Raw genomic sequence first — 57,671 nt, 5'->3', positions numbered from 1 at the left:
GTCAAAACTGTTACCAAATCATGAAAACAGACCCAACCAATCCTATTTTAGGTGGCCTAAACAGAGGACAAAAAGCCCAAGATCGGTCTTCACATCCTTTCTTTGATGACTTTTTCGGCGACCTCAATAATTTTAGAGCCTTCGGTAATCTTCCTAATACACCGCCTACACAAGCGGGCCAAAATGGCAACGGAGGAGGACGTCACGGTGGCAATTATAATGGGCAAGGGCAACCACAGCCGCAAGCCCCAAATCAGCAAGCAAAAGGCCTACTAGAAGAATTTGGCATTAACGTGACCGATATTGCAAGGCATGGCGATATTGACCCTGTTATCGGCCGTGATGAGGAAATCACCCGTGTGATTGAAATCCTCAATCGCCGAACCAAAAATAATCCTGTGCTTATTGGTGAGCCAGGAGTTGGTAAAACTGCTGTTGTAGAAGGTTTGGCTCAAAAAATTGTTGATGGTACTGTTCCTCATAAATTGCAGGGCAAACAAGTTATCCGTCTTGATGTGGTTAGTCTTGTTCAGGGAACAGGTATCCGTGGTCAATTTGAAGAGCGCATGCAGAAATTAATGGAAGAAATTCGCAATCGCAAGGATGTCATTCTCTTCATTGATGAAATTCATGAGATTGTCGGTGCCGGTTCTGCTGGCGATGGCAATATGGATGCTGGTAATATTTTAAAACCAGCCTTAGCCCGTGGTGAATTACAGCTCGTCGGTGCTACCACCTTAAATGAATACCGTATTATTGAAAAAGATGCCGCCTTAGAACGACGCATGCAGCCGGTGAAAGTTGACGAACCTTCTGTAGAAGAAACCATTACGATTTTAAAAGGTATCCAACCCAAATACGAAGACTACCATCATGTCAAATATAGCCCAGCTGCTATTGAAGCTGCCGCTCATTTATCCAACCGCTATATTCAAGACCGTTTTCTTCCAGATAAGGCTATTGACCTCTTGGACGAAGCTGGTTCCAAAATGAATTTAACCCTCAACTTTGTTGATCCGAAAGAGATTGACAAACGCCTTATTGAAGCAGAAAATCTCAAAGCCCAAGCTACTCGAGACGAAGACTATGAACGCGCCGCTTATTTCCGCGATCAAATTGCAAAATACAAAGAAATGCAGGCTCAAAAAGTCAATGAGCAAGATATTCCAATCATTACTGAAAAAAACATTGAAGCTATTGTAGAGCAAAAAACTAATATTCCAGTTGGAGACTTGAAAGAAAAAGAACAGTCTCAACTTGTAAATTTAGCCAACGATCTAAAAGCACACGTGATTGGACAAGACGATGCTGTTGATAAAATTGCTAAGGCTATTCGTCGTAACCGCGTGGGACTTGGTACGCCAAATCGTCCAATCGGTTCCTTCCTTTTTGTTGGACCGACTGGGGTCGGTAAAACGGAATTGTCTAAACAGCTGGCTATTGAACTCTTTGGCTCGGCAGACAACATGATTCGCTTTGACATGTCCGAATACATGGAAAAACACGCTGTCGCCAAATTAGTCGGAGCACCTCCAGGTTATGTCGGTTATGAAGAAGCCGGACAGTTAACCGAACAAGTTCGTCGCAATCCGTATTCCCTTATTCTCTTAGATGAGGTGGAAAAAGCCCATCCTGACGTCATGCACATGTTCTTGCAAGTTCTTGATGATGGCCGTTTAACAGATGGTCAAGGACGAACAGTCAGCTTCAAGGACACCATTATTATCATGACTTCCAATGCTGGAACAGGCAAGAGTGAAGCTTCTGTCGGATTTGGTGCGGCTAGAGAAGGACGAACAAATTCTGTTCTAGGTGAATTAAGCAACTTCTTCAGCCCAGAATTCATGAACCGTTTTGATGGTATTATCGAATTTAAGGCCTTGAGCAAGGATAACCTCCTACACATCGTTGATTTAATGTTAGCTGATGTTAATCAACGCTTAGCTTACAATAATATCGACCTAGATGTGACACAAAAGGTCAAAGAAAAATTAGTTGACCTAGGCTATGATCCTAAAATGGGCGCTCGACCTCTTCGTCGCACCATTCAAGATTACATTGAAGATGCTATTACAGACTACTATTTAGAACATCCAACTGAAAAAGACTTGCGTGCCGTTATGACAAGCAATGGGAACATTATGATTAAAGCCGCTAAAAAAGGGGAAACCGTTCCTACTACCCAAGAACAGGGCAACAATCATTAAACTTAAAAGAGAGTTTCTATCAGGGAACTCTCTTTTTTGTCCCTTTGTCAGTTTTTTAACAGAAGAAGCAATTTTTATAAGAATAATCACTCAAAATTTAGTATAATAAGAAAAAGGAGAGATACGATGACAATTCCAACATTCGGTAATCACAATGAGCATGAAACCTACGTGGCACGCTATGGTGTCTATGCCATCATCCCTAATCACGACAACACAAAAATCATTCTTGTACAAGCCCCTAATGGTGCTTGGTTTTTACCTGGTGGTGAAATTGAAGCTGGCGAAGATCACAGCCAAGCTTTAGCCCGTGAATTAATGGAAGAACTTGGTTTTACAGCTAAGCTTGGCTTTTATTATGGTCAAGCTGATGAATATTTCTACTCTCGCCATCGTGATACCCACTTCTATCACCCTGCCTATCTTTATGAAGTAACTGCGTTTCAAGCCGTTTCCAAGCCCTTAGAAGATTTTAACAACTTGGCTTGGTTTCCTACCGACGAAGCTATTACTAAATTGAAACGAGGCAGCCATCAATGGGGTGTTAAGGAATGGCAAAAAAAGCATCATTCTACTAACTAACTCTTTTAAATAGTGCTATAATAAGTACAGGAGTACTAAGGAGGACATTTATGAGACTCATAAACACAACAAGCAGTCACCCAGAACTCGTCAGAAATCAACTGCAAAATACAGATGCCCATTTAGTGGAGGTTTATTCAGCAGGAAATACAGATGTCATCTTTACACAAGCACCTAAACATTACGAACTCCTCATTTCAAATAAATACCGTGCTATCAAAGAAGATGAACTCGACGTCATCCGTGAATTTTTCTTAAAACGTAAAATCGATCCTGCTATTGTGATTCCTGGGAAATCAAAAACCCTTCACACAAACAATCTTATCGAAATTTCATTCCAAACATCGGTATAAACAGTAGCCAGCCTCTTTTTTATTAGCGAAAGGTGAACTTTATTTTAAATCTCCTTATATGAGGCCAGCAGTTTTCTTAAAAGAGATAAAAAAGCACTCGAAGGTTCTACTACTTTGTCTCTCGCTAAAACTGACTAATAGAGGTAATCATTCCTTCCAAAAAACCATCAGGTCCTAAGACCCGATGGTTTTCTTCTTACTCAGTGTCACTTCAAGTCCTGATTAGACTTATTTGCCACTGTCTTCAAACCCTTCAGCAACAGCTTCTGGGAAGTTTTCTTCAATGATTTTTGCGCTGTGATCACAGACAAATGCATTATAAGAACGCATGCGAGTAGTTGGATCAATGCGGCGTGAACGCTCACAGACTTCTCCTACGGCATGTTCAACCGTAAAGGCAACACCTTCAAAAGTCACCGCATCAGCAGGAGCATCTGCCAAATCAGCAATGCTTAATTGAGACACAATCAAAAGCAAGGCAATATCGCTGTCCAAAGCAGTCAATAAGGTTTTCACTTCTTCGCTAGCGTAGATAGTCAAATGGGCTTCCAATGATTTACCAATAAGCTTAGCATTACGTGCTTCTTCCAAAGCTTTTTGTGCTTGAGTACGTAAGGTCATGAAAGCTGACCAAGCTTCCAAAATGTCCTCTTGACCTGAGAAAGTTTCTGCCAATGGCATTTCTGCCAATTGAACAAATGCTTCTGGTTCATGCTCTAAATAGGACCAGATTTCTTCAGTGGTGTGAGGTAAGATTGGCGTCAATAATTTCGTAATCTTGACCAAAATATCATAGAAAACAGTCTGCATGCGACGACGTTCTAGGCTATTGGCTGCTTCAATATAAACAACGTCTTTCGCAAAATCAAGGTAGAAGGCTGATAAATCAACCGTAACAAAGTTCACAACTGCTTTGTAAATAGTCATGAAATCATAACGGTCATAAGCGTCATTAATGGTTGCTACCAACTGATTAAAGACAATTGTCATGTACTTATCAACAGCCCCAAGATCAGCATAGGCTACTGCATCCGTAGCAGGGTTAAAATCAGCTGTATTAGCGATCAAGAAACGAAGGGTGTTACGGATTTTACGGTAAGTTTCAGAGACTTGACCAAGAATCTCCATGGAAACACGGACATCATTGTCGGTATCCACAGAGGCCACCCAAAGGCGGAGAATGTCGGCACCGTATTGTTTAGCCACATCATTTGGAGAAATAATATTTCCTTTTGATTTAGACATTTTTTCACCCTTACCATCAAGAACAAAGCCTTGAGATAAGATAGCCTTATAAGGAGCATGACCATTGACAGCTACAGACGTAATTAATGATGAATTGAACCAACCACGGTACTGGTCAGAGCCTTCTAAGTAGAGATCTGCTGGGTAGGAAAGATTTTCTCTAGCATTCATGACCCCATTCCAAGAAGAACCTGAATCAAACCAAACGTCCATGATATCAGTCTCTTTTGTAAATTCACCATTTGGTGAGCCTGGATGAGTAAAGCCTTCTGGCAATAAGTCCTTAGCTTCTTTTTGCCACCAGATGATTGACCCATTTTCTTGGAATAAATCAGCCACATGGTCTGTCACTTCTTTAGTCATGATAGCAGTGCCATCTTCAGCATAGAAGATAGGAAGGGGAACTCCCCAAGCACGTTGACGAGAAATAACCCAATCGCCACGATCACGAATCATATTGTAAAGACGTGTTTTGCCCCATGATGGCTGGAAGGTTGTTTTTTCAATTTCATCTAAAATATCCTGACGGAAATCAGAAACAGAAGCAAACCATTGAGGTACAGCACGCCAGATAATTGGTTTTTTAGTACGCCAATCAAATGGGTAAGAGTGATTGATCACTTCTTGTGCCAATAAGAGATCACCAAGTTTATCAACAACAATCGGCGTTACCTTGTCATAAAATTGTCCGTGGAAATCTGGACCTGCATTTTCCATCATTAAACCACGTTCATCAACTGTCACAGCAACTTCCAAATTGTATTTTGTTCCAACATTGTAGTCGTCCTCACCAAAACCTGGCGCTGTGTGGACAATCCCTGTACCTGACTCAAGGGTAACATGGTCACCAAGGATAACCAATTCTTCTACGTCAGTATCCCATGGGTGTTCTGTCACAATATACTCTAGGTCAGCTCCTTTATGGCTAGCTAAAGTTTCAAAAGATTCCCAACCAAATTTTCCAGCAAGGCTATCCAAAAGACCTTCTGCTACAACATAGTGACGATCTGAACCAGCAGGTTTCACCACAAGGTAATCCATATCAGGCCCAACTGTCAACCCACGTGATGCTGTAACAGTAAATGGTGTTGTGGTCCAAACAACAAGATAAGTATCGGTGTCAAGAATGCCCTTGCCATCTTTAACTTTATTGGCATAGTATAAAGAGGTTGAATCAATGTCATGGTATTCAATCTCAGCTTCTGCTAAAGCGGATTCTGAAGACCACGACCAGTAAACTGGCTTGGCTCCACGATAGATATACCCCTTGTCAGCCATAGCTCCAAAAACACGAATTTGATCAGCTTCAAATTGTGGGTCCAAAGTCACATAAGGGTTTTCCCAGTCTGCCGAAACACCCAACCGTTTGAAATCATCTCGCTGTTTATCAACCTGGCTTAAAGCATATTGACGACACATCTCAAGGTATTCTGCCAAATCCATTTCCTTACGTTTGACACCTTGTTTAGCCAAAACTTGTTCAATTGGAAGGCCATGTGTGTCCCAACCTGGAACATAAGGAGCTTGAAACCCAGACATGGACTTGGAACGCACAATGATGTCTTTTGAAATTTTATTAAGGGCATGTCCAACGTGAATATTTCCGTTAGCGTATGGAGGGCCATCATGAAGATGAAAGGCGGGCTTACCTGCATTCAATTCTTGACGTTTTTTATAAAGTTCTGCCTGCTCCCAAGCTGCTTGCCATTGTGGCTCTTTATTAGGAAGCCCAGCACGCATTGGAAAGGCTGTTTTCCCTAAATTTAGTGTTTCTTTTAATTTCATTGTATCAAACTCCTTTTAAACAATATTACAATTATAATAAAAAAGCCCCGTCTCAGAAAGGACGAAAGCTCGTGGTACCACCTTAGTTTAGAACAGTAAAAATCATTACCATTCCCTCTTTGCTCGTAAGGTGAGCCAACCTTTCCACTTACTCAAGTTCAGTGAAAATGTCAGAAAATGATAATGTTACTGCTTAGGGAATGCGGGACTCTCATCGTCTCCCGCTTGCTGTGATTATAAGCAAGCCATCGTGTTTTTCTTTGACTTAAATATTCAATTTAAAGGTTTGTGTCTCACTGAGATTTACTTCAGGTTCAGCTACAGGCTCATTGTGGTGCTCAAGCTGATGAGATTCTAATTCTTTGTTGCTTTCATTAACGCGACGTTGCAACTCTTCCAACTCTTCTGGAGTGAATTGACGTGTGGCATCAAAAGAAGCACTATCATCTGAATCAGGAATATCTTCATTCAAAACTGTTTTGACCACTTCTTTGAAGGCTGCATCAGAATTTTGAAGGTAAATTGCTGTCGGCTGTAACAATTCATCCCACTCAGGTGAATTGGATAGGCTCAATTGTGACTCAATCGATGAAATCAACCGTTGATGGAAAACACGTGTTTGACGTTTCAATTCCTCTGTCTCAATCGCAACGCGTTTAGCTTCATCAGTTGCATCACGCAACATTTGGTTTGCTTTCGCTTTAGATTCATCAAGCAACTGTTGGGCATCATAAGTTGCCTTGCTCACCAAGTTGGTTGCTTCTGCGTTAGCAGTTGCTTTTACCTTTTCGGCTGTCTCTTGCGCCAAAATAACAGATTGGCTAAGCGATTCTTTCATTTCATCGAAATAAGATAACTTTTCTTCAAGATCTTTAATTCTTGCTTCGTTGTCACGATTTTTACGAACCAAAGCTTCGTAATCATCAACAACAATATCGAGAAATTCATTGACTTCCTCTTCACTGTATCCGCGAAATTTCGTTTTAAAGGTTTTATCTTTAATTTCTAGTGCTGTAAGTGCCATTATGTCTCCTTATTTATGCATCATTTTACTAAGCGTTAATTTGTATTTCCCATTTTTGGTCAAGCCATTATCTGTTAGAAGGGTAAATCGACCGTAACCTCGGATACTGACCATATCTCCTATGGCTAAGTTATCAGAGACGTTATTCACCAGTCGATAGTTTACTTTAACCCTATCAGCCTCAATTAATTTCAGAGCCTGTGCACGAGATTGTTTTAAGACAGTCGCCAACAAGCGATCCAAACGAAGGCTAGAAACCATGATATCCACAGTTTGCACATCATCATGGGGCTTGATGAGCCTGTCAAAAGGAATTTCCTTTAACGTCACACTAGCTCTCGCTATCTTAGTAATCGTTCCTAAAACGTAACTTAATAACTGCTGACTAATCATGAGCTGTGCGTAGCCTGTTTCAATAAAAATATCACCAAGCAAGCTTCGCCTAATTCCTAACTCATTCATCAAGGTTCCTAAAATTTGACCGTGTGTTAACTGATTAAATTTTGCTTGATAAGTAACCTCTACCAAAGCCATCTGAAAATCATTTTTATCCAAGTCATAATACTCTGGTGCAATAATCACACGACCATACTCACTCGGATAGTAATCTGTTGAGGCAAATACCTTTAAATCAGTTGAAGCCACTAGACTTTTTAGAATCGCTATTCTCTAGGATTTAAAAACTCAGTAACTTCTAAAAGATAGTGACTATCCACCCTGCTAATCATATCAGACATCTTCTCAATAAAGGGATATTCCTCCTGATGAAAATGTTGATAAAGTTCTTTATGACTAACCATTAAATAAATACTCTAACCAAAATTTGAGCTAAAAAGTTTAACCCAATAATAATGATAAAAATGGTAAAATCAAGGCCAGCAAATTGTAAGTTAAATGCTCTAAAGGGTTTCAAGACCGGTTCAACAATCCCACTCAGTAAGCGACCAAACCAAGAGTTATATGCCCCAGGAAACCATGATAATAGGGCGTAAGCTACTAGTAAGTAACTGTAAACTCTGATTAGTCGAAGAAGGATAGATAGTATCAATAGCATATGTTTACCGTCTCTTCATATCAAAATCAAAACCAATATCTTGGCCATTAGTTGGGATATTCATCTCTTCAATATTAACAGATACATTTGATGGGGTCAACAAATACATCGAAGACCCAACTTTTTGTAAAGTTCCATACAGAACCTTGCTCGCACCGTCAATAAAGTCCAAACAACGTCTTGCTTGAGCATCTAGCATGTACTGAAAATCAATCAAGACACACTCGTTAACAATCAATAAATCAACAATTTCTTGAGCATCTTCATATTTACGAGGATACTTCAAAGCAATCGTTGTTTGATCCGATTGAGCTAAATGTTGATATTGCTCGCGACGACTAGCAGCAGTAGGCACTGCTGTACTCGTTCTTTTCTCAGTTGCTTCTTGAGGAACTCTCATTTGAGACTGGTAATGGCGCTCAGAAGGGTTTTGTCTTGATTGCGTCTGAGTCTGAGGTCTTGCCTGAACTTGCGCTTGAGGCCTCCTGTGTTGAGCCTGTTGCGGCTGACTCGTTCTAGGTGCTTGCTGTGGCTGACTACTTGGTTTAGCTGTCTGCTGCGGTCTGCGCGTAGTTTCCTCAGTTGAAGCAGTTGCTTCTTCTTCTACTTCATTAACCCCATCAGTATCAAAATAAGAAATCATCTTATTAAATGTGTCTTTAATTGCCATCTTGTTCTCCCTTTAGTGAAAGAAAGATGTGCCAATACGAACAAAGGTTGAACCTTCCTGAATAGCAATTGTATAATCACTACTCATGCCCATACTCAATTCTGTAAAAGGCATATTCTTTCTTTTTTTTGACTGCAAGTTTTTTCTCAATTGATTGGCTTCTCGGAAAATCTCTGCAACGCTTTCTTGACTAGCATTTGCTGGTGCCATGGTCATCAGACCAACCAGTTGGATGTTTTCCATCTTGTCTATCTCCTCAATCGCTGCATCAATTTCAGAGACCTTAAAGCCATGCTTACTGTCTTCTTCTGAAATATTAACTTGTAGAAAACACTTTACAGGATGATCAGCTCTCTTTTCAATTTCTGAAGCCAACCTCACAGAATCCAAGGCATGAAAGTAATCAACAAGGTTGATAACATCCTTTACTTTACGACGTTGTAAGGTCCCAATAAGGTGCCATATCACCGACTTGTCTTTTAAGGCCTCATATTTATCAAGAAACTTATCCACACGATTTTCAGCAATATGCTCAATGCCGGTATCAATAAGCTGACCTGCAATTGTACTGTCCACATATTTTGTCACAGCTATGACTGAAACACTGTCTGCTGGTCGATTAGCTGCCTCAGTGGCTAAGCGGACATTGTCAAAAACAATCCTTTTATTTTTTTGTAAATCCATTATCAACGGTTTTTAAAAAATGGTGGTGTTTCCAATTCGTCATCAATGTCATCATTAGCTGAGAAGGTTGACATGTTTAATTGATTATCAAGTTCACCTTCAGTTGGACGAGCAATATTATCACGTCTCAAATCCCAGTTGCCAAATGCTGACCCTTGGTTTTGATTGTGATTAGGTGTCGCTGTTTGGGTGTTTGGCATCTCACGTGTTTCACCCATATCAAAATCAAAGCTTGAGCGACGATCAAAACCTGGTTGAACAGGTTGTTTAACTTGTTCTGAAGCATATTGAGCACCAGCTGCTTGTTGAGCATTAGCTTGGGTAAAGGTACGAGGTTGACGGAAACCTGATACTTGTTCAGCCTTATCTTGACGGACACCTGTTGCAACAACAGTCACGCGGATTTCATCTTTCATGGTGTCATCGATAGATGTTCCCAACCAAATATTAACCCCTTGACCTGCTGCCTGACCAACAATTTCGGAAGCTTCTTCGGCTTCTGTAAGAGTCATGTCAAGTCCCCCTGTAACATTGACAATAACATCTTCTGCACCATCAATAGTGGTTTCAAGGAGTGGTGAGTAGATCGCCTTACGAGCTGCCTCAACGATACGTTCTTCACCAGAACCAATACCGATACCCATAAGGGCATTTCCTTTGTTTGCCATAACTGTTTTCACATCAGCAAAGTCAAGGTTAATAAGACCTGGACTTGTGATCAAGTCAGTAATTCCTTGAACACCTTGACGTAAAACATTATCTGCTTCACTAAGTGCTTCAAGTAACGGTGTCTTTTTATCAACAATTTCAAGAAGGTTATTGTTTGAAATAATTAATAGTGTATCAACTTGCTCACGTAATTCTTGGATACCTTCAATAGCAAAGTTGCCACGTTTATTACCTTCAAAACCAAACGGACGGGTAACGACAGCTACGGTCAAAGCTCCTAGACTTTTAGCAATGCGTGCGATTACTGGTGCAGCCCCTGTACCAGATCCACCACCCATACCAGCAGTGATAAAGACCATGTCTGCACCTGTAAGAGCTTCACTCAAAACTTCTTCACTTTCTTCAGCTGCTTTACGACCAACTTCAGGTTGACCCCCAGCTCCTAGACCGCGTGTTAATTTTGGTCCAAGTTGGATAACCGTTTCAGCTTTTGATGAACTCAATGCTTGAATATCAGTGTTTGCAGCGATAAATTCAACACCTGCAACACCTTCATCAATCATACGGTTAATAGCGTTTCCGCCACCTCCACCAACACCGATTACTTTAATGATTGCACCTTGAATTGATGCAGTATCAAATGAAAATGCCATTTTATTTCCTCACTTTATTACTTTTAGTCAAACATGCTTCCAAAGATGCCACGGACGCGTTCTGAAATTTTTTGTTTAGGCTCAGCAGGTGCCTGTGGCTCGTAAGTTGCTTGGGGTGCTTGTTGCTCATAACGGACAGTTGGCTCAGGTCTTCTTAACTCATTGTAGTCTGGCAAGTAAGATTCCTGACCCGTAAAATCAATTGGTTTACGTCTCAAGAGTTCTTCACCTGAAACAGCATTTTGTGCTAAAACATCTACTTCAGACATCATGCCTACATACTCCACTAAACTAATCACATTAGCAAACATTGGATTTCTGATTCCAACTTGGTTAGGAACATGCAATTTAACAGTCGTGCCAAAGATTTCTTGTGCTACCTCAACCACTCCAGGCATAATAGCGCCACCACCAATCAGAACGATACCTCCAGGTAGGTCAAGTAAACGTCCTCTCTCCAAATCTTGTTTCACACGGTCAAGAATATGACGAATACGTGCTGAAATAATTTCAGATAAGTAGCGCTCAGTCACTTCGACAGGTTCTTCACTACCAACAACATCTACCTTAACGGTTTCTGTCAGGCTAGCTTCAGCGACATCTGCTCGACCAAAATTATATTTCAAGGCTTCTGCGATAGACAAGGAGGTTTTTAACACTTTGGAAATATCTTTAGTGATGTATTCGCCACCTTCAGCATAAATATTAGTGTATTGTAATTCTTGAGCTCTCATAGAGGCAACAGTTGTTTGACCACCACCCATATCAATAACAGTAGCTCCAAATTCACGTTCACCTTCATTTAAAACAGTTTTAGCCATGGCTAAAGGTGAAATGATAATGTTTTCCACCTTGATACCTGCACGTTCAACCGTCTTGCGCAAATTGTGTAAGATGGTGCTTGGTCCAGTGTAAATCAATCCACGCATTTCTAAACGAATACCCATCATGCCACGTGGATCGCGAATACCTTGGAAGCCATCAACAATAAATTCTTCTGGAACCAAAGAAATGACTTCACGTTCTGGAGTAATACTCTTAGTTAGGGCAGATTTAACAACACTGTCAACGTCTTCATCTTTGATTTCTTTTGATTCACTGGGAACAGGAATCATGCCTTGTGTTGGCTCGATTTGAAGGAGATTAGCTGGCAAGCCAACGTTCACCTTTTCAATTGTCATTCCTGCTTTTTCTTCTGCTTGGTCTACTGCAGTTTTGATGGCAGTCGCTGCTGCCTCAATATCAATTATTATGCCATCTTTTACGCCGGTACTTGGAACATTACTCACACCAATGACATTCATCTCCCCAGAAATAAATTCTGCTACTAAAACTTTTATCGAGCTTGTTCCAATGTCCAAACCAGTAAAAAAGCCATTTCTAGCCATTCACTTGACCTCACTTACTTTCCAAACTTTTACTATTCTAAAAACTGCTAAAAAACAGAATTATTCAGAGAATATTATAACATAAAAAAACGTAAAATGTTATCATTTTACGCATTTTGTTATATAAACTTAATTTTTTTAGTCAATTTAATAAGAACTGATTTCATCGGTTTTTTCAAGACTTTTAACAATCTTTTTCAGCCTTATTTTAGGAGTCGCTAGACGAGCTAGTGCTACTTTCTGTTGTTGTCTCTGTTGAGCTAGTCGCTTGTTCATGACTTGCTTCGGTAGGTGTCTCTTCTACGGTCTGATTCTGATGCTCAGTAGGCTTTTCACCTTCTTTATCAGCAGCATTTTGTTCAGGAGCAACAGGAACTTCCGGTTGATTTTCAATGTCTGCTGTTGTTGTATAAATCCCAACTTCCATATCTACTATACTACCACTTTCAAGATTTTTTTTCAATTTTTGATAGTAGGGGAGTTTTAGAGTCAGCTGTGATTGCGGTACCCTGACCAAATTGCCATCGTGCATTTCAATGATTAATAAATCTGATGTTGTTTTAGAATTGGCCAAGGAAACTGACTTGATATTTCTGACTAATTTTTTAGGCAGGCTAGTTAATTGTTTGACCAAGTCTTGAACGGCCTGTTCATCTTCCAAATTGAGAATTAAGAAAGATTTTGGTAATTCAGAAGCATTGACTGTCTCAACACGTTTCCCATTTTCCAAAATAGGCTGGTACCCATTCTCTAGCTGAGCGTAAGCAATCACCTCAAATTCGGTCACATTGAACTGGAAATGATTTGGAAAGTGATAAGTCATGGTTACAGATTTGACCCACGGATTGGTAGCAAGAATCGCTTGCTCATAGGGCTGAGGCGAAACAAGTAACGTCAGCCAATAATCAGATGCTTTAACCTTACTTGCCTTCACCAGCTCCTCGAGGCTTGTTCGGTGATTGCCTTTTACTGAAAAGTCTTTGAGCTTACTGTAAGGAGTGATCATAAAAATAGACACCACCATGAGTAAGAGCGTCACCAAAAGAACAGGCAAGGATTTTTGAAAAGCAATTTGTGTAGCACTTTTTTCCTTGGGTTGTCTAACCTTTTTAGATTTTTTAGGTTTTGACGTCGTTTCTGACTCAGTTTCCTGATTATCAGTTTTCTCGTCAGCTTTAAACTCAATTGCTTCAGGAGTGGTTTGAGCTTGCTGCTGCGCTTTTTTATCACTCAATAGTTTCTCTTTGAGTTTTTTTTCTTCCTCAGCTTGCTGTTTCTTTTTCTTTAAAAATTCAATGTTACGCTTTTGCCACTCCGTCAAAACAAGCTTGTCATCACTTTTTTTCTCTTTATCTTTTGCCATTTACTTCTCCTTAATCGTGGAGCTAATATCGGCTCTCAAAAGGTCATAAAAGAAGTCGGGTGACTGAATCTCTTTAGTTGCCAACATAGTAGCCTCATAATCAGCCTGATGTTCAAACAAATCAGCGATTGCCTGATCAAAACTATCCAAAGTTAAATCAGATTCCTGTAATTGTTTGGCATAGCCCCTCTTCTCAAAATAAGTGGCATTTTCCAACTGATCGCCACGGCTAGCTTCTTTACCAAGAGGAACAATGAGGTGCAGTTTAGCCATTGCCAGTAACTCAAAAAGCGTATTGGAACCCCCTCTTGTCACCACAAGGTCAGCCATTGCCATCAAAGGTTGGTAAAGATCGCTTACATAATCTACTCGATACAGATGAGGGCTTAGTTCATTAAGGTGAGGGTCTCCTGTAATATTGATAATGTTGTAACCTTGTTTCAATTCTGGATGGTCACTAATAAACTGATTGAACACATGCGCCCCTGCCGAACCGCCAATAAACAAGAGAGTTTTTAAGTCTCTACTAAAATACTCTTTCACCGCCTCTAATTGAGTCGATTCAGGCATTTTGTTGACCTCTTTGGAAACCTTTGTCACTGCTCCAAGGTGCTTAGCTTTGGACAACTGGTCTTCCTGATCAAAAGTGGTGTACATGGTAGTTGCAAATTTGTAGGCAATCTTGTTTGCTAGTCCCATTGACCGATCTGATTCATGAATAAAGACTGGTTTACCAAGCAATTTAGCAGCCATAACTGGTGGTACTGAGACAAAACCACCTTTTGAAAAAAGAGCTTGGGGGCGAAGTTTGGCAATAATAAAGAGAGATTGTAGGAGGCCAAGCGCAACCTTAAAGACATCAGCTAGATTTTGCCATGAAAAATAGCGTCGTAGCTTGCCTGTTGCGATACCATGAAAGGTTACGTCAAGGCCCGACTTTTCAATTTCTGTATGTTCAATGCCATTTTTATCACCAATATAATGAACTTCCCAACCGTCCTTGATAAATTTTGGTATGAGAATGAGGTTTAAGGTGACATGACCAACAGTTCCACCACCTGTAAATAAAATCTTCTTAGGCATTGGCATCTCCTTTTAAACATTCAAAGGTTGCCAAAAATTCATCTCCACGAACCTCAAAATTAGGGTACATATCCCAACTAGCATTGGCTGGGCTAAGTAAAATAGTGTCTCCTGCTTGGGCTTTTTTGAAAGCCAATTTTGTCGCAGCTGCAACATCTGTCGCTTCCAAGTATGGGACATTTGCCTTATCTGCTGCTCGTTTCATTCGCTCTGCTGATTCTCCCAAAATAATCATCTGTTTAAGTTCTAAAAGGTCTGGCACCAAATCATCAAATTCATTGCCACGATCTAGACCACCAGCAATCAAAATCAAGCGACTGTTATCAAAACCTGACAAGGCTTTTTGAGTGGCTAAGATATTGGTTGACTTACTGTCATTGTAGAAAGTGATGTCTTTGATTTGACCAACCCGTTGCAAACGATGTTTAACGCCTCCAAAATGTGAAAGGGTCTGGGCAATAATATCATCAGCAATACCAGATAGCTTGGCGACTACAATAGTTGCTAAGGCATTTTCAATATTGTGGCTACCTGGGACACCTAAGTCAGTTGCAGCCATAATCGCTTGCTCTTTAAAATAGAGCATTCCATCTTTCAGATAAGCTCCATCAACCACTTTTTGAGTTGAAAAAGGAATCACTGTTGCTTTGGTGGTCTTAGCTAGAGCTGCTGAGATTTCTTGATTAGTATTTAAAATAAGGTAGTCTGATTCTGTCATCTGAGCTTGAATCATCCATTTAGCAGCAACATAATCCTCAAAACTTCCATGATAGTCCAGATGAGTCGGCATTAAGTTGGTGATGACAGCAATATGAGGGTGAAAAGCATTTACTCCCATTAATTGAAAAGAAGACAATTCCATCACCAAAGTATCATCAGCAGTTGCTTTTTGAACAACTTCTGAAGCAGGGTAACCAATATTACCAGATAAGAGAGCAGATTGCCCACCAGCATTTAAAACATCCGCAATCATTGTCGTTGTGGTTGTCTTCCCGTTTGATCCTGTAATCCCGATAATAGGGGCTTCAGATACTAAATAAGCCAATTCCACTTCAGTCAAGATGGGAATTCTCTTTGCGAGGGCACGCTTAACCATAGGATTATCATAAGGAATCCCAGGATTTTTAACCATACACTCAAAGTCCTCATCTAATAATTCTACTGGGTGGCTACCACAAATCACCTTAATTCCCTCTTCCAACAAGGCTTGTGCCGCTGGGTTTTGTTCAAAAGGTTTCCCATCATTGACCGTAACTAGAGCACCAAGTTTGTCTAAAAGTCTCGCTGCTGCCTCGCCAGATCTGGCTAAACCCAATATTAATACTTTTTTGTTTTGAAAATCTCTGATTTCTTTCATCTGAGCCCACACTATCCATTCTATTTGGTTTCTATTTTACCCTTATTTAAATGCTTTTTCAAGATTTTAAAAAAGGACCTGATGGTTTCTAGTTTAGCATCAGTTGACAAAAACCAATCACATGGGGCTTCGTTGAGGGTATCAAAAAAGACAAACATCACTGAGGACATTTGTCTTTTCTACGTAACTAAAGTAAGTCTCCCAACCTAAAATTGAGGACGTTATCACTCAAGATTTTCCTAATAGCTTAAGTTAAACGTCCGAATTGATCAAAAAAGTACCACTTCTCGTCAATATAATGCCAGCCTGTAACCACATTACAATCGCTACCGCAATAAAAATAGTTACCATTATCTTTTACCCATTGATTTTGAACAAAGTAACCATTAACCGCATAACGATAGTGCCCTTGATCATTGTGGTACCAAGTTCCTTGACGAACAACATTTTTTGAATTATTGTATCTATTATCATCTGGCACATCACTAGTAAAAGTAGCTGGACTGCTAAAAGCAGTACCTTGATTGGTTACTGACACTTCTTCATCATATTCTGCTCCAACTGGCTGGTCATAGCCATTACTTACTTTTGGTGTATGAATCGTCTTTGCCAATTGGTTTTTAAACAGTTCCGCAAAAGCTTGGTTGTCTAAATAAGTCGTTGCACTTGCTTTTTCTCCCTGAAGGTTACGACCATAAACGAGCCATTCGCTAGGGTTGCTTCGCATCATCCAGTCTTCAAAAGCTTTACTGTATTCCATTTCTCTAAGACCATTGGCCTCACGAACAGCCATGTCCACAGGCCTATAGTTTCTTCCAAAATGGGTTATGTTAACCTTTTTTCCTGAGTGATTACCACTCGTTGTATCAAGATAATGCCAAGCCCCATCGTAATAAACCCTCGTTACTTGGTGAGGAATACCTCTATCATTGACACCTCCAACGACATAGGCTTTAATGCCCATCAGGTTAAGTGCTCTCGCGGTAACAGCACTGTAACCAACACAAACAGCTTTTTGACGTTCTGTCACTGAAAAAATATCGGAGGCCCTGTAATAAGCCTGTTTATTATCCAAGCTACTGCCTTCTAAATCATAATCAAAGGCATTTGTGACATAAAGACACCATTTACGTAGCCTTTCTTTTTCAGTGGTCTCTCTCATTGCCCCCGACTTTTCAATCAAGGCTTTGATTTTCTCATCATTCGCAAGGTAGCGGTCTAAACCAGCATTTGCGTTTTCATAGCCTCCAATAACACCACTGCCAACGCCTTCAACATAATTCATCATGCGAATATCTCGTGAGTAAAGCGTTTGAGAACCGATAGTGACAGGTTGTGACTGCTGACCAATGGCTAATCCTGCATTAGCTAACAATAATTTTAAAGGAATACTTTCGTTTAAAGCAAAACTAGCAACCACTAGTTTCTCTGTCAAATCAAAATCTTGAATAGTTTTGCGAATAAGTGCATTGTATTCTTCTAAGTTATTCAGAACATAACCTGTTTTCTTTATTAATAAAAGCGTGTCTCCCCCACTAACCCACTTATGATTGATTTTGACAAAGTCATATTGTGAACTATAATCTGGACCCAAGTAATCAGTTAAGTTTCGTTCCATTTCAAATGGCCAAACTCGAAAAGAGTCTCCTGTTCCTAACACATAGGCATTTAAATCTGTGAGTTGGTCGCCATCTCTTTCTTGAACAAGCTCTTTGGCAACTTGTGCTGTGCTAACACTTACTTTTTCAAGACGGTCTGTTTGCGACCGTTGATCTTTTCGATCCAATTCGCTAGATACCGCACTTAATGGCTTAGTATCAGCTTTAACATTTAGTGGTGTCACTAAAAAACAAGTTGATAGTGCCACTATCCCTAATTGACATAGCATTTTTTTCATAGCTAGCCCTCCTTTTTATGTCATCCATCCCCAATAGGATTATATTACTTTTTTTAGAAAATGTAAATTTTTTCATGCCTAACTCATTTTGATAATGCTACTAAAAGGTATCGGATAGAATATCTTAATGACATTAGAATTTATCTCTTAACTTCAATAGGTTTCCATCACTTCTTGTTCTAGCTCTAATCGCCAAGAAAACAAAATAAAAGATTGTGTTCTACTTTAGACAGAGCACAATCTTTTTATTTTGTTAATGACTAACGACTAAAGATACCCGATGATTTTCTCCTTGTTTAAAGCAACAAGAAACAAAGCCTGTCTGGATTACCTTATTTAACTCTTGGTTTTTCAGGCATTTTAAATAAGTCTTTGAGTGCGAAGTATCCCAATACTATCATGCCTAGCCCCACAAAAAATTCAGGTGGGGTTTGCATGATTTTGATAAAACTCAAGCCCGCTAAAACAATAAGCAGAGCAACCAAGCCAACTAAACCAATCATAGCAAGGGTATTACGGACACTTTTAGGTGCCATAAATAAGTAATAAGAAATGATTAAAACAGCAATAATAAGATAAAACATCTGCATCTCCTTTTAGACGCGAAAAGATCTTTAGAAAATCATCTTCTCTAAACATCTTTTTAAAAGGTAATTCGTTTAACTAACTATTTATTCGGCTGATTTTTTCTTTTTATTAGCTTTATCACGCGCAGCCTTATTCAAGATTTGTTTACGCAAACGAATAGATTCTGGTGTTACTTCCATGTATTCGTCATCATTCAAGAACTCTAATGATTCTTCAAGCGTCAGAATACGAGGTGTTTTAATCACAGCCGTTTGATCTTTGGTTGCTGAACGCACGTTTGTCATTTGTTTAGCCGTTGTAATGTTAACCCCAAGGTCATTGTCACGTGAATTTTCGCCAACAATCATCCCCTCGTAAACTTCTGTTCCTGGGTTGACAAAGATTGTTCCACGTTCTTCAATACGCATGATGGAATACGTCGTTGCCTTACCATTATCAATAGAAACAAGAGCTCCACGGTGACGACCACCAATTTCACCTGCAACAACAGGCATGTATTGGTCAAAAGTATGGTTCATGATACCATAGCCACGTGTCATTGATAGAAATTCTGTTGAATAACCAATCAAACCACGAGCAGGAATCAAGAAAATCAAGCGAGTTTGGCCATTGCCGACCATTTGCATATCAAGCATATCCCCTTTACGTTCTGAAAGAGACTGGATGATTGCACCTTGGTATTCTTCTGGTGTATCAATTTGCACACGTTCGAAGGGTTCACATTTGACACCATCAATTTCTTTGATGATAACTTCTGGACGTGATACTTGAAGTTCATAGCCTTCACGACGCATGGTTTCGATAAGGATAGACAAGTGCAATTCACCACGACCTGAAACAGTCCATTTATCTGGAGAATCCGTTGGGTCAACACGAAGTGAAACGTCTGTTTGCAATTCTGCCAACAAGCGTTCTTCAACCTTACGAGATGTAATCCATTTGCCTTCGCGTCCTGCAAAAGGAGAGTTATTGACCAAGAAAGTCATCTGAAGCGTTGGCTCGTCAATACGAAGAATTGGCAGAGCTTCCACACAGTCAGTAGGCGTAATGGTTTCTCCGACAAAGATGTCTTCCATACCTGAGACAGCAATTAAGTCACCTGCTTTAGCTTCTTGGATTTCACGACGTTCCAAACCGAAGAAACCAAACAGTTTTGTCACACGGAAGTTTTTAGTGGTACCATCAAGTTTTGAAAGGGTAACTTGGTCACCAACTTTAACAGTACCACGGAAAACACGTCCAATACCAATACGACCAACAAAGTCATTGTAATCAAGAAGAGACACTTGGAACTGTAAAGGCTCATCTGAATTATCAACTGGGGCTGGAATATGATCAATGATGGTGTCAAAGATAGGTGCCATGGTATGCTCTTGGTCAGCAGGATCATCTGATAATGATGACGTGCCATTAATAGCTGACGCGTAAACAACTGGGAATTCCAACTGCTCATCATCGGCACCAAGTTCGATAAACAACTCAAGAACTTCATCTACAACTTCTGCTGGACGAGCTGAGGGTTTGTCAATCTTGTTCACAACAACGATCGGAATAAGGTTTTGCTCAAGCGCCTTTTTCAATACGAAACGTGTCTGAGGCATGGTTCCTTCGTAGGCATCCACAACAAGAACAACCCCGTCAACCATCTTCATAATACGTTCAACTTCGCCACCGAAGTCCGCGTGTCCCGGAGTATCCATGATGTTAATGCGAACATCATTGTAGGCTACTGCCGTATTTTTCGCAAGGATTGTAATCCCGCGTTCTTTTTCAAGGTCATTGGAATCCATAGCACGCTCTTGAAGTTCTTTACGCTCATCAAGAGTATGAGATTGTTTTAATAATTCGTCAACAAGTGTTGTTTTTCCATGGTCAACGTGGGCAATAATCGCTACGTTACGGATATCGTTTCTTAAGTTAGTCATTTGTTCCTCTAAGTAAATATATTTTAACTAAACAAGTATAACACAAAATGTTTTAAAAAACTGGTTTTAATCAATTGTAAATGTTTTCAGACTTTCAGCAAGTGCCTATATCCCAAAAAAGAGCTAAGGGTCCCCAGACAATGATTGCCTTTATTTCCCTTAACTCCACTTTATGATTAACTCAGTTGTTTATTTAACTTTGCCATCCCAGTAATCAATACCGTCTTTCAAGACATAGATAGCCTCAAAGCCAGCTTTTTTAAGTTTTTTGACCGCACGCACACGGTATTGGGGACGCATGTTTTCGTAAATTAGAACAGGTTTGTCCTTGCGTAAGCCCTTAATAGCAGCATCAAATTGTTGCGCTGGAAAATTCCTAGCTCCTAGAATATGTTTCGTTCTAAAGGCTGCAGGCTCTCTTAGGTCAATCAATTGACCTTGACGTATCAAGTCTTTGAAGGTATCATTATCGACCTGCTTTGCCATTCTCCGAAAAGCGAAATAATTCCATGTGTAGTAACCAATAATGCCTACAAGGAGTAACCATAAGATAAGTGTGATTGGAGACATATCCCCCTCCTATTCTGTGATAAATTGTCGAGCAAGGCTAGCTGCACCAATAATTCCAGCATCGTTGCCAAGCTCTGCAATTTTAATTTTCGTTGAATGTTTCACTTGTGGGAAGGTGAAGGTCACAAAGTATTTTTCAATGCGTGAGCGTAGAAATTCTCCTGCTGCTGACACACCTCCACCGATAACCACTGAATCTGGATTCAAGATATTGGAAATATTTGCTGACGCAAGACCAAGGTAGTAACCAACCTTTTCCACAACAGAATCAGCAAAGGAATCCCCTGCTTCAGCTGCCATGAAAATATCTTTACTGGTAACACCTTCGCCATTGTCAATGGCTGCTTTGATAGCTGAATCTCCTTCGTAGGCTTCTGCCAATAAGCGTGCCACCTTGACAACTCCTGTTGCTGAAGCCACTGTTTCTAGACAACCATGTGACCCACAAGTACAGGCAAAACCATTTTCTGGCTCAACAATCATGTGGCCGATTTCACCACCTGCTCCTGCAACACCATGAATCAGGTTACCATCAGCAATAATGCCTCCACCGACACCTGTTCCAAGTGTCATGAAGACCACATCTGGGTTATTTTCACCAGCACCTACCCAACGTTCACCAAGAGCAGCAACATTAGCATCATTGTCAATGGCAAAAGGAATACCTAATTCTTTTTCAATAACGGAACCAACTTCTTGAGTTTCCTTCCAATTAAGGTTGAATGCCCCAGTTACTGTATTAGTATCACGGTTAACAGCTCCTGGAGACCCCATACCAATACCTACGAAATCAGCACTGCTTAGACCGTACAAGTCTAGGCGATGTTTGATAGAGGCTACAATATCTGGAACAATATGTTTGCCCCCTTCTAATATATTAGTCTCAATCGCCCATTTTTCTTGCACTTCCCCTGCTGCTGTTAAAATCCCAAATTTAATGGTCGTCCCACCTAAATCAATCCCCAATAATTTTTGACTCATTTGCCTGTCCTTCTTTTTCCAATTCTAATCTGTGCTCGCGTCGCAAAATTAATTCAGCATTGAAATAGTCATCCTTATCCAACAAACCACTATCGTAGAGACGCTGAAGTTCAATCTTCATCATCTCAATATCGTAAAGGCGTTTTCCCAGATAAATAAAAATGCCAAAATTTTTCAATAATTGTTGCACATCATATAGTGTTTTCATATAAGTATGATTTTAGCAAATTCTAAGGCAGATTTCAAGGCAATCATGCAATCGCTTTCTAAGTTCCTGAAAATGATCTGAGTATTCTCTCGGAGCAAAAAAGAAGCCAATCTTTACAATCAGCTTCTTTCCGTCCTAAGGCATCATTAATTAAAGGGCTGGACCTTGTCCACGCTCCGCTTGAAGCATCCAAATGGTTTTTTCAGCATCTGTTTTAGCTGCCGTAAACAAATCATTGGTTCCTGCATCGCCTTCTTCATCAGTAATATCCAAACCAACTTGGTAAAGGCTACTTAGGTAAAGGTAAACTTCTACCAATCTCGCTAAATGTTGAGCAACTGTTTTATCGTAAGTACCTGTTGTTTCGTCCAATTTAGAGTGTTTAGAAAACTCAGCTAAGGTAGAATAAGGCGCTCCGCCAATGGTAATCAAGCGTTCGCTCATTTCATCTAAATTAGCGTTCAAACTGTCCAGTAACTCATCCATTTTTGGGTGAAGGTACAAGAAACCTGGACCACGCATATACCAGTGAACTTGGTGCACAATAGATGCTGCAACAGATAAGTCAGCGACAGCTTGGTTTAAAACAGCTTTTGTTTTTTCATTTTTTGACGCTTCTTTTTTAGAAATATTGTGAGTTACTGAAGCATAAATATTTTCAACGAGTGTGTTTGTCATAATAACATCTCCTTACTTTTTCGGCTTAAAGGGCAAGAATGGAGGGGGAACTAACCCTAACTTGATAAACATAAGAAAGGGTTACGAACCTAATCCTATTCGACAATAACGGATTAATCCAAATTGAGTGATTAGATACTTAATTAGAATCATTCTCGTTTTATATCTATATTCTACAACGATTGAGAAAAGATTGCAAGCATTTAATTTATTTTCGAATAAATAAGTATGAAAGTCTTTTTTAGTATCTGTTGTGGCTTTTTATTAAGCCTGTTATTGCGCTACTTGCTCCATTTATTTCCTGATGCCAGCCAAGAGGAAACGATTTGCCTAGCAAACCTTTCAGAAACCCACAAAAGAAGGTTGCAGCGAGGTTATTTATCATTGACCAGTCATTTACAAGATAGCTATCGATTCTATTTTAGTTTAGAAATAAGCTTAAGTGGACTCCTAATAGCAACCACGATGGGTTGGATTAGTACAATCCACTGCTACTTGCTACTCTTTTCCCTATTACTTAGCTTATTTGATTGGCGGTCACAGGAATACCCTTTCCTTTTGTGGCTCCTTCATTTTGGAAGTTTACTCCTATTTTATCCTCTGAATCACTTGTCCCTTTTTTTCCTGTTAGTTGGTCTAGTAGCGCATTTCTATCCTTTTTCAATTGGCTCAGGAGATTTTCTTTATCTCGCTAGCTTAGGATTGGTATTGAAGCTCATATCGCTCATTTGGCTAGTTCAACTGGCTTGCTTGGCAGGTATTCTGGCTTGTCTGCTATTAGGTGTCAAACGTATTCCTTTTATACCTTACTTAACCTTCGGTTTACTCTGTATTATTTTTCTTGAAAGCTACTTAATCTACTGAAAAACCCTAGTCACCAGAATGACTAGGGTTAAGGAGTTATAACATACCTGCTTGTAATTGATACATTTTATAATAGGTGCCTTTTTGGTTGAGCAGTTCTTCGTGACGACCATGCTCAATAATTTTTCCTTTATCAAGCACATAGATGCAATTAGCATCTTGAATAGTTGATAGACGGTGAGCAATGGCAATGGTTGTGCGCCCTTTTCGCATTTTAGCAAGGGAATTTTGCACGATAGCTTCTGTTTCAGAATCAATATTGGCAGTTGCTTCATCGAGAATTAAAATTTTAGGTTTGCTGGCTACGGTTCTTGCAAATGCCAATAACTGACGCTGACCTGTTGAAAAGCTGGAGCCTCTTTCGCTGACAGGTGCTTGATACTGGTCTGGTAATTTTTGAATAAACTGATCAGCATCAACAAACTCAGCAGCCGCCTTAATCTCTTCATCACTAAGGTCTTGGTACATCCGAATATTGGAGGCAATTGTTCCATGATACAAGAAGGGATCCTGCAAAACAAGTCCGATAGACTGTCGCAATTCCTCTTGAGAATAATCACGGATGTCATGACCATCAAGCAATACTTGTCCCGCTTGAAAGTCATAAAAGCGCATAAAAACATTCATAATGGAAGACTTGCCAGAACCTGTTGCTCCTACAAAAGCAATGGTCTCTCCTTTGTTAACCTCAAAGGAAATATTATCCAAAACCTTTTGCTTGCCATCATAAGAGAAGGACACATTTTTAAAGGCAATATTTCCTTGGGTGACTTTAAGTGACTGATCAGCTTGCTTCGGTTCATAGGCCTCTTCGTCAATCAATTTGAAAACACGACCTGCTGACACCATTGAGGTTTGCAAGGTTGAAAAGTTTTGAGTAACTTCAATTAAAGGATCAAATAAGCGGTTAATGTACTGGATAAAAGCATACATCATTCCAGTTGTAATCACATCATTCATGCCCTTGAAACCAAAATAAGCCATCAACACAGCATAAGCTAATAATTTCAAAAGAGACATGGCTGGACGCAAGAAAATACTGTCTAAAGCCACCGATTTATTGGCATAACGCACATGTTCTTGATTGATAATTTCAAATTCACCTTTCAACCGCTCTTCTTGTCCAAAGGCCTGTATAATGCGAATACCTTCTATGCTTTCCGCCAGTTTACTATTAATATCACTAAGTAAACTTCTTGTTTTATCAATAACTTGCATGGATTGTTTCCGATAGAGATTGACCAAAATGACAATAAAAGGGAGAAAGATCACAACCAAGGTCGTCAAGGTAATATCTAGGACCAACATGGTATAGAGGGTTACAGAAAAAATGAATATCGCTGAAATAAAGCTTGATAAAATCCCTGAAAACATATCACTGATAGCTTCGGTATCGTTAGTGATTCGAGAAACAATGGACCCAGCCGGTGTTTTATCAAAATAAGACATGCCCAAGTTTTCCATTTTAGCAAAGGCATCACGTCTAATATCTCTGACAATGCTATAGGAAACACGAGCAAAAAAGAAATTTCCTAAGTATTGCATCATACTCTGAACCAAATACATGCCGTAGTAGCCTAGCAAAAGTAAAAAAGCTGGCTGATTGAAGGCTGTCAAATAGTTGTCAATAAAGCGGGAAGCAATTAAGGGAATAAGGCTCCTAACCACGGTAGCTAACAATAACAACATTAGAGCAAACAGAGTCAACCATTTGTAGGGTTTCAAATAAGATAGGAGACGTTTGAAAACTTGCCACTGGTTAGTTGTCCTCATGGTCTTTCACCTCCATTTCTAACTGTTGAGAGGCATAGGTCTTGGCATACCAACCACCTGCTACTACCAACTCTTCATGGCGACCACGCTCAATAACACGTCCCTCTTGCAAGACCAAAATGACATCGGCATGAACAACAGCGCTCAAACGATGGGCTGTGATAATGGTTGTCTTATCCTTCCTTGTTTGTTTCAGATTTTCAATAATAGTATGCTCCGTCTTAGCATCCACAGCTGATAAGGAATCATCTAAAATCAAAATATCTGGATTTAAAATCATGGCACGGCTCATGGCAATCCGCTGTTTTTGTCCACCAGAAAGAGAAACACCTTTTTCACCAATCATTGTGTCAAACCTTTGGGGCATATCCATAATATCATCATAAACTTGTGATAGCCGTGTCGCTTCTTTCACATCTTCATATGATAGCTGAGGATTGCCAAAGCGAACATTTTCTAAAATACTGGTTGCAAATAAAAATTGATCTTGAGGCACATAGCCCATTAAATGACGTAAATCCTTGAGACGATAGTCTTTAATATTGTGCCCATTCAAGCAAATAGCCCCATCAGTCACATCATATTCTCGTAACAAGAGTTTTATAAGACTTGTCTTTCCAGATCCAGTCTGTCCAACCAATCCTAGGGTTTGTCCCTTTTCCAATCTAAAATGAATGTCCGTCAAGGTTTCTTCCTTGGCGTAAAAAAAATGATTGAGGTCATAAGTCAAGGGACCATTGGCAATCGTCGCTAGAGGATGCCTGCTCTCTTTAACATCCGAATGTTCCTCTAACAACTGACTGATCCGTTCATAAGAAACACTACCACGCTGAACCATGTTAAATAAAAAACCGACTGCCATTAGAGGCCAAACAAGCATATCAAGATAGGTCATAAAGGTCACTAAATTCCCGATTGACACCTGACTAGCCTTGATCATAAAGGCTCCAACCAGCAAAGTTAAGACATAAGACAAACCGATAAACAAAAGAACCAAGGGATCAAACATGACATCATAAAACATAGTAGTCATGTTTTTCTTAAAAGTCATTTGATTGATTTCCTGAAAGGAAGCCAATTCTTCTGCCTGATAGCCGAAAGATTTGGTCACTTTAATACCAGCGACACTTTCTTGAACCTTGTTATTCAATTCAGAAAAAGCTGCCTGAGAGTCTCCAAAAGCCTTGTGGGTTTTGCGCCCTAAACGACTAGTGGTATAAGCCATCAACGGCAGAGGCAAAACTGCAATGACTGTCATTTGCCAAGAAATTGTCAAAAGCATGGTTAGTAGGGTAACAATAGCAGTTATAGACGCATCAACGGCAGACATGACACCTCCACCTGCCAACCGAGTTAACGAGTTAATATCATTGGTAGCATGCGCCATTAAATCTCCAGTTCGATACCGCTGGTAAAAAGACGGCGACATCTTAGTAAAATGTTCAAATAGGTGAAACCGCATAATGCGTCCCAAATGATAAGAGGTTCCAAAAATACAAATACGCCACACATAACGTAGTCCATACATAGCTAGCGCAGCCAAAATTAACCAAAGCAAATACCAGAGCAACTGGCTTTTTGTTAATTGCTGGCTAGTAATCCTATCAATCACAATCCCCATAATTTTGGGTGGTATTAAATTCAAAAAAGCAACCAAACTTAAAGATACAATACCAATAAGATAGGGCTTCTTTTCTTGCTTAAAAAACCACCATAAGTTTTTTACTATCGACATTTTCCCTCCTTCCAAGATTAATATGTCATTTAATCTAATCTTATATCGCTAACAAAAAGTCTCTCCAGCGGAGAGAAAATCATTGTATCACTTTAACCATAACCGATGACTCAACCACCGATAACTATAAAACGCTAATAAGGCACCCAGACTATTTGTCCACAAATCATCCACTTCAAATACCCGATTGGCGTCAATTAACATGTCCAAGAACAATTGTGTTAACTCAATAGCTAAGCTAAGCCGAAAGCCTAACCATAAACTTTTTCTAGGGCTCTGCCAATTCTTCCAAAGGCAATGCATCAGAAACACTAATGGATAGAGCAAAAAACCATTCATGATGTTTTGCCCGATAACCCAAATAAGTGCTAGAGGTCTTGTTAATTGGGGTAAAGACCACAGGCTATTTAAAGGAATCAACAGCAAACGAAAACGACCAATAGCCATAACATTTGGGGTGTGGATATTGCCAAAGAGGTGCGGCTGCGGGATAAAACACATGACCATTACTGCCAGACCATAACCCCATAAAGCTAACAGCAAGACCCGTCGCCAGTTTCCTTTGACAAGTTCATTCTGTTCAAATACTTGGCTCATCATCCTTTTATTTCACGGCTGCGACCTTTTGACGGTCTTTTTTCATGGTATTGGAACGTAATTGTCCACAAGCCGCATCAATATCTGTACCATGTTCCTGACGGACGACGCAGTTGACACCATTTTTCTTCAACACATCGTAAAAGGCTGAAACGCGTTCTTTAGGACTTCTGCTGTACTGGTCATGTTCTGAAACAGGATTGTAGGGAATCAAGTTGACGTAAGATAGCTTACGGATATTCTTGGTCAAATCTGCCAATTCTTGAGCCTGCTCAATACCATCATTGACCTCATTTAGCATAATGTATTCAAAGGTCACACGACGATTAGTTGTTTCAATATAATACTCAATGGCTGCAAAAAGTTTCTCAAGTGAGAAAGAACGATTGATTCGCATAATACTTGACCGCAAATCATTATTTGGTGCATGAAGTGAGACCGCTAAATTAACTTGCACCCCTTCATTGGCAAACTCACGAATCTTGTGAGCCAAACCTGATGTTGACACTGTAATATGACGGGCACCAATAGCGAGTCCGTTGTCATCATTAATGGTACGAAGGAAGGTCATCACATTTTGGTAATTGTCAAAAGGTTCACCAATCCCCATAACAACCACATGACTGACACGTTCGTCTTGACCACGTTCATCAAAATATTTTTGAACCAACATGATTTGAGCAGTGATTTCTCCACTATTTAAATCGCGCTGCTTTTTAACTAAGCCGCTGGCGCAAAAGGTGCAACCAATGTTACAACCCACCTGAGTTGTTACACAAACAGAATGCCCATAATGCTGACGCATCAAAACTGTTTCAATCAGCATACCATCTGGTAGCTCAAATAAATACTTGACAGTCCCATCAGCTGATTCTTGAACGATACGTTGCTTCAAAGGATTGACACAAAAGTTCTCTGTTAAGATAGCAATAAAATCTTTGGAAATATTGGTCATTTCCTCAAACGAGTGGACACGTTTTTTATAAAGCCAGTCCCAAATTTGAGTAGCTCTAAATTTCTTTTGACCGTGTTCAATCGCCCAGGCGATTAATTGGTCACGGGTCAAGCTGTAAATGGATGGTTTCATGGATTAATGATCCTTCTTTCTGATGATAAAGTGATCGGATTTAGCATTAAGCTGATTAGCCTGACTGCGTTTAGGTTTGCTTTTCTCCTTGCTGATTTCCCGACGTTTCTTACTAGTAAAGGCTTGGCTTTCGGACTGCTTTTCTTTTGGTGGCCGCTTTGATTTACCTTTTGAGGCGGCTGTCTGTTGGCTTGGTGAGTTTGGCTTGCGACGATTTGATTTTGGTTTAGACGATTTCTTCCGCCTTGGCTGACGCTCTACTTCGAAGGTGATTTCTTTGGGATTAGGATTTTCCAAAACAAAATAGGCACAGCCAAAATTGCAAAATTCTTTTATATAATCTTCTAAGCGTGAAATGCGGTTTGTTTTCTTGACATCGTTGCTGTCCTTGTAAAACCCCTTGAGACGGAGTTGTTCATTGCCCCAATCTCCAACAATGTAATCGTACTTTAGTAAAATCTCTGTATAACGTTGACCAAAACTAGTGGTGTCAAAGGCATTTTTAACATTCTCAAGTAGTACTAGGTCAATCCCTTCTGCCTTAACCTGTTGGTCAAAGTGACTAAATGTTGGCCCAGGAAATTTATTGTAGTTATACATTTCTGGTGAAATGTCTTTTTTCATGCGACTCCTTTCTTAAGAATCCATTTATGTGTGTTATGAATCACTCTCTTAGTGGGAACTGCTGCTTCCTACTGTCACCAGAGTTAATGATGCCAGTCATCAACCCTATTTAAGCAAGCTTACAGGAAATCAGCGATATTACCCGTAACTCTTTTATTATACACAATTTTTTAATTTTTGTAAGTAGAGGAAAAAGCCACCACCTTGCTAGTCAGTAGCGTTACAATGGCTAAATAGGTCATCTGGTCTCTCCTTTACTTCTTCATTCTTAAACTGTAGACCTTAGGATTTCTATGTACCGCCACTATATCATCTTTGGTTTTTAGGCTAATCATTGCTCCAAAAAAGCCCTTAAACCTAAGCTTAAGGGCAACGTGAAAATGACTTACCAATTGTACTTGTCAACATTTTCTTTGGTCACAAGGTAAATTGGTGATACGGTTTCTTTATCCACTTTTTTACCATTGTAGTGATCAATAGCTGCTTGGATAGCAATTTCTCCCATCTTAGCTGGTTGTTGGGCAATTGTTGCAGTAATGTCTCCTTTTTCAATAGCTTGGTGGGCATCTGGCTGACCATCAATACCAATGATTAAAACATTTTGAAGGCCTGCTGATTTAACAGCTTGAGCAGCTCCTAGTGCCATTTCATCATTTTGAGCAAAAATAACTTGAACGTCTTTGTTTCCTTGAATCATGTTTTGGGCAGTGTTCAAAGCCTTAGCTCGATCAAAATTAGCTGACTGACTTGATAAAACGTCTAATTTTTCTTTGGCTACTTTGTTAAAACCATTCCCACGATCGACAGTTGCTGAAGCTCCTGGAACGCCTGACAATTCAAAGGCTTTTGCTTTTTCACCAAGCTCTTTCACAATATAGTCAGCAGCCATCTTACCTGCTTCAACATTATCAGAAGCAACTGTTGTGAGAACATCACCACCGTTGCTACCACGGTCAATGAGAATAACGGGAATATTGGCATTGTTAGCAGCTTTAATAGCTGGCACAATGGCATCTGAATCCACTGGATTAATCAAAATGGCATCTACATTTTGGCTGATAAAGTTTTGCACATCGTCTGCTTGGCGTGCAGCATCATCTTGAGCATCAGCTACTTTTAAGTTGACGTCCTTTTTGTCAGCATATTTGTCCAAACCATCTTTCATAGCGACAAAATAAGGATTATTGGTGGTTGAGATAGACACACCTAGTTTCAAGTCTTTGGCTGACTTTTTAGTGACTTCTTTATTTGTTCCTGAAGAATTCCCCAAGCCAGTTTTTCCACAAGCTCCTAAAATAAGAAGTACTGACATAAGTAGGGCAAAAAAGCCAAGTTTTTTTGTAAATTTCATGATGTCTCCTTTTTAAGAAAAATGATTAATATAAGACGGAGCATGTCAAAGCATGCTAGCAATAACAATCCTTCTTTATTTTGCCACTTTCAAGCGGTCCAGTAACACAGCAATCAAAATAACAATCCCTTTTACCACTTGTTGCCAAAAGGCTGATACACCAATAATGTTTAACCCGTTATTAAGGACCCCAATAATCAAGGCACCAATCAATGTTCCTAGGATACGCCCTTTACCTCCTGATAAAGAAGTTCCTCCAAGAACAACTGCTGCAATAGCATCCATTTCATAACTGCTACCAGCCGTTGGCTGAGCAGAGCTCAAACGAGAGGTAATGATTAGCCCAGAAATAGCAGCCATCATTCCTGAAATGGTATAAATAATAAGTTTGACTTTATTGAGTTTAACACCTGAGATATAGGCTGCTTTTTCATTGCCTCCTAGCGCGTAAACGGATTTCCCAAAGGCTGTTTTGTGCAAAAGCACATACAAAATAAGAAAGACGATAAACATGAGAATAACAGGGAAAGGAATGCCAACAATGTAACCTTGTCCTAAAAATTGGAAAAAGAAGGAATCAGACAGTCCCTTGGTAATCGGATTCCCATTGGTGTAAACAAGCGTTGCCCCACGGAAAATGGTCATGGTCGCCAAGGTCACGATAAAAGGAGCTAGTTTCCCATGGGAAATAAAGAAACCATTTAGCATGCCAAACAGCCCCCCCATAAGGATTGCCAGTAAGATGGCTAATGGCACGGGAACACCAGAGGCTATAAACCCTGCCGAAAGCGCACTGGAAAGAGCCAAAATCGATCCAACTGATAAATCAATACCACCAGTTAAAATGACAAAGGTCATCCCAAAAGCAATAAAGCCATTAGCAGTAACTTGCAAAAGCAAGTTCAATAAATTGTTTGTGGTTAAAAAGTTAGGATTAATCAGCGTGATGACAATCATTAACCCAACGAGTGCGACCAGAGTGGTTAACTCTGACATGTATTTCATTACCTGTTTCACCTTAATTTCCTCCTGTTGCCAATTGCATGACTTTTTCTTGAGTAGCTTCTTCACGGCTTAGCTGGCCAGCAATTTTGCCTTCATGCATGACTATAATGCGATCACTGACACCTAATACTTCAGGTAAGTCTGAAGAAACCATAATGATAGGCACACCTCTTTCTGCCAATTCATTCATTAATTGATAGATCTCACGTTTGGCACCAACATCCACTCCTCTAGTAGGCTCATCTAAAATCAGAACTTTTGGCGCAATGCCAATCCATTTTGCCAGAACAACCTTTTGTTGGTTACCACCAGAAAGATTTCCCACCGGTAAACTTGGTGTCCCAGATTTAATGCGCAAGCGATTAATCAATTGGTCAACAAAGGTTGTACTTGTTTTGTCATCGAAGAAACCATTCTTACTGAAATCCTTGGTGCTTGGTAAGGTCATATTGTCTTTGATGCTGAAATCAAGAATCAAGCCTTCTTCTTTTCGGTCTTCAGTTAAAAATCCGATTCCCTGTTTAATGGCTTGGGCTGGGCTGTGAATGGTTACTGGGGTACCATCAATCATCACTTGTCCTGACTGTTTAGAATCTAAACCAAAAATGGCTCGCATGATTTCTGTGCGACCAGATCCCATTAAGCCAGAAAAACCAAGTATCTCTCCCTGCCTAACTTGGAAAGAAACCCCTTCAAATGCCTGACTGGACAAATTCTTAACCTCAAGAGCGACCGCCCCAAGGGTAGCCGTCTTTTCTGGATAATAATCCTCAATGTCACGCCCGACCATTTTTTTGACCAGTTCTTCTGGGTTGGTTGTTTGAGTAGCTTTCGTGTCAACCACAATGCCATCTCGCATAACCGTTACCACATCCGTGATTTTAAAAATCTCTTCCATGCGGTGCGAAATATAAACAATACCAACACCTTCTGCTTTTAAGCTCCGAATAATTTTAAAAAGATTCTCTGTTTCACGATCTGTTAAAGCAGCTGTTGGCTCATCCATAATCAGTAAGGAGACTTCTGACAATAGGCTTTTAGCAATTTCAATCATTTGTTGTTGGCCAACTGATAAGTCTCCAATGCGTTTGTCCAGAGGAATAGACACTCCCAAACGTTTAAAGGCAGCCTTTGCTTTGTCACGCATGGCCTTGTCATCTAACAAGCCAAAAGCTTTTTTTAATTCCCGCCCCAAAAACAAGTTTTCTAAGACAGTCATATCTGGCCAGGTATTCATTTCCTGATGAATAAAACTAATACCGAAGGCTTCTGCTTCTTGAGGATTAGCAAAGGTCATTTCCTTACCATCAATCAAAATGCTTCCAGAACTTGCAGGAAAAAGACCCGTCAAAATGTTCATCAAGGTAGACTTACCTGCACCATTCTCTCCCATTAGGGCATGGACTTCTCCAGATGTTAGAACCAAGTCAATTTTTTCTAACACTTTGTTAGTCCCAAAAGTTTTGGAAATCCCTCTCATGTCAATTTTCATGCTATTGGTTCCTTTCTAAATAATCACCCCTGACTGTAAGACGGCATTGGAATACGGCGTGTTTTCACCTGTTCTAACCACAGCCTTCACTGATTTTGTTAGCTGTTTTAAGTCGTCATGACTGACATATTCAACGGTGACAGAAGCATCTAGTTTTGCCAACAACTGTTCGAGTTGGTCAGGGTTTTGGCTTTTTATTTCCTCAGCCAAGATGATTTTTTCAACCAAGATATGCTCCAGATACACCTCTAAAACTTCTTGGAAATTAGGCTGACCAGGTTTAAGCGCTAAGTCAATTTTAGCTACCCCATCTGGAACAGGAAGACCTAAATCTCCAACACAGACACGGTCGGTATGCCCTAAATCATCTGCTAATTTAGCCAGATTGCTATTTAAAATCCCATGTTTTTTCATAAGCTTTATGCTCCTTCATTTCTGATAAGCTTGGCATGCCACCTTGAGCGCCAAATTGTTGAACAGATAAATGTGATGCCAGGGTCGCAAATTGTAAAGCCTCACGCATTTCTAAACCTTTTGTGATAGCAAATCCAAAGGCCCCATTAAAAGTATCTCCTGCTCCTGTTGTGTCAACCGCTTCAGTTCTAATAGCTGGAATTAACTGAATCACTTGCCCATCAAAATAAGTTGACCCTTTTGTTCCCAAAGTGACAATGAGACGGTTTGGATAGGCCTCAACAATAGTATCCAACTCTTTATCTGGGAAGAGTTCTTGAACTTCATGCTGGTTGGGTGTGAGATAGGTTACCAAATCTAGCATTTCTTTATCTGTTTCTCTGGCAGGGGCTGGATTATAGAGCACCTTGATGTCTTTATCATGACAAAATTGAGCTATGGCTACATTAGCCTGATGAGGAATTTCATTTTGAAGAATCACCAAATCAGCAGCTTCCAATACCGCCCACTCTTTTTCCCAAAGAGTAGTATCCACTTGACCGTTCGCACCAGGACAGTAGATGATGCGATTGTCGTGATTAAAAATGGTGATTTGAGCAATACCAGATGAAGATGGTACCGTTTCCACAAAGCTTGTGTTAACCCCATTTTCTGTTAAATTGGTTAACAAGAGAGAGCCAAAGGAATCCTCACCAACAGCTCCTAACATGGTAATTTTATCTTGCTCTGACGCTAATCGTCCCACAGCAACTGCTTGGTTGGCTCCTTTTCCACCAGGAACCATGGCAAAACTATCTCCAAAAACCGTCTCTCCTTCTTGGGCGATACGATGGGTCTTCATGACAAGATCCATGGAGATACTACCAACAATAACAATATTACTCATCTTTTCTCCTTATCGTCTCACGTTCCACATAGTGAACAGGTAATTTTATGCGATTGGCTTCCACTGGCAATTGATTAGCAATATGATACACTAACTCAGCTGCATAATGTCCCATCAAATAAGAAGATTGATGGATGGTTGATAGGGAAGGGTAAATAAATTGACTCATCAAGATGTCATCATAGCCCATCACCTGAACATCCTGAGGAATTCTTTTTCCACGCGAATGCAGGTCATGAATATAAGCAATGGCATGAATATCTGATGGTGCAATAATACTATCAATCGTTGGATAACGATTGAGATTACCGTTAGCCTCCAACTGAATGCTTTCAAAGTCAAAACTGTGACTGTCACAGATGCGTAGGGTCACTTCTTTGTTCTGAAGATAAGAAAGACTAGCTTCAAACCGCTCATTAATATTTTCAGCATTGTCCAGCGGACCTCTAATTAGCAGAACTTCTTTTGCCCCTGCCCGCCAGACAGTCTGAGCCGCCAATAAGCCACCTGCCCTATTATCTGAAAAGACACCGTACTGGGTTTCTTGATCAACACGGTCAACGACAACAACTGGAATGGGCAAGTCGGGATAACGCTTGGTAAAGTCATGGGTCGTAATAATACCGGCCGCATTGCTTTGAAGAAGGACATGGACATATTCTTCTTCGAGGGCTTCGCTGTCCGAAATATTTCCTAGCATGACACGGTAGCCTTTTTCCTTTAAATACTCTTCTGCCCCCCTTGCCAAACGAGGAAAGAAGGGGTTAGAGATGTCTGGCAGGAGTAGGCCAACCAATTGGTTTTTTTTGGTTTTCAATGACTGAGCCAAAACGTTTGGGCTATAATGTAACTTAGCTATGGCTGCCTTAATTTTATCCCTCGCCTCATCTGAAACATAGCCCTTTTGAGAAATATATCTGGAAACTGTTGACTTAGATAGCCCTGCTTCTTGAGCGACTTGTTTGATTGTTGCCACAGCCTTTCCTCCTTAATCCTCTTTTGTGGAACCGTTCTCACACTAGTTATTGTAATCGTTTTCTTTTTCCTTGTCAACTATTTTCTATTAGTTTAATAAAAAGAATTAACCCCTAACTATCAGCCTTTTGACGAGGTGCCTAATAAAGAAAATGGGTTTTTATGAGAAATGCTTTGATTAGTCCTCCCCTGCCTCATGTCCTATAACTTCCAAGCATAAAAAAGAACCCGAAAGATTCGTTTAGCACTCCTCTAACTGGTTCACTTATTTTTACTGTTTCCTTTTACGGATTCTCATCACACTGTCATTTCCGAAGATAAGCCAAAGCTTCCTGAACATTGGTCACAGGCACAATCTTCATTTTAGTTTTTAATTGCTTAGCTGCTCGCTTAGCTTCTTCATAGTTGCTGATGGCTTTGGGATGCGTTTTTTTTAAGGCCTTGTCCACAGGATTGTTAGGAACAAAGAATATTTCAGCACCAGCATCTGCGGCAGCCACAACTTTAAGGCCTGCGCCACCAATATCTCCCACTTCGCCATGTTTGCCAATCGTTCCTGTACCTGCGATGATACGACCTTTACGAAGATCCTCCTTGACAATTTGGTCATAAATATCAAGGGTAAACATCAAACCAGCACTGGGACCACCAACACCTTGCGTGCTAAACGCGATCTTATCCTCTGACCTAACTTTAGTATGGTCTGTAAGAGCAATCCCAATACCATTTTTACCGTTTTTAAGTTTAATAATACGGCCTGTCTCAGACTTGGGCTGACTATCACTCATAAACTGAACAGTTACTTTATCCCCAAGTTTTAAATGAGAAACATAGTCCACAAGCTCTGTCGAACTCTTAAATTGCTTGTCATTCACACCAGTGACAGTATCTGCTAAATTCAAGGCACCTTTGAAGGTTGAGTCTTTGCTAACATCTAATACGTAAACCCCTTTGTAATCCAACGTAACGGGTTTGTTCGCCAAGGTTAATGCCTGATAGATCGCTGCATTTTGCGAGGTTTCCATGTAGAATTGGTTAATGCGGATATAATCAGCATCACTGTAACCACCCGTAGTGTCTTCAACGGAACTGATTTCGGTAAAAGGGGTTAACCAAGCATACAATAACTGTGCCAAACTGGCGCGGCTAAGGCTAACGGCTACAAATTGATAAGATCCCTTCCCTTTATCTTCTTTTCCATTAACTTGTAAAACAGAGCGAATATCATAAGCGCCGCCAGGCATTTCAACGTAATAAGGTAGAGGGAAAAAGAGGGTAATCAGCAAAGCTACTAGAGCAAAAAGGCTAACCAGCCACCATTTGATTTTTTTAATTATTTTCATTCATTTTCTCCACTTGAGCGATAACTGATTGAGGAACCAAGCCTTCTAAGGAAGACTGGAAATGGATCAATTCTCTTACTCGACTAGAACTAAGCGGCTGCCATTCATTTTTTGAAATAAAATAAACGGTCTCAAGAGTTGGGGCTAACATATGATTAAAATACTCCAAATTGGCTTCGTAATCAAAGTCAGCTGCATTTCGTAACCCTCTAATCAAGTGAGTTACCTGCAATTCTTTGGCCACATCAACAGCTAGGCGATTTTCTGCCATCACCACCGTCACATCAGAAAAAGTTTCTAAGGCTTGAGTCAGCATAAGCTGACGAATTTCAGGTTTAAAAAAGCCTTCTTTTGTGGGATTATAAAAAATCCCAACATAGAGCTGGTCACATAAGTGGCTAGCTCGCTTAATAATATCCAAATGCCCGTTTGTGACAGGGTCAAAGGATCCTGTATAAAGTCCTATTTTAGTTGACATACACGGTTACCTTACTAATTCCATAAGTTTTTTCTTTCCAAATCCCAAGGTTTCCAATTTCTTCGGGTAAAACAACACTTTTGTCCGTTTCACAAACAACCATAACCTCTTCACTTAGTAAGTTATTGGCCACTAAAGCTTCAATCGTAGCCACGATGGTTTCCTTGGCATAAGGAGGGTCTAAAAAGACCAAGTCAAATTGGCCAGTCAACTGTGCGATGGCACGGTCAGCTTCCATTTTGAATAAGGCAAACTGATCCTCAGATTTGGTCATCTTAATATTTTCTTGAATAATGGCTTGCGCCCTGCGATCTCGTTCCACTAAAACAGCAGCCGACATGCCACGAGAAATAGCCTCGATAGACAATCCACCTGAACCTGCAAATAAGTCTAACACACGACCACCATCAAAGTAAGGGCCAATCATGTTAAAAATGGCCCCTCTAACCTTATCTGACGTGGGGCGCGTTGTTTTTCCATCTAGCGTCTTCAAGGGACGCCCGCCAAATTCACCTGATACAATTCTCATACCATTCATTATAGCAAATTTCTAGGGGCAGACCCTAAAAATAATCTCTTTTTTCAAAATTCTTAACACCTGACGTCAAAAAAGACCAGGACAAATACCCCAAGCCTTTACTAATGTCAAAAATGAGCCCCACTAAGAATAGAGAAATACCAACGGGTCTATGACTTTAAACCAAGAGAGATTGCTCTTAGCTTACAAGATATTATCGTAGCTATCACGAACTTCTTGAGGCCAAACAGACGTCTGAACCTCTCCAATATGTTTTTTGCGCAATAAAAACATGGCCATGCGTGATTGGCCAATCCCTCCACCAATAGAGAGCGGAAAAAGACCATTCAACAAGGATTTGTGCCAATCAAAGGCTAAACGATCTTGGTCACCAGTAATTTCTACTTGACGTTTCAGAGCTTCCTCGTCTACACGAATCCCCATTGAGGATAATTCAAAGGCCGATTCAAGCTGGTTATTCCAAACCAAGATATCACCATTGAGACCATGATAGCCATTTTCAGATTCACTTGTCCAATCATCGTAGTCAGGAGCCCGACCATCATGTGGCTTGCCGTCTGACAGAACACCACCAATACCAATCAAGAAGACCGCACCAAATTCTTTGGTAATAGCATTTTCGCGTTCTTTGGGCGTCAAATCGGGGTATTTAGCTACCAATTCTTCAGTGTGAATGAAGGTAATTTTCTTTGGTAAAACAGCTTCAATATCATAACGAGCTTCCACAGCTAATTCGGTTAGCCGAATAACCTTGTAAATGGTTTCAACTGTTTCTTTGAGATAGGCTAGGTTGCGCTTGCCATCAGGAATCACTTTTTCCCAATCCCACTGGTCAACATAGACTGAATGCGTTTGGTCAAGTGAATCCTCATCAGGTCGGAGAGCCTTCATATTAACAACAAGACCTTCGCCTTCATTGAAGCCAAAACGGGCCAAGGTGTGACGTTTCCATTTTGCTAACGAATGCACGACTTCAAAAGTTGCATGGGGAATGTTCAAAACTTTGACAGATACTGGATTTTCAATACCAGACAAATTATCCTGCATACCGTCCCCGACCCGACTTAAAATGGGGCCTTGCACTTCAACAACATCAAGTTTAGCAATCAAATACTGTGTAAATGTATTTTTAACAAAGGAAATCTCTTCTTGTTGATAAATAAAACTTTTCTTCATAGCTCCTCCTTCTGTTTTAGTGATTTCATAGCATCTAATAGCCCTAGCAATTCTATTGTTTACTAGTAGCTAGCCTATTCCTATTTTGCTTGTTATTTTTGAAAAATAAAAAATAGCATGATTATTATACACTTATTAAAAGTAAAAGAAAAGACTAATTTCATTGAAATTTAGCCTTTTCTTTCTGTTTTATGTGGCTTTAAGCCCGTCTCGCTCCGATAGGTGCGAGACAAATAAACCACCCGCTATGCGGGTGCGCATCAGATGTTATACAAAAAATCTCCAAACGCGATACAATAAGGGTGTTCAAGCCAACTGTAAAGCGAAAGGAGACAATAATATGGCACAAAAGGCACATAGTTTATCACACACAAAGTGGATGTGTAAATATCACATTGTGTTTACACCTAAGTATAGACGAAAAGTTATTTATAATCAATATAGAAACAGTTTAGGCGAGATATTTCGCCGATGATGCAGTTACAAAGGAGTGGAAATTATAGAAGGACATCTGATGCCAGACCATGTTCATATGTTAGTGAGCATTCCACCACGAATAAGTGTATCAAGTTTCATGGGGTATTTAAAAGGTAAAAGTGCTTTAATGATGTTTGATAAACACGCCAACTTAAAATACAAATTTGGGAATCGACATTTTTGGGCAGAGGGCTATTACGTGAGTACAGTTGGTCTCAATGAAGCCACCATAAAGAAATATATTCAAGAGCAGGAAAAACATGATATAGCACTTGATAAGTTGAGTGTGAAAGAATATGAGGATCCCTTTAGGGATAGTGGCAAGTAGTACAACTGCCTCTTTAAGAGGCTAGTGACGAGTCAAGAGCAGCGAGGCTTGAACAAAGTGAAAGCCAGCGTCTTTAGGCGCTGGCTGGTGATGTGGGCTTATAGCCCCGGTTCAAACCACCCGTTAGACAGGTGGTCATGATTTTGTAGCGATTCTCATCAACCAAGCAACAAGTAGATTTGAAAGCGTTATAAGAATCAAGTCGTAACATCATCAAGAACAAATGATTCGTCGTTTTCGACTGTATTGTCTGGCTAGTTAATGACTTGTCTGAAAATCCTCTTGTTCACCCTGCGATAATTTGTGTCCCAGCATTTGCTGATAGCACATTGTCAATATTTTCTAGCGATGTGATAATGGCTTTAGCATTTGGTTTGTTTTCCACAAAAGCAATAGCAGCTTCCACTTTAGGCAGCATACTACCTGGAGCAAACTGATCTTGTGTAATGTACTCTTTCATTTGAGAAACCGTTACTTCTTCCAATTTTGTTTGGTCAGGTTTATTGAAATTGATGTAAACATTGTCAACTCCTGTCAAAACGATAAAGAGGTCTGCGTCCACCAATTCTGAAAGGGTTTGGCTAGCAAAGTCCTTGTCAATAACAGCTTCCACACCAGTAAGTGTCTTGCTAGTAGCATCTTCCACAACGGGCACACCACCACCACCAGCACTGACCACAACAACGCCAGAATCAACGAGACTTCTGATGACATTAGCTTCTTTAATGCCAACTGGTTTTGGTGATGGCACAACCTTACGCCAGCCGCGACCGGCATCTTCTTTGAAGCTTGCTTTTGACTCTGCCATTTGTTTTTTAGCATCTTCTTCTGTAAGGAAAGGCCCAATTGGTTTTGTTGGGTTTTCAAAAGCCGGGTCTTTGGCATCCACGATCACTTGAGTGACAACAGCTGCCACTTCTTTTTGAATGCCTTGGGCTTGCAATTCATTGTCAAGAGCATTGACTAACCAAAAACCGATACTGCCTTCTGTCATGGCAACACAAGTGTCTAAAGGCATAGCTGGATTTTTTTCAGAATCTGCTGCTGCCTGTTGTAATAAAAGATTACCAACTTGTGGACCATTTCCGTGGGTCACGATAACTTCATGACCTTCTTTGATTAATTTAACCAATGATTTTGATGTTGAAACCAAGGCTTCTTGTTGGGCTTTTGCTGATGCATCTGTTGAAAGAATAGCATTTCCTCCAAGTGCGACTACGATTTTTTGTTTTGTCATCATTATCATTCATTCCTTTCGTTTTACTCAAGGCACAACACTGAATGAAAAAGTGTTGCGCTCTTTCTTTTGTTCTATAATATAAATGAGAAGACCTATCACTACTACAAATCACGGGGAAAAGAGTAAGTGAGAGGCAGAGCCACTAGCTCGCATATTTATAGGGGTAGCCCATTTCCTCAAGCACAACTAACTGTGACCAAGAGCACATAAACATATCCTTGAATAAACAACTCGTCAGACATTGGGTGTGATATAACTGTCTTTATTTCAGTTGGAAAACTTTGGACTTATCCCTGCTCACAATGAAAGCGCTGGGAAACGTTTTCTACTCGTATTCCTAAAGAAGGACAATACCTACCATTCCTTGTTCAAATCGCAAACGCTGTTGTCAAGGCTAACAAGCACCCAGAACTGAGAAACAAGTATCTCAAATTCAAGAAACGACGTGGACACCGAAAAACGATTATCGCTATCTGTCGCAGATTACTCGTTTTTAGTTACCAAGTTCTCTGTAAAGCAAGACTGTTACAAGCCTGTTTGACAGGGACTGACCGAAATCAGAAATTCTGATAACACACTGTCTGTTCAAGACGCTGTTTGTTTTGCACAACAACATGGATTCTGTGTTGCTGAATGGCAAAAATCAGATTTCAAAACCTCTCTTTAGTACGCTCGACATTAGGGTAAGCAATAAATCAGTTAACTTTGATGTTTTCAAACGTCTCCTCATCTGTTGTTATCGCGTTAGTCGGTAAATAGTTTCCGCATAAATATCCATAGCACGGTAAGCATCGGCTAAAACAATATGTTCATTTTCTTGGTGTTCCGTTTGATCTGCATCAGGGAAAAGCGCTCCAAAGGCAACACAGTTGTCCATTGTTCTAGCAAAAGTGGCACCACCTGATGATTGGGCAGGCCGTTGATCACCTGTTTTTTCCCGATAGACTGCTAATAGGGTCCTTACCAATTCACTATCTAATGGCACATATAAAGGTGCCAAATAATCAAATTCTTCATAGGTTAGACCGTACTCTTGTGCTTTTTGGCTTAATTGTTGGACTAATTTTTCCTTATCCGCCAAAACTGGAATCCGAATGTCTAAGCGGATTTCTGCCTTGTCTTTAGTTAGGGTAAGCCCTGCGGCGTTAAAACTCAATTTGCCAGAAGGTTCATCTTCAATTGGTCCAAAAATATTGAGTGCTCTGCCATCTTCATCAACGACATTGGCAAGGAAATCAAGAGTTGTATTAGGTTCAAGGACCACTAATGCTTTGGCAAGTCTAATCAGGGCATTAATCCCATCTGGAGCATCTTTAGCATGTTGGGCGAGACCATAAACCGTTAACTCTCCCTCTTTAACCACGTACTCAAAGCCAAGCTTATCTAGTTCTTTTTGCAAAGCGGTTAGCTTGTCTCCTTGATAAGACGCTCTGGCAGGAACAACATTGTAGGCTTGTCCAATCTCAAGTAACAGCTTATCAGAACCTTGACCCACTAATTTTGCCTGAAGTAGACCTTTTTCAGCATAAGTCAAAGGGAAACTTGAGTCAGGAGCAAAACCAAAGGTCGCTTTTTCTTCTATGTCATTGTAGCGATTCATACATCGCCACAAGGTTTCTTCATCTGTCCCGAAAATAAAGCGAATGCGTTTATTAAAGGTAACACCTGCATCTATCAAAGCTTTGGTGGCAAAAAGTGCCATCATGGTCGGTCCTTTGTCATCTTGAGTACCTCGACCAAATAAACAACCGTCTACTTCAACGCAGTCAAAAGGATCTGTCTGCCATAATTTGCGATCTCCTTCTGGAACAACGTCCAAATGGCAAAGAACAGCTAAAATGTCTTTTTGATCCCCTAATTCGGCGTAACCATAATAACCTTTTGGATCGATATAAGTATGGAAGCCAAGACCTTGACATAAGTCTAATGTGGCTTCAAGGACATCTTGAATAGCCTGTCCAAAAGGTGTGCCGTTTTCCCCTTCATGACAAACAGAAGGATAAGAAACAATCTTTTTAATGGCTGCCACACAGGCCTCTTGATGTTGAGGTTTGATATAGGATTCCATAGGAACCTCCTATCCGTTAAAAGAATGTTGCAACTACAAGTAATAGCACGCTCACAAGCATAACCATTACAATAAATTTACCGATAAATTTCCACCAAGTACCAAGGTCAACTCGACCAAGTGCAAGAGCTCCCATAACGATTGCTGAGGTTGGGGAAATCATGTTCAAAATACCAGAAGCTGACTGGAAGGCAGTGATAACAAGGTGGGCAGGAACATTTGAGAATTGTCCGAGCGGTGCCATAATACCCATTGTTGCCCCAGCAAGTCCTGACGTTGATGGAATCAAAAAGGACATTGGGAGGTAGAAGATATAGGCAAGAATAATAAAGACTTGAGAAGACAATCCTGAGAGTCCAGTTTCGCCCCAGTGAAGAATAGTTGCTGTAATCATACCACCGTTCATGATAACTTGAATACCACGCGCAATAGCACAGATCATGGCAACACCTAAGAATTCACCTGCACCAGTCAAGAATGAACTAAGGAAATCATCTTCACTCATACGATAAACAATAGCAACCAAGACACCCATCATGATAAAGAGCATGGTGATTTCTGGGAAGTACCAAGTACCAAATGCTCCCATGGTTTTCCCAATAGCTCCCCCTAAGATAGGCATTGTGGTTAACCAAGTATTGATATTAGTAAAGAGTTTGATACCAAAATCTTCCCAAGGAATCAAACTAAGAATCATAATGACAAAGGTCAAGGCAAAAATGGTCAAAACGTTTCGTTGGCGTTTGTTTAAGTCTTCTCCAGAGTTTTGCAATTGGAAGAATTCCTTATGCTCTTCTGCCTTGTCTGCGACCAATGATTTACTTGGATCCTTTTCAATCTTACTAGCGTAATTATAAACAAACCAAATGGACATGCCGACAAGGATAAACCATTGAATAATCCGCCAAATCATTCCGTCTGCGATGCTGACACCAGCAGCATCGGCTGCTACACCAGTTGCAAATGGGTTAATAGTAGAAGCCAAACACCCAATTTGAGAACCAATCAAGATAATAGCCACTGCAACAATACTATCAAAACCAACCGCAATCATCACGGGAATTAAAAGTGGGTAGAAAGCCATGGTTTCTTCCCCCATACCATAGGTAGTTCCACCTAGGGCAAATAAAGGAATCAAAATAGCAATCAATAGTTTTTCTCTGCCCTTATTTTTACGAACCACTGACGCAATCCCCGTGTCAAGGGCACCTGTTTTGTTGACAACTCCTAAAAAGCCACCAACCATTAAGATAAAGAAAGACACTTGAATAGCGCCATCAGTACCTTCAACACCTAACATGCCTCGAACAGGAGCCATCAAAATATCAAAAAATCCTTGAGGATTAGATGCTACCGTTTTGTAAGTGCCTGAAATAACGCTACCGTCTTTGGCAGTTTCATAGGCACCAGCTGGAATAAACCAGGTTAATACTGCCATAATGGCAATAATGATAAAAAGAACGGTGTAAGAAGAAGGGATTCTAAACCCTCGTTTTTTTTCTTCTGTCATAATGATTACCTCTTACCTTTTCATAAAAATAAGCCGTCCCAGTTCCGGTCAAGGACACGAGAACCAGAACGACTTGTCATGTAGTTAAAGTACGTTTTTAAGTAGTTAAATTGTTAAATTAAAGGGGTCACATTGACATGTGAAAGGATTATATTAAGGAGTACCAATCCTTATTACACTTTTGGAATAAAGAGGTTACCAAGCGTTGCTGCCATAACCGCTTTGATGGTGTGCATACGGTTTTCAGCTTGGTCAAAATGACGAGCGTATTTGCTGCGGAAGACTTCGTCAGTGACTTCCATTTCTTTGACGCCGAATTTTTCAGCAACATCTTTACCATAAACGGTGTTTGTGTCATGGAAAGCTGGCAAGCAGTGCAAGAAGATAAGGTTGTCATTTCCTGCTTTTTTAACAAGATCCATGTTGACTTGATATGGTTGAAGCAATTCAACACGTTCTTTGAATTTGTCTTCTTCACCCATTGATACCCAAACGTCTGTGTAAAGCACGTCTGCGCCTTTAACAGCTTCATCAGCGTCTTCTGTGATGAGGATACGAGCGCCGCTTTCTTTAGCATAACCTTCAGCCAATGTTACAATGTCTTCTGCTGGGAAGAGTTCTTTTGGTGAGAAGATATGAACGTTAACACCAAGGATAGCACCAGTCACAAGAAGGGAATTGGCAACATTGTTACGTCCATCACCACAGTAAACAAGGGTAAGGCCTTCAAGTTTACCAAAGTTTTCTTTCACTGTTAAATAGTCAGCAAGCATTTGGGTTGGGTGCCACTCATCAGTCAAGCCATTCCAAACTGGCACACCTGAGAATTCTGCCAATTCTTCAACCATGCGTTGGCTAAAGCCACGGAATTCAATCCCATCAAACATACGACCCAATACTTTGGCAGTGTCTTCAGTTGATTCTTTTTTACCAAGTTGGATGTCATTGGCACCAAGGTATTCTGGGTGAGCACCTAGGTCAATGGCTGCTGTTGTAAAAGCTGCACGCGTACGAGTTGATGTTTTTTCAAATAAGAGGGCAATATTTTTACCTTCTAAGTAGTGATGAGGCACACCACGTTTTTTCAAATCTTTCAAATGAGCTGAAAAATCAATAAGATATTCTAATTCAGCGCGTGTAAAATCTTTTTCTGCTAGGAAGCTACGTCCTTGAAATACTTGTGTCATCTATTGTCTCCTTCAAGTGTTAACTGTAATCTGTTTTGGTTAATTATTTTTTGTGAGATAGAGATAGCAGCCTAATAGACCACCAACAATCGCAATTAGCATTGCTATGTCCATATTCTTCTCCCATTAAGCAATGGTTTTTACAAGTGATTGACAATACTCACCATCTTCTAAATACTTGGAACCAAAGGCTTGATAACCTAGGCTTTCATAAAAGGTTTGTGCTGTTAATTCACTGTGAATGGTTAGTTGGTGAAAGCCTTTATCTTTGGCATAGGCTTCCAGTGCCTCAATCACTTTAGCACCGTAGCCTCGCCCTCGATAGTCTTTTAAGGTTGCAATGCGTGTTAATCGTGCTTCTGTTTTCGTTTCAGCTAAAAATCGTCCTGTAGAAACAGGTTGGTCTTTTTCATAAACGACTGCATAGACCGTCCCTTTTTCATCATTGGCATCAAATTCATCTGCCATAGCAATATTTCGTTCAAGAACAAAGACACAGAAGCGAAGATAAAGACTAGCTGCCCTTTGAAAAGGCTCCTGGCCTACAATCACCTTTACCATAGCTTATTAAATATCTTCACGCTCAAATGGCATTGACATACAACGAGGTCCACCACGACCGCGAACCAATTCACTTCCGTGAATCTTGATCAATTTCAATCCTTTAGATTCAAGAATGGCATTGGTAATGGTGTTACGATTGTAAACCACAACTACACCTGGTGCGATAGTAAGGGTATTAGAACCATCGTTCCATTGTTCACGACCTGCTGCTACTAAGTTGTCACCACCACAACGGATAAGGTCAACTTTTTCAACACCAAGATTAGCAGCAAGAAGTTCTGCCAAATCACCTTTTTCTTCAACGATATGAAGTTTTTCGTTGTCATAAGTAACAGAGTAAACGCGAAGATCGCCTTCAATTTCTGGGTGAATGGTAAATTTGTCATAGTCAACCATGGTAAAGACAGTGTCTAAGTGCATGAATTTACGGTTGTTTGCAAACTCAAAGGCCAACACTTTCTTGAAACCAAGGTTTTGTTTAAAGATGTTAACCAACAATTTTTCAATAGAAGCAGCATCTGTACGTTGAGAAATACCAACAGCAAGCACATCTTTTGAAAGAACGAGTTCATCCCCACCTTCAATACGAGTGGTTTCATTACGGTCATAAACCATAGGCACTTTGCCACCACCATAAATTGGGTGATGTGTGAAAATGTATTTACCATAAAGGGTTTCACGGTTACGAGTTTCTGAGAACATGTGGTTGAGAGAAACTCCTGTACCAATAGTCGCAAATGGGTCACGGGTGAAATAAAGGTTTGGCATTGGGTCAATGGCAAATGGATAATTGGATTCGACCAAGTCAGTCAAGCCTTTTTCAGCAGCTGGAATTTCTGGAAGTTCAGATTTTTGAACCCCTGCCATGGTTTTTTCAATCAATTCTTGATTATCTTCGATAGACATCAACAATTCACGGATAGCTTTTTTAGTAGCTCTTCCACGAATGTTAGCTTCGCTTAAATATTCATCGATGAAAGCTTCACGAATTTCTGGTGTGACAAGAGATTCAGCAGCTAAGGTTTCAAGGTACAATACTTCAACGCCTTCATCACGTAAAGCTTGGGCAAAAGCATCGTGTTCTTTTTGGGCATCTTCCAAAAATGGAATGTCGTCAAACAACAAACGTTCCAAGTAATCTGGCATGAGATTTTCAATTTCCTTGCCAGGCCTGTGGAGCAAAACTTTTTTCAATTTGCCAATTTCAGAATAAACATGAATTGGTGTTTGAGCAGTCATAAGAATTACCTCTTTCTAATTGGTTTTTGTGAATTCACCGTCAAGATTCTTAACTCTTGCTTACATCTCTAGTGTACTCTTTAACAAGGATAAAAATGGGATATTGCTCACGTTCACCTTGTGTAATCGTTTACAGTTTTTTGTCAAAAAATATGTTTTTATAAATTTGTATCCGTTTACTTGTATGTTTTTTACATTTTGACGCAAAAACTTATAGTTATAAATTAAAAAAAGTCAAAAAAACTTTTAAAATAAGTTTTTCTGACCCTTAGTTCAATTTGTATATTGTAAAAAATAAGCCTTGTCAAGATAAGTCAAGTACTTACCTTTCATGGTAATCAATTGTTGCTTTTTCAAATCCCTGAGAACATGACTAACTGTTTCTCTTGTAGTACCACTCATCTGAGCAATATCCGTCGTGGTTAATTGAAAAGGTAAGGTATCACTGTCTTTACCCATTTCAACCAGCAAAATGGCTAAAGATTGAATCACTCGTGAGCTGGCACTTGAAGTAATCAAATTTCGGACCTTCAACTCATGTAATTCCAAAAGTTTAGACATTTTACCATAGAGGTGTTTCATCTGCTGACGATTTTGGAGGGAATATTCCTCAAACAGCTCAACAGGTAGGTAAAAATAGGTGACGTCTGTCATCGCAACCACTGAAAAATGGTAATAGTCGTCTGTAAACAAGCCACCATAGGGAAAAATCGTACCATGCCTAATAAAATCAGTATAGATAAAAGTTCCTGACTGATCAGACTGCTCGACCTTAAAATGACCCGACGTCACTAAGAAAAGCTTGTCCCTTTTGTCCCCCTCAAAAAAAAGAATATGATCTTTCTTGGCTTTTCGGAATTCCATCTGTCCGACAATCTTGTCAAATTGTTCAATAGAAAAGTGACGAAAATCTTTTAGTTTTCTAAGGTATTGATAATCTTCTCTTCGAATCACGTAAGTCTCCTTTTCTAAACATCATCTACATTTTACCACAAAATAGTCATTTGTGTAAGCGGTTCATTAAAAACTTTACACCTTATCTTCTTTTTGTTATACTCGATTTGTTAGAAATTACGTTAAAGGAATATTACAAAAAATGAATAAGAAAGAGACGCGCCATCAACTGATACGTTCCCTCATCTCTGAGACAACCATACATACTCAGCAGGAACTGCAAGAGCGTTTGCAGAAAAATGGGATTACAATCACACAGGCTACCTTGTCGCGTGACATGAAAGAATTAAATCTAGTCAAAGTGACATCCGGAAACGACACGCATTACGAAGCCTTGGCCATTTCACAAACTCGTTGGGAACATCGCCTACGCTTTTATATGGAAGATGCCCTGGTCATGTTAAAAGTCGTTCAACACCAGATTATTTTAAAAACCTTGCCAGGACTAGCCCAATCCTTTGGTTCCATTTTAGATGCCATGCAAATTCCAGAAATCGTGGCGACCGTTTGCGGAGACGACACTTGCTTGATTGTCTGTGAAGATAATGAGCAGGCTAAAGCTTGCTACGAGACCCTTAGCCATTATACACCGCCATTCTTCTTTAGTAATAAATAAGACGCACCTGTTATAAGCTTGTAGCGTCCAGCTTTTCAGAAATTAGGGCTTTCAACTCCTGTCAACCACTATTGGTAGGCATGAGATTACCAAGCCACCCTAAAGGTTGTGGACTTCTTTGTCCCAGCCTTTTTTGACGTCTTCAATCAGTATCTACTTTCTCTAAGGAGAGTCATCTGTTTTCTTGACAAATTCAAAAGACGACACTTAACCCCGCTTCCTTAAACAAGCGGGGGCTTTTCATATTGTTACAAGGTTATATGAGGGGTTTCTTTATCCAATATCTGAACTGAAGTAATCGCACCAAGGTACATTTTCGCACTGCCCTCAATAAACGCAAGGGCTTCTTGTAAGCGCTTTTGACCTTCTGGGTCTAAGGCTTCGATAATTAAAAAGGCATTTTTGGTGTGCTCCGTCACCATGGTCCGTTCGCCATCTCGCCAGTTGAGGCAACGGCAAACTGCTCCAATGTCATCTTTATAACAAAGTTCATTTGGTAAGGTTGGGTTATTTTTCTCATCGCCAATTAGTAAAAAATCATCTCCGCCATCTGTAACAGTAAGACGCAAATCCCCAACAAAACGATCACTATCTTCTGCTCCTACTGGCAGGCCAAAACGTAGGCTAGCAGCATTATAGATATCCACTAGCGGATTTATAGATGGAATGGTTCGACCGTTGGCCACTCGTTTGAGAAGAGCTTCAATGCTAGAGCGCGCCCCTTTTTTCGTTTTAAACCGTTGATAGGCTCTACGGTAAACTTGAACCACGTCATTATCGCTAAAGTTATCCGCTGTTAAATAAGCTTTTGCTGCAACATGGCTATCAGCTAAGAGCTGTTTAATAGTTTCTGGTGATTCACTCTGGTTTTGATAATCCTTCAATAGAACCACACCTAGTTTGGCATCAGGAAAAAGTTCCCAAAACGTTTGATCTGCTATAAATTGAACCATCTCTTATTCTCCTTTGGTTCCTTTATTGTTTCCTTTAAGATACTCTTTTTCCTTTAAAAATGCAATTAATTGAGGGCTTAATCGTCTTGGTCCTCTCACTGCAGCAATCCCGTATGCCTTCATCACATCAAATGACAACAGACCATCTTTATACTGGTTACATTTGCGCAATCGCATTAATTTATCTATCTTAGGATTTTTACGATAACCCTGGTTAGGAATGTCAGCCTCTAAAACCTGACAGGCGTAACGAATGGATTTGACTGGAGCTGTAATGTATATGAAAACAAAATCTCCAGAAGCAATACCAGCTTTTTGAGTCCATAAAATCTCATCATTAGCGGCAAATTCCACATCAATGTCATAATACTTGAGATTGGCTGGAATTACCCAATAATCAGGGCCATTAGGATTAGAAAGACCATTGGGATTAACCAGCTGACGACTTTGACTGACTAACGCCCAAAGCTTGTCATCAGTGACCTTGTCATCCAAGATAATACTAATCCAGTTGTTCTTTGACATGTGGTATGCTGGGAAAATTCCTTCTTGCTCCATTAAATTTGGCAGGGCTTTGGGATTAACTTTCACATTGATCACATTCACCATTTTTCCCTTTACCTGTTCTGGAACCTGGTCTAATTTATCAGCCAAGAGTGGAAAAATCATCACATACCATTTGCCTGCCACTCGATAAGTTGCAAAGTCAGGATAACCATCAAAAGGATAGTCCATTGGATCTGACCATTCCTTGTTAATCCTCTCCGCCAGACTATTAGCCTGAGCTGATTGGAAAGGACTGGCCTCAAAGCAGAAGGTTGATAAACACGCCAACAGTTCCAGATAGGCAGCCCTAACTTGTCCAGTATAAGTGCTGTGCCTGCTCGCCTGCTGTAAAGGGAGGTAATCATCATTCAAATCACAATCAATAACTCGGTCCCAGATGTTACCAGCCTCATCAATCCAAATTTGTGCCTCAAATTCTCCTTCCATAAAACATTCTTTATAGAAGTAATGGCCGCCTTGTTTCTCAAAACCATAATCCAAAAGCTTATCCACTAGGGGAACTTGCTGGCTAAAATATTCAGAAGCTAAACTCATCTTATCCTTTCTCGCTTATGCTTATCCTCACTAACTAATAGACTAACGGCTTTCAGTTACTCATTTTATGTCGACATTCTTTCTGGTCTAGCATCTGCTCTTAAGTCCTTACTTTTTGGAATAAGCAGACCAATCTCTGTGAACTGGTTTGGTCGGCTATTAATAGTCATGTGATAGCCTTCACCATAGTGAAGCTTCAACCGCTGATCAACATTCTTAAGGCCCACCCCTCCCCTAGCCAGCAAACTCTGACTATTGGTCAGTGAAGGATCTTCAATGCCTTTACCATTATCCCAGACACTTAGCATTAAATCTTGAGCCGTTTCAGAGACAACTACCTTGATCATTCCCTTGCGATCAACTTCTTTAATACCGTGGTAGATAGCATTTTCCACTAAGGGTTGCAAGATAAGCTTAGGAATAAGGAGGTCTGAATAGGCCTCCAAGCCCTGCACTTCATAAGTTAACTTATCTCCGTAGCGCTGTTTTTGAATAAAAAGGTATTGGCTAACATGATCCAATTCATCTGCCAAACGAATGTATTCATTCCCCTGATTAAGGGCCAAACGAAAATACTTAGCGAGAGACTTGGTCACTTCCACCACACGCTTACTGTCGTTAAATTCAGCCATCCAAATAATAGTGTCCAAGGTATTATAGAGAAAATGTGGGTTAATCTGACTAGCCAAAGCTTGTAATCGGTACTGACCAATCGCCTTTTCCTTATCCGCAACGGCAATCATAAGATGATCAATTTGATCCAAGAGAGCATTAAATTGTTGGGCAAGGTCTGTCAATTCTGGGGAACCTGTTTCTTGGGCGCGCAACTGACGGTCTCCTTTTTGAATAGCAAGAATAACCTGTTGCAATTGTCGAATCGGACGAATCCACTTCCGTAAGACTAAAACAGTCGCAAAGCCACAAATCAGACAGGCCAGCAAACCTATCCCAAGAAAGGACCAAAAAATCTGACGCTGTACGCGGTGTAGTTGATCCAATGAAGCGACTCCAACCAAGGTCCATTGACTGTTGGGAATAACCCTTTGATAAACAAAGGATGATTTGTCCTTGGCGTAGCCATTTTTTATTGCCAAATAAGGTTTCATCGCAGCCATTTCTCTAGAGGAACTGTAAACACTCTTTTGGGGATGATAAACAAATTCATGCTTATCATTCACAATAAAGGCAAAGCCTTGATGACCTAGCTGAAGCTGGTCTAAAGACGCTTTAATAGTCGGATAAGCAATATCAAGTCTTAGCACCCCTAAATTATGACCAGCAGTATCCACCACCTCTTGGGTCACAGAAACTACCCATTCTTTTTTAGAGGAAAGAGATGACTGACGGGCTGAAGTCAAGACTGGCATAGCCTGACGGTCAATAGCTGATTTGTACCAAGTTTCTGCCATCATATCACTAGAGGTTTTCATGGTCAACTGAGGATTGGTGGACACGGTTCGCCCATCTTTGGTCACGAGAACGGCGGCCTGCAAGTCAGAATTGGTTGCTAGAACCATTTTCATGAGCTGAAGAACCTGTTCGTCATTTTTTTGATACGCCTGACTAGCAAAGGATTGAATCGCTGAATGTTTCGCTAGCACCGAAGTCGTTTCTTTGAGTGGCTTGATGTAAGCGTCAATAAATTGGGAACTTTGCCGAATGCTCTGCCGGGTATCACGCTCAATCAATTGCCTAATATTACGAGAACTAGTCTGGTAGTAAAGCAAACCAAGTGTGGTAATGAGGGCAATTACTATCACAAAGACATAAGAAATCAACTGGACCAGCAGGGGATAACGCTTCATGACCGTCCTCCTTTTTTATACTGACTTGGGGTAACGCCTACCAGTTGCTTAAAGCGCTGTGAAAAATAATTCATGTCCTCAAAACCGACTTGCCATGCAATTTCATAGATTTTCAGGTCACTGGTTAACAAGAGAAGTTTGGCCTTTTTCAACCGTGCTTGTACCAGATAGTCTTGGAAGGGCATCCCTAAATCCTTTTTAATCAGCACACTAAGATAATTAGGGCTAAAACCAAGCTGCTGAGCCAAACTTTTTAGGGTCAAATCAGAATCTGCCAATCGCTCATGAATAGCCATGGCTAGTTCAGACACCTCTTTTGGAGGCTGCTCGACCAATCCCTGAATAGTCTCCGTTTTTTGGGAAAGTTCTAACTTTTGCTGGATTTTTCCTAGCATGTCTTCCACATCTGACTTGGAAAAGGGTTTAAGCAAGTAATCATCAGCACCTAATTTCAAGGCTGATAAGGCATAGTTAAACTCATCATAGCCGGTCAAAAAAACCAAATGAGTTTGAGGTGTATGCTCTTTAATCAACTCCGCCAATTGAATGCCATTTAATTTTGGCATATTGATGTCCGTCAAGACAATATCATAGGGCTCTTTTTGAAACAAGTCCCAGGCCAACTGACCATTTTCTGCTTCGCTGACTCGACCAATCTTGAACTGGCTAAAATCAACCAAAGAACGAATACCCTGACGCACAAGGTATTCGTCTTCTACAATTAACAATGAGTACACACGGTATCTCCTTATCTTTTTGAAGGGTCTTGCATGACCCTTTCATACTATTTCTTCTTTCATTATATCAGATTTTTAGGATCCCTCCTACTCCACTACTGTTAATAAATAGCCATAGCCTTTAGCTTCCATATCAGCTTTTGGAATAAAAGTAATAGATAAGCTATTGATACAGTAACGAAGACCTCCCTGATCTTTAGGTCCGTCAGTAAAGACATGCCCTAGATGAGAATTCCCTGAACGGCTGCGCACTTCTGTTCTTGTCATATTGAAACTCTTATCTTCCTTGTAGCGGACAACATCTGGACTGATCGGACGGCTAAAGCTTGGCCAACCGCAACCTGATTCAAATTTGTCTTTTGAAGAAAAAAGTGGCTCACCAGTCACAACGTCAACATAAATCCCTGCTTCGAAAGAATCCCAGTAGCGGTTTGAAAAGGCTCTTTCTGTTTCATTTTTTTGTGTCACTCGGTACTCGTCTGCAGATAGCTTGGCCTTAATCTCTGCGGCACTTGGTTTTGGGTACTTGCTTTCATCAATCACAGGATAAGTCGCTTGATTGATGTCAATGTGGCAGTAGCCATTTGGATTTTTCTTGAGGTAATCTTGATGGTAGTCTTCAGCCTTAATAAAGTGTTTCAATGGCGCTTTTTCAACCACAATTTTCTTCTTGTAATCCTTAGCTTTTTCTTTGAACACTTCATCAATAACAGCTAAATCTGCTTTGTCAGTGTAGTAAATCCCAGTTCGGTATTGACTGCCGCGGTCATTTCCTTGTTTATTAATACTAGTTGGGTCAATGATTCTAAAGTAATGTAGCAATAATTCTTTCAAGCTAATACGGTTTGCATTGTAAGTCACTTCGACAGTTTCCGCATGACCGGTCTGATGAATTAACTGGTAATTAGTGGTATCTCCTCTACCATTGGCATAGCCTGACACCGCATCTAGGACACCATCAACTTGGGAGAAGTATTCTTCAACGCCCCAGAAACAGCCACCCGCAAGGTAAATCACTTTTTGATCAACAGGAGCATTGGGATCCATTTGAGAAGCTTTGACCTTTTTGGCTGGTAATTGAGGCTTACCTTGACTAAAAGCCTTGGCTTGACCTCTCTGAATGAGAACAGAAGCTCCGCCTATTAACAAGACCACTCCAACGATAAATAGCAATAATCTCCATTTGTGTTCCATACCATCAACTCCTTTTTCTAATGCCTATCAGCTAGTCCTCCTCAATGAATGCCTTTAAGGGTCTTTTCGATGTCTGATTTTTTGGCATAACCAATATGTTTCTTAGCAAGAACCCCATCGCTTCCAATAAAGACTTCTGTTGGGTAAGATCTGACACCGTAAGCTTTCAATAGTTTGCCATCTGGGTCTAAGAGGACTGGTAGGTCCTTGTAGTCTGTTCCTTGGAACCATTTTTTAAAGTCTGCTTCTGATTTTTCCCCTTGATGACCTGGTGAGACGACTGTTAAGACCACATAGTCTTTATCTGACATTTTAGCAAGATCTTCGGTATCTGCTAAGGTTGACAGACAGATTGAACACCAAGACGCCCAAAATTTCAAATAAACTTTTTTACCTTTGAAGTCTGATAATCGATAGGTTTTGCCATCTATGCCTTTGAGTTCAAAATCAGGTGCCATAGAGCCATCATTGATCATTTTCTTATCAGATGGTTTGTCTGTCATCATGGACTTGTCCTTTGACATGGACATCTTATCTTTCTCTTTAGCTGCCATGCTCATTTTATCATGAGTCATTTCTTTTTTAGCCATATTGTCTTGGCTTGAGCAAGCAGTCAACAAACCAAGACAAGCCAAACCAGTTGTTACTAATAGTCCTTTTTTCATTACGTTTCTCCTTTATCCAAAAAATTGTGCTAAGTTATTTAATGTTCCCGTCATGAGCAAGATTCCCATGACTATAATCAGAGCCCCACCCACTTTTTTCAGTAAAAGCATGTGGGGTTTGAGTTTGTTAAAATGTTTCAAGACAATGCCTGATGCAAAAGAGATGAGCAAGAAAGGAATTCCCAATCCAAGGGTGTAAATAATCATCAAAACACCGCCTTGCCAGGCTCCATTTCCCCCTGACGCCACCAAAGCTAGGACAGAACTCAAAACAGGTCCCACACAAGGCGTCCAGCCAAAACTAAAAGTCAAACCAAGGATAAAAGCATTTAACAAACCATTACGGTTCTTATTATTGTGGAAAGTCAATGATTTTTGAAATTGCAAACTCTTAATGGTAATAAGACCCATCTGATGAATCCCCAAGATAATGACTAAGGCTCCCAACACATAGCGAAACCAGGCAGCATAGAGGATATTTCCTAAAAAACCGGCCCCATAACCTAAAATCACAAAAATAGTAGATAAACCAAAAATAAAGGCCAAGGTTTTGACAATGCCATACCAATAGAGTTTTTTTCCAAAGATAGTTATGGCTCTCGAATCATCTGCGTCCAGTAGAATGCCTAAATAGACTGGGAGAACTGGGAAGATACAAGGAGAGAAAAAAGATAACAACCCTGCCGCAAAAACCGATGCCATTAATACAAGTGATAGTGTCATAAGCAACTCCTCTCTTAAGTTACTTTTAGTTTACTTGAAACCAAGACAGCAAACCATAGACTGACACATGCAAAAACTTGAATTTGATACGCTATTTTATAAAAAGAAAAAAACAACCTTAGAAACTCCCTAAAGTTGTTTGATGCTATCCTTTATCGTTAACACTGCCGTCGATGGCAATACCACCAGAGTAGAGTAGGTGACACCTTAAACTCGCTTAAAAGCATTGTGATTCCTTTTGTGCACGTACCAGTACACGATACCATAATGAGCAAGGCAATTAGGCTAGTAGCCAGTACACTCCGAAGCCAGACGCTATCCACTTTAGCAAAGGGAAACTTCACATTCATGCCATAAAAACTCGTAACCATGGCAGTGATGGAAATGGCTATCGAAAAATCGACAAACTGGTCACATTATTGTCCAAATTATTACTCAGAACATTTTACATAAAGAAGAAATTTCATTGAACACTCGTGTATTTAAATCACAGATATTGGACAGCTGCCTAGCCTCAATCATGGCATCACGGAGCAGCTCTGCGTCATCTTCTTGCAGATTCTGTTAGCCAGGCATGTCTTTTAATTCTGCCAACATTTGTTCCTTTTGCTTAGCTTCCATCAAAATATAAACCGTTCCACTTTGCGAATTAGCCAGCCTTTCAAGATTGGTCTTATTGGTTTTTTGACGTACGACTCAATGGGCTTACCCCTCTGCTGCGCTATCTTATCCAGCAAAGAATCATATTGCTTGATAAATGCTGTTAATAATTGGAAAACCGGGTATTTAAGAGAATGCTGCTCAACAAGATTTTCTATTAAAGACATGCTTCATTGTTGCTCTAACAGATAAAGCGCTTTGTCGCTTAGAAAGAAAGGAATAGAAAGAATACGTGGAATTATAGTTGGGAGGGACGGCTTTTTTGCTCATCTAAAATCTGAAAAACAACCGTTAACTTACCTTAGGATTCCTCCATAAAAGACAGTTCATTTTTATCTCTGGCATGAT

The 57,671-nt window shown here is 40.2% G+C and carries 51 protein-coding genes and 3 pseudogenes (1 of these 54 only partly in view); 7 read left to right on the top strand and 47 right to left on the bottom strand.

Annotation, left to right across the window (positions count from 1 at the left end; translation table 11 throughout):
- From EL097_RS06320 to EL097_RS06310, 3 genes are all read left to right on the top strand, one after another.
- Positions 1-2,207: the 3' portion of an ATP-dependent Clp protease ATP-binding subunit gene (locus EL097_RS06320; protein ID WP_003044330.1), read on the top strand. Its footprint begins 85 nt before the window's first position; the window shows 2,207 of its 2,292 coding nt (coding positions 86-2,292); its start codon lies off the left edge, out of view; it ends in the stop codon at positions 2,205-2,207.
- 126 nt (positions 2,208-2,333) lie between these two features.
- Positions 2,334-2,789, top strand: a complete 456-nt coding sequence (locus tag EL097_RS06315) for an NUDIX hydrolase (RefSeq protein WP_003044333.1) — start codon at positions 2,334-2,336, stop codon at positions 2,787-2,789.
- Positions 2,790-2,839: 50 nt separating this feature from the next.
- Positions 2,840-3,142: a DUF1827 family protein gene (locus EL097_RS06310; protein WP_003044336.1), complete on the top strand. Its 303-nt coding sequence runs from the start codon at positions 2,840-2,842 to the stop codon at positions 3,140-3,142.
- Positions 3,143-3,370: 228 nt separating this feature from the next.
- Here the strand turns inward: EL097_RS06310 and ileS are convergent, their stop codons facing one another.
- The 18 genes and pseudogenes from ileS to EL097_RS06220 form a co-directional block, all read right to left on the bottom strand.
- Positions 3,371-6,172: an isoleucine--tRNA ligase gene (gene ileS / locus EL097_RS06305; protein WP_003044342.1), complete on the bottom strand. Its 2,802-nt coding sequence runs from the start codon at positions 6,170-6,172 to the stop codon at positions 3,371-3,373.
- 265 nt (positions 6,173-6,437) lie between these two features.
- Positions 6,438-7,196 (bottom strand): DivIVA domain-containing protein, encoded by a 759-nt coding sequence (locus tag EL097_RS06300; protein ID WP_003044345.1) that lies wholly within the window; start codon positions 7,194-7,196, stop codon positions 6,438-6,440.
- A gap of 9 nt (positions 7,197-7,205) precedes the next feature.
- A pseudogene (locus tag EL097_RS06295) lies at positions 7,206-7,996 on the bottom strand (YlmH family RNA-binding protein).
- A complete protein-coding gene (locus EL097_RS06290) occupies positions 7,996-8,250 on the bottom strand; it encodes a YggT family protein (RefSeq protein ID WP_003044348.1) in 255 nt (84 codons plus the stop codon). Before EL097_RS06290 ends, EL097_RS06295 begins: the two are co-directional and overlap by 1 nt.
- 4 nt (positions 8,251-8,254) lie before the next feature.
- Positions 8,255-8,920: a cell division protein SepF gene (gene sepF, locus EL097_RS06285; RefSeq protein WP_003044351.1), complete on the bottom strand. Its 666-nt coding sequence runs from the start codon at positions 8,918-8,920 to the stop codon at positions 8,255-8,257.
- Positions 8,921-8,932: 12 nt separating this feature from the next.
- Complete coding sequence (locus EL097_RS06280; protein WP_003044353.1) at positions 8,933-9,604, bottom strand: YggS family pyridoxal phosphate-dependent enzyme; 672 nt, start codon at positions 9,602-9,604, stop codon at positions 8,933-8,935.
- 2 nt (positions 9,605-9,606) lie between these two features.
- Positions 9,607-10,926 (bottom strand): cell division protein FtsZ, encoded by a 1,320-nt coding sequence (ftsZ, locus tag EL097_RS06275; protein WP_003044356.1) that lies wholly within the window; start codon positions 10,924-10,926, stop codon positions 9,607-9,609.
- Between the two features lie 23 nt (positions 10,927-10,949).
- On the bottom strand, positions 10,950-12,314 hold the full coding sequence (gene ftsA / locus EL097_RS06270) for a cell division protein FtsA (RefSeq protein ID WP_003044359.1): 1,365 nt from the start codon (positions 12,312-12,314) through the stop codon (positions 10,950-10,952).
- A 208-nt stretch (positions 12,315-12,522) separates the two neighbouring features.
- Positions 12,523-13,677, bottom strand: coding sequence for a cell division protein FtsQ/DivIB (locus tag EL097_RS06265; protein WP_003044362.1), 1,155 nt, complete (start codon positions 13,675-13,677; stop codon positions 12,523-12,525).
- Positions 13,678-14,760 (bottom strand): UDP-N-acetylglucosamine--N-acetylmuramyl-(pentapeptide) pyrophosphoryl-undecaprenol N-acetylglucosamine transferase, encoded by a 1,083-nt coding sequence (locus EL097_RS06260; RefSeq protein WP_003044364.1) that lies wholly within the window; start codon positions 14,758-14,760, stop codon positions 13,678-13,680.
- Positions 14,753-16,117, bottom strand: a complete 1,365-nt coding sequence (murD, locus tag EL097_RS06255; protein WP_003044367.1) for a UDP-N-acetylmuramoyl-L-alanine--D-glutamate ligase — start codon at positions 16,115-16,117, stop codon at positions 14,753-14,755. Before murD ends, EL097_RS06260 begins: the two co-directional genes overlap by 8 nt.
- 247 nt (positions 16,118-16,364) lie before the next feature.
- Positions 16,365-18,014 carry a transglutaminase-like domain-containing protein gene (locus EL097_RS06250; RefSeq protein ID WP_003044374.1) on the bottom strand — a complete coding sequence of 550 codons (1,650 nt, stop codon included), beginning with the start codon at positions 18,012-18,014 and terminating at the stop codon, positions 16,365-16,367.
- Positions 18,015-18,346: 332 nt separating this feature from the next.
- On the bottom strand, positions 18,347-18,598 hold the full coding sequence (locus EL097_RS06245; RefSeq protein WP_003044378.1) for a DUF3165 family protein: 252 nt from the start codon (positions 18,596-18,598) through the stop codon (positions 18,347-18,349).
- Positions 18,599-18,685: 87 nt separating this feature from the next.
- Positions 18,686-20,527, bottom strand: coding sequence for a translational GTPase TypA (typA, locus tag EL097_RS06240; RefSeq protein WP_003044381.1), 1,842 nt, complete (start codon positions 20,525-20,527; stop codon positions 18,686-18,688).
- Between the two features lie 189 nt (positions 20,528-20,716).
- Positions 20,717-21,097 carry a rhodanese-like domain-containing protein gene (locus tag EL097_RS06235; protein WP_003044384.1) on the bottom strand — a complete coding sequence of 127 codons (381 nt, stop codon included), beginning with the start codon at positions 21,095-21,097 and terminating at the stop codon, positions 20,717-20,719.
- Between the two features lie 9 nt (positions 21,098-21,106).
- On the bottom strand, positions 21,107-22,078 hold the full coding sequence (locus EL097_RS06230; RefSeq protein ID WP_003044387.1) for an ROK family glucokinase: 972 nt from the start codon (positions 22,076-22,078) through the stop codon (positions 21,107-21,109).
- A complete protein-coding gene (locus EL097_RS06225) occupies positions 22,053-22,286 on the bottom strand; it encodes a YqgQ family protein (protein ID WP_003044390.1) in 234 nt (77 codons plus the stop codon). Before EL097_RS06225 ends, EL097_RS06230 begins: the two co-directional genes overlap by 26 nt.
- 150 nt (positions 22,287-22,436) lie before the next feature.
- Entirely contained in the window at positions 22,437-22,964 is a 528-nt protein-coding gene (locus tag EL097_RS06220) for a Dps family protein (RefSeq protein ID WP_093999231.1), read from the bottom strand.
- Positions 22,965-23,192: 228 nt separating this feature from the next.
- Between EL097_RS06220 and EL097_RS11215 the strand changes: the two genes are divergently transcribed.
- Entirely contained in the window at positions 23,193-23,828 is a 636-nt protein-coding gene (locus EL097_RS11215) for an A24 family peptidase (RefSeq protein WP_003044400.1), read from the top strand.
- A 36-nt stretch (positions 23,829-23,864) separates the two neighbouring features.
- Here the strand turns inward: EL097_RS11215 and EL097_RS06210 are convergent, their stop codons facing one another.
- The 15 genes from EL097_RS06210 to asnA form a co-directional block, all read right to left on the bottom strand.
- Positions 23,865-25,601 (bottom strand): ABC transporter ATP-binding protein, encoded by a 1,737-nt coding sequence (locus EL097_RS06210; protein WP_003044402.1) that lies wholly within the window; start codon positions 25,599-25,601, stop codon positions 23,865-23,867.
- Positions 25,588-27,336, bottom strand: coding sequence for an ABC transporter ATP-binding protein (locus EL097_RS06205; RefSeq protein WP_003044405.1), 1,749 nt, complete (start codon positions 27,334-27,336; stop codon positions 25,588-25,590). The genes EL097_RS06210 and EL097_RS06205 overlap by 14 nt, the downstream gene beginning before the upstream one ends.
- Before the next feature lie 87 nt (positions 27,337-27,423).
- Positions 27,424-27,936, bottom strand: a complete 513-nt coding sequence (locus EL097_RS06200; protein ID WP_039994692.1) for a VanZ family protein — start codon at positions 27,934-27,936, stop codon at positions 27,424-27,426.
- A 4-nt stretch (positions 27,937-27,940) separates the two neighbouring features.
- Complete coding sequence (gene rlmN, locus EL097_RS06195) at positions 27,941-29,020, bottom strand: 23S rRNA (adenine(2503)-C(2))-methyltransferase RlmN (RefSeq protein ID WP_003044411.1); 1,080 nt, start codon at positions 29,018-29,020, stop codon at positions 27,941-27,943.
- 3 nt (positions 29,021-29,023) lie between these two features.
- Positions 29,024-29,644: a YutD family protein gene (locus EL097_RS06190; RefSeq protein ID WP_003044414.1), complete on the bottom strand. Its 621-nt coding sequence runs from the start codon at positions 29,642-29,644 to the stop codon at positions 29,024-29,026.
- A gap of 385 nt (positions 29,645-30,029) precedes the next feature.
- Positions 30,030-30,995, bottom strand: a complete 966-nt coding sequence (locus tag EL097_RS06185) for a substrate-binding domain-containing protein (RefSeq protein ID WP_003044418.1) — start codon at positions 30,993-30,995, stop codon at positions 30,030-30,032.
- 75 nt (positions 30,996-31,070) lie between these two features.
- The gene (locus EL097_RS06180; RefSeq protein ID WP_003044421.1) at positions 31,071-32,012 is read right to left on the bottom strand and encodes an ABC transporter permease subunit; all 942 of its coding nucleotides are present in this window, start codon (positions 32,010-32,012) and stop codon (positions 31,071-31,073) included.
- Position 32,013: 1 nt separating this feature from the next.
- Positions 32,014-33,492 carry a sugar ABC transporter ATP-binding protein gene (locus EL097_RS06175; RefSeq protein ID WP_099983095.1) on the bottom strand — a complete coding sequence of 493 codons (1,479 nt, stop codon included), beginning with the start codon at positions 33,490-33,492 and terminating at the stop codon, positions 32,014-32,016.
- A 15-nt stretch (positions 33,493-33,507) separates the two neighbouring features.
- The gene (rbsD, locus tag EL097_RS06170) at positions 33,508-33,906 is read right to left on the bottom strand and encodes a D-ribose pyranase (protein ID WP_003044426.1); all 399 of its coding nucleotides are present in this window, start codon (positions 33,904-33,906) and stop codon (positions 33,508-33,510) included.
- Complete coding sequence (gene rbsK / locus EL097_RS06165; RefSeq protein WP_003044429.1) at positions 33,881-34,792, bottom strand: ribokinase; 912 nt, start codon at positions 34,790-34,792, stop codon at positions 33,881-33,883. The genes rbsD and rbsK overlap by 26 nt, the downstream gene beginning before the upstream one ends.
- A complete protein-coding gene (locus tag EL097_RS06160) occupies positions 34,785-35,768 on the bottom strand; it encodes a LacI family DNA-binding transcriptional regulator (protein WP_003044432.1) in 984 nt (327 codons plus the stop codon). Before EL097_RS06160 ends, rbsK begins: the two co-directional genes overlap by 8 nt.
- Positions 35,769-36,072: 304 nt before the next feature.
- Positions 36,073-37,110, bottom strand: coding sequence for a SepM family pheromone-processing serine protease (locus tag EL097_RS06155; RefSeq protein WP_003044435.1), 1,038 nt, complete (start codon positions 37,108-37,110; stop codon positions 36,073-36,075).
- The gene (gene coaD, locus EL097_RS06150; RefSeq protein WP_003044438.1) at positions 37,097-37,588 is read right to left on the bottom strand and encodes a pantetheine-phosphate adenylyltransferase; all 492 of its coding nucleotides are present in this window, start codon (positions 37,586-37,588) and stop codon (positions 37,097-37,099) included. Before coaD ends, EL097_RS06155 begins: the two co-directional genes overlap by 14 nt.
- Positions 37,578-38,117 (bottom strand): 16S rRNA (guanine(966)-N(2))-methyltransferase RsmD, encoded by a 540-nt coding sequence (gene rsmD, locus EL097_RS06145; RefSeq protein WP_003044441.1) that lies wholly within the window; start codon positions 38,115-38,117, stop codon positions 37,578-37,580. The genes coaD and rsmD overlap by 11 nt, the downstream gene beginning before the upstream one ends.
- Positions 38,118-38,309: 192 nt before the next feature.
- Positions 38,310-39,302: an aspartate--ammonia ligase gene (asnA, locus tag EL097_RS06140; protein WP_003044444.1), complete on the bottom strand. Its 993-nt coding sequence runs from the start codon at positions 39,300-39,302 to the stop codon at positions 38,310-38,312.
- Between the two features lie 340 nt (positions 39,303-39,642).
- Here asnA and tnpA point away from each other — a divergent pair.
- Positions 39,643-40,107, top strand: a pseudogene (tnpA, locus tag EL097_RS06135) (IS200/IS605 family transposase).
- A 286-nt stretch (positions 40,108-40,393) separates the two neighbouring features.
- Here tnpA and arcC read toward each other — a convergent pair.
- On the bottom strand, positions 40,394-41,344 hold the full coding sequence (gene arcC / locus EL097_RS06125; RefSeq protein WP_003044451.1) for a carbamate kinase: 951 nt from the start codon (positions 41,342-41,344) through the stop codon (positions 40,394-40,396).
- 237 nt (positions 41,345-41,581) lie between these two features.
- Between arcC and EL097_RS11060 the strand changes: the two are divergent.
- A pseudogene (locus EL097_RS11060) lies at positions 41,582-42,014 on the top strand (IS110 family transposase); the annotation flags it as partial.
- Between the two features lie 69 nt (positions 42,015-42,083).
- Here EL097_RS11060 and EL097_RS06115 read toward each other — a convergent pair.
- The 6 genes from EL097_RS06115 to EL097_RS06090 all read right to left on the bottom strand — a co-directional run bounded on the left by EL097_RS06115 (position 42,084) and on the right by EL097_RS06090 (position 48,869).
- A complete protein-coding gene (locus EL097_RS06115; RefSeq protein WP_003044454.1) occupies positions 42,084-43,415 on the bottom strand; it encodes a dipeptidase in 1,332 nt (443 codons plus the stop codon).
- A gap of 16 nt (positions 43,416-43,431) precedes the next feature.
- Positions 43,432-44,925, bottom strand: coding sequence for a YfcC family protein (locus EL097_RS06110; protein ID WP_003044458.1), 1,494 nt, complete (start codon positions 44,923-44,925; stop codon positions 43,432-43,434).
- 173 nt (positions 44,926-45,098) lie between these two features.
- Positions 45,099-46,112, bottom strand: coding sequence for an ornithine carbamoyltransferase (gene argF / locus EL097_RS06105; protein ID WP_003044463.1), 1,014 nt, complete (start codon positions 46,110-46,112; stop codon positions 45,099-45,101).
- Positions 46,113-46,238: 126 nt separating this feature from the next.
- The gene (locus EL097_RS06100; RefSeq protein ID WP_003044466.1) at positions 46,239-46,673 is read right to left on the bottom strand and encodes a GNAT family N-acetyltransferase; all 435 of its coding nucleotides are present in this window, start codon (positions 46,671-46,673) and stop codon (positions 46,239-46,241) included.
- Positions 46,674-46,679: 6 nt separating this feature from the next.
- Complete coding sequence (gene arcA, locus EL097_RS06095; RefSeq protein WP_003044470.1) at positions 46,680-47,915, bottom strand: arginine deiminase; 1,236 nt, start codon at positions 47,913-47,915, stop codon at positions 46,680-46,682.
- Between the two features lie 273 nt (positions 47,916-48,188).
- The gene (locus tag EL097_RS06090; RefSeq protein ID WP_003044472.1) at positions 48,189-48,869 is read right to left on the bottom strand and encodes a Crp/Fnr family transcriptional regulator; all 681 of its coding nucleotides are present in this window, start codon (positions 48,867-48,869) and stop codon (positions 48,189-48,191) included.
- Between the two features lie 142 nt (positions 48,870-49,011).
- Between EL097_RS06090 and EL097_RS06085 the strand changes: the two genes are divergently transcribed.
- Positions 49,012-49,485, top strand: coding sequence for an arginine repressor (locus tag EL097_RS06085; RefSeq protein WP_003044475.1), 474 nt, complete (start codon positions 49,012-49,014; stop codon positions 49,483-49,485).
- A gap of 248 nt (positions 49,486-49,733) precedes the next feature.
- Here EL097_RS06085 and EL097_RS06080 read toward each other — a convergent pair whose 3' ends face one another.
- From EL097_RS06080 to ccdA2, 7 genes are all read right to left on the bottom strand, one after another.
- On the bottom strand, positions 49,734-50,438 hold the full coding sequence (locus tag EL097_RS06080) for a B3/B4 domain-containing protein (protein ID WP_003044478.1): 705 nt from the start codon (positions 50,436-50,438) through the stop codon (positions 49,734-49,736).
- 3 nt (positions 50,439-50,441) lie between these two features.
- Positions 50,442-51,539 carry an MmcQ/YjbR family DNA-binding protein gene (locus EL097_RS06075; protein WP_003044481.1) on the bottom strand — a complete coding sequence of 366 codons (1,098 nt, stop codon included), beginning with the start codon at positions 51,537-51,539 and terminating at the stop codon, positions 50,442-50,444.
- 65 nt (positions 51,540-51,604) lie between these two features.
- Positions 51,605-53,344: a cache domain-containing sensor histidine kinase gene (locus EL097_RS06070; RefSeq protein ID WP_003044484.1), complete on the bottom strand. Its 1,740-nt coding sequence runs from the start codon at positions 53,342-53,344 to the stop codon at positions 51,605-51,607.
- The gene (locus EL097_RS06065) at positions 53,341-54,081 is read right to left on the bottom strand and encodes a response regulator transcription factor (RefSeq protein WP_003044488.1); all 741 of its coding nucleotides are present in this window, start codon (positions 54,079-54,081) and stop codon (positions 53,341-53,343) included. The genes EL097_RS06070 and EL097_RS06065 overlap by 4 nt, the downstream gene beginning before the upstream one ends.
- Before the next feature lie 87 nt (positions 54,082-54,168).
- Entirely contained in the window at positions 54,169-55,275 is a 1,107-nt protein-coding gene (msrB, locus tag EL097_RS06060; protein WP_129544991.1) for a peptide-methionine (R)-S-oxide reductase MsrB, read from the bottom strand.
- Positions 55,276-55,316: 41 nt separating this feature from the next.
- On the bottom strand, positions 55,317-55,940 hold the full coding sequence (locus EL097_RS06055) for a TlpA disulfide reductase family protein (protein ID WP_003044493.1): 624 nt from the start codon (positions 55,938-55,940) through the stop codon (positions 55,317-55,319).
- A 12-nt stretch (positions 55,941-55,952) separates the two neighbouring features.
- Positions 55,953-56,663, bottom strand: coding sequence for a thiol-disulfide oxidoreductase-associated membrane protein CcdA2 (ccdA2, locus tag EL097_RS06050; protein ID WP_003044496.1), 711 nt, complete (start codon positions 56,661-56,663; stop codon positions 55,953-55,955).
- Between the last annotated feature and the right edge of the window lie 1,008 nt (positions 56,664-57,671).

Source organism: Streptococcus canis, from assembly GCF_900636575.1.
Lineage (GTDB): Bacteria > Bacillota > Bacilli > Lactobacillales > Streptococcaceae > Streptococcus > Streptococcus canis.
This window is presented reverse-complemented; position numbering and strand designations above follow the sequence as displayed.

Bases quoted from the DNA above. Each gene is read 5' to 3' on its own strand.
- EL097_RS06205 (WP_003044405.1), bottom strand. From the start codon at position 27,336: ATGTCGATAGTAAAAAACTTATGGTGGTTTTTTAAGCAAGAAAAGAAG.
- ftsZ (WP_003044356.1), bottom strand. From the start codon at position 10,926: ATGGCATTTTCATTTGATACTGCATCAATTCAAGGTGCAATCATTAAA.
- EL097_RS06235 (WP_003044384.1), bottom strand. From the start codon at position 21,097: ATGTCTCCAATCACACTTATCTTATGGTTACTCCTTGTAGGCATTATT.
- EL097_RS06175 (WP_099983095.1), bottom strand. From the start codon at position 33,492: ATGAAAATTGACATGAGAGGGATTTCCAAAACTTTTGGGACTAACAAA.
- EL097_RS06155 (WP_003044435.1), bottom strand. From the start codon at position 37,110: ATGAAAATAATTAAAAAAATCAAATGGTGGCTGGTTAGCCTTTTTGCT.
- EL097_RS06055 (WP_003044493.1), bottom strand. From the start codon at position 55,940: ATGAAAAAAGGACTATTAGTAACAACTGGTTTGGCTTGTCTTGGTTTG.
- EL097_RS06290 (WP_003044348.1), bottom strand. From the start codon at position 8,250: ATGCTATTGATACTATCTATCCTTCTTCGACTAATCAGAGTTTACAGT.
- EL097_RS06110 (WP_003044458.1), bottom strand. From the start codon at position 44,925: ATGACAGAAGAAAAAAAACGAGGGTTTAGAATCCCTTCTTCTTACACC.
- argF (WP_003044463.1), bottom strand. From the start codon at position 46,112: ATGACACAAGTATTTCAAGGACGTAGCTTCCTAGCAGAAAAAGATTTT.
- murD (WP_003044367.1), bottom strand. From the start codon at position 16,117: ATGAAAGAAATCAGAGATTTTCAAAACAAAAAAGTATTAATATTGGGT.
- rbsK (WP_003044429.1), bottom strand. From the start codon at position 34,792: ATGAGTAATATTGTTATTGTTGGTAGTATCTCCATGGATCTTGTCATG.
- msrB (WP_129544991.1), bottom strand. From the start codon at position 55,275: ATGGAACACAAATGGAGATTATTGCTATTTATCGTTGGAGTGGTCTTG.
- sepF (WP_003044351.1), bottom strand. From the start codon at position 8,920: ATGGCAATTAAAGACACATTTAATAAGATGATTTCTTATTTTGATACT.
- rbsD (WP_003044426.1), bottom strand. From the start codon at position 33,906: ATGAAAAAACATGGGATTTTAAATAGCAATCTGGCTAAATTAGCAGAT.
- EL097_RS06115 (WP_003044454.1), bottom strand. From the start codon at position 43,415: ATGGAATCCTATATCAAACCTCAACATCAAGAGGCCTGTGTGGCAGCC.
- EL097_RS06310 (WP_003044336.1), top strand. From the start codon at position 2,840: ATGAGACTCATAAACACAACAAGCAGTCACCCAGAACTCGTCAGAAAT.
- EL097_RS06070 (WP_003044484.1), bottom strand. From the start codon at position 53,344: ATGAAGCGTTATCCCCTGCTGGTCCAGTTGATTTCTTATGTCTTTGTG.
- asnA (WP_003044444.1), bottom strand. From the start codon at position 39,302: ATGAAGAAAAGTTTTATTTATCAACAAGAAGAGATTTCCTTTGTTAAA.
- EL097_RS06075 (WP_003044481.1), bottom strand. From the start codon at position 51,539: ATGAGTTTAGCTTCTGAATATTTTAGCCAGCAAGTTCCCCTAGTGGAT.
- EL097_RS06185 (WP_003044418.1), bottom strand. From the start codon at position 30,995: ATGAAATTTACAAAAAAACTTGGCTTTTTTGCCCTACTTATGTCAGTA.
- EL097_RS06280 (WP_003044353.1), bottom strand. From the start codon at position 9,604: ATGGATTTACAAAAAAATAAAAGGATTGTTTTTGACAATGTCCGCTTA.
- EL097_RS06250 (WP_003044374.1), bottom strand. From the start codon at position 18,014: ATGAAAAAAATGCTATGTCAATTAGGGATAGTGGCACTATCAACTTGT.
- EL097_RS06100 (WP_003044466.1), bottom strand. From the start codon at position 46,673: ATGGTAAAGGTGATTGTAGGCCAGGAGCCTTTTCAAAGGGCAGCTAGT.
- EL097_RS06085 (WP_003044475.1), top strand. From the start codon at position 49,012: ATGAATAAGAAAGAGACGCGCCATCAACTGATACGTTCCCTCATCTCT.
- rsmD (WP_003044441.1), bottom strand. From the start codon at position 38,117: ATGAGAATTGTATCAGGTGAATTTGGCGGGCGTCCCTTGAAGACGCTA.
- ftsA (WP_003044359.1), bottom strand. From the start codon at position 12,314: ATGGCTAGAAATGGCTTTTTTACTGGTTTGGACATTGGAACAAGCTCG.
- EL097_RS11215 (WP_003044400.1), top strand. From the start codon at position 23,193: ATGAAAGTCTTTTTTAGTATCTGTTGTGGCTTTTTATTAAGCCTGTTA.
- EL097_RS06245 (WP_003044378.1), bottom strand. From the start codon at position 18,598: ATGTTTTATCTTATTATTGCTGTTTTAATCATTTCTTATTACTTATTT.
- EL097_RS06265 (WP_003044362.1), bottom strand. From the start codon at position 13,677: ATGGCAAAAGATAAAGAGAAAAAAAGTGATGACAAGCTTGTTTTGACG.
- EL097_RS06230 (WP_003044387.1), bottom strand. From the start codon at position 22,078: ATGAGTCAAAAATTATTGGGGATTGATTTAGGTGGGACGACCATTAAA.
- EL097_RS06225 (WP_003044390.1), bottom strand. From the start codon at position 22,286: ATGAAAACACTATATGATGTGCAACAATTATTGAAAAATTTTGGCATT.
- EL097_RS06300 (WP_003044345.1), bottom strand. From the start codon at position 7,196: ATGGCACTTACAGCACTAGAAATTAAAGATAAAACCTTTAAAACGAAA.
- arcA (WP_003044470.1), bottom strand. From the start codon at position 47,915: ATGACTGCTCAAACACCAATTCATGTTTATTCTGAAATTGGCAAATTG.
- EL097_RS06210 (WP_003044402.1), bottom strand. From the start codon at position 25,601: ATGAGGACAACTAACCAGTGGCAAGTTTTCAAACGTCTCCTATCTTAT.
- EL097_RS06200 (WP_039994692.1), bottom strand. From the start codon at position 27,936: ATGATGAGCCAAGTATTTGAACAGAATGAACTTGTCAAAGGAAACTGG.
- arcC (WP_003044451.1), bottom strand. From the start codon at position 41,344: ATGACAAAACAAAAAATCGTAGTCGCACTTGGAGGAAATGCTATTCTT.
- EL097_RS06315 (WP_003044333.1), top strand. From the start codon at position 2,334: ATGACAATTCCAACATTCGGTAATCACAATGAGCATGAAACCTACGTG.
- EL097_RS06260 (WP_003044364.1), bottom strand. From the start codon at position 14,760: ATGCCTAAGAAGATTTTATTTACAGGTGGTGGAACTGTTGGTCATGTC.
- ccdA2 (WP_003044496.1), bottom strand. From the start codon at position 56,663: ATGACACTATCACTTGTATTAATGGCATCGGTTTTTGCGGCAGGGTTG.
- coaD (WP_003044438.1), bottom strand. From the start codon at position 37,588: ATGTCAACTAAAATAGGACTTTATACAGGATCCTTTGACCCTGTCACA.
- rlmN (WP_003044411.1), bottom strand. From the start codon at position 29,020: ATGAAACCATCCATTTACAGCTTGACCCGTGACCAATTAATCGCCTGG.
- typA (WP_003044381.1), bottom strand. From the start codon at position 20,527: ATGACTAACTTAAGAAACGATATCCGTAACGTAGCGATTATTGCCCAC.
- ileS (WP_003044342.1), bottom strand. From the start codon at position 6,172: ATGAAATTAAAAGAAACACTAAATTTAGGGAAAACAGCCTTTCCAATG.
- EL097_RS06190 (WP_003044414.1), bottom strand. From the start codon at position 29,644: ATGAAAAAAGACATTTCACCAGAAATGTATAACTACAATAAATTTCCT.
- EL097_RS06080 (WP_003044478.1), bottom strand. From the start codon at position 50,438: ATGGTTCAATTTATAGCAGATCAAACGTTTTGGGAACTTTTTCCTGAT.
- EL097_RS06220 (WP_093999231.1), bottom strand. From the start codon at position 22,964: ATGACAAACACACTCGTTGAAAATATTTATGCTTCAGTAACTCACAAT.